A 56,092-nucleotide genomic window follows, 5' to 3' on the forward strand; every position below is an offset into this window, starting at 1 on the left:
CAGCGAATTGCTCAATCGCGTCGAAGCCGGCGAAACCGTGGAGATTTTGCGGCATGGCAAGCCGGTGGCGCAGCTCGTGCCCGTCAAGACGCGCAAAAAACCGATCGACGTCGAGCGGCTGAAGGCATTGACCGCCTCGATGAAGCCGCCGACCAAACCGGTCGATTCCGCGACCTTCATCCGCGACATGCGCGACACTGATCGTTACTGATGCTTTATATCGACACCTCAGTCCTCGTCGCCGCCTGGACGATCGAAACCCGCACGGACGACGTGCAGCAATGGCTAGCGACGCTTGGATCCGAAGAGATCGCGGTCAGCGGCTGGACGATCACCGAATTTTCGAGCGCCGTCGCGCTCAAGACAAGAAGCGGCCAGATCGACTTGGCCGATCGCGGCAAGGCATTGGCGATGTTCAGAGAATTATGTTCGACAACGTTCGAGCTCCTGCCAATATCGCGCGCCCACTTCATCGAAGCGGCACGCATGACCGATCAATTCGACATCGGTCTTCGCGCTGGCGATGCACTCCATCTCGCCGTCGCGCTCGGCAACGACGCCGCGCTCGTCACACTGGATAAGGGGCTGGCGAAGGCTTGCACCATCGTCGGAGCAAAGCACCAACTGTTATGATGCCATCGGCAGATCAAATCCCACAGCAGCCGTCAACAGATACCACAGGGTTGTCTTCTGTTGCGATTTTCCACAGCGACAGCTATGCCATAGTAATGTAACATGATCGCAGTTTTCAATGAGGTGCGTGGAATTGGACGGAAAGACATCATCCGCAGTTTACTCCGAAGATGAGGGCGTTGCCGCCGAGGCCGGTGGCAAAGGCGCGCGCCGCGCGCGTGTCAGCGGCATCGACCGGGCGCTTCAGGTGATCGACCATCTTTACGAGACCGGATCGCCCGCCGGCGTCTATGCGATCGCCAAGGCGGTGAAGGCGCCGCTGTCGACCGTTTACGTCATCGTCGACGATCTCGTCGAGAAGAACATGCTGACGCGCCAGGCGGACGGCTCGATCTGGCTCGGTGCGCGGCTCTACCACTACGGCCTCGCCTATGCACGGTCGCTGGATTTCATGAGCATCGCCACCCACGAAATGCACGATCTCTGCCGCCAGGCCGGCGAAACCGTGCAGGTCTGCGGCCGCGATGGCGACTATATGCTGGTGCTGGCCATGGCCGACGGCCCGAGCCATTTCCAGGTGGCGTCCCGTGTGGGCACCCGGGTACCGCTGAACTGGACGGCCTCCGGTCGCCTGCTCGTCGGCCACCTGGCCGAGCAGGAGCGCATCGAACTGTTCAAACGCTGCGCTCGCTCTTCACCGACCGGCCGCGCCGAGATCGATCCGGGCACGCTGTCGGAAGCCGCCGGCAAGGCCTTCGAGTCGCGCCTGTCGATCCAGGCGGGGGAATCCGATTATGCGGTTGCCTGCATCGCCTCGCCGATCTGCGATCGCGACGGCCAGTGCATCGCCACCATTTCCATCGTGCTGCCGGAACAGAAGGCCTTTTCCGACGAGAACCACTATACGGCCCATGTGCGCAGTTCAGCGGAACGGATCGAAAAGCTGATGGGCTGGCGCAACCGCTGAGCCTTGCCCTCTTCAGCGGATCCTACCTGTAGGAATAGCCGTGGCTGTGGCGCACCAGCTTGCGCGCCCGCGGCACATAGCGGCTGGCGGCAAAGGCATCAGCGCCCATCACTGCATAGCGCGGCTCGAACAGCTTGTTGAGGACCGAGACGTCACCGTTGGAATCCGTCGCCTCGAGATCGGAATCGACCAGGTCGAAAATGGTGAATTCCGCTTGTGAGCCAACCGAAAGCCGGTTCTCCATCGACAGCTTGATGACGGATGCCGGCGCATGGGTGACGGCTTCCACCACCTTGTCGAAAGGCATGCCGACGCCGAGCAGCTTCGACATCGTCGTCGCCAGGTCCCACACCGGGAAGTTCATCGAATGGCCGTGCAGGTCAGTCGAGATCGAGAACGGCAGCAGCCCGCGCGCGATCGCCGCTTCGGCGACCTTGAAGGAGAAGGAGGCGCCGCCATGGCCGATGTCGAGACGGATGCCCTGGGAGGCGCAGCGTTCGGCGAGATTGAAGAGGTCCTCGTCTTCCATGATGCTCGACCCGGCCTTGCCGTTGAAGCAGTGGGTGACGACGTCGCCGGGTCCGAGGATCTCCAGCACTTCGTCATAGAGCGCCGGCGGCTCGCCGACATGCACCATCATCGGCACTTTCAAAATCTTGGCGATCTTCTTGCCGAGCTTAACCGGCGTGACGCCCCAGGACCCGGTGATGACATGGCTGGCGCGCACCTTGATACCGACGATGTGCTCGCTGTTTTCGGCATAGACTTCGAGGATGCGGTCGAGATCGATATCGCGGATATCCCGCAATTCCGCGACACGATTGCAGGCGACGAGGCCGATCGAGCCGAGATTGAGGAAGGCCTTGATGCGTTCGCGCGAGGGCTCGATGATATATTCGCGGAAGCCATGGAAATTCGCCTCACCGGCCGAACCGGCATCGACCAGCGTGGTGACGCCGCGCTCGACGCCGCATTCGGAGGGGCGGATGGAAATATCAGTGCCGCCGTGCCAGATATGCACGTGCAGATCGACCCAACCCGGTGAAATGAAGGCGCCCTTGCCGTAGATGCGCGTCACATCCTGCGAGACTGAAAGGGACGGACCGATCTCGACGATCCTGCCGTCGGCATTGACGAGAATGTCGACTGCCCCCTCGGATGTGCCCGCACCGAAAGCGATCGGTTTGACATTGGTGAGGAGAAGCGGCTTCTTCGCCTGGTCGCCGGACATGACATGCATTCCTTTCGAAGTCTCGGACCGGGATCGCTCCTCGGTCATCCGTCTGCGGGTCGTGACGGAAGGGTGATAGGGAAGCCAGAGATGGCGCCTCAGGGTATCGTACAGAAATTCCATAATTATGATACATAAGGCCTTATAATAGAATAAAGCCGAGAACGACACTGTCAAGGAAAATGACGCGGGCGTCGCCACTGAGAAAACGTAAACCGTGCGCTCCTTCCGAAGCGCGCCTGTTTCGAAGATCCGATAAATTCCTGTTTGTTTTCAATCGCGAAGAATAGAATAGTCAAGCCGTTCCAGGTGATCCGGATCGGCGATGGCGTCGATCGCGGCGATCCTGCCATCGGCGATTGTCAGCGCCACTACGACGCGGAGCTGGCCATGAATTTCCACGACGAATCCGATCTCACCGTCGACAATGGCGATTTCTGCCGCCTGCGCCCGACCCTTGAAGGCTTCAGCCAGGTGAGCTGCGCCGCGCATCTCGCCAATGGTGCCGAAGCGGGCTGCCGTCGCATCCGGCCGGAAGACGACGTCAGGGGCAAGCACCGCGATCAACCCCTCCAGATCGCCGTTGCGCGACGCCGTCAGAAAGGCCTCGGCGATCGTCCGCTTGCGGCCGAGATCGACATCAGGCGCCTCGTCCAAACCCTGCACCCGACGGCGGGCGCGGCTCGCGAGCTGGCGGGCAGCGCTGGACGAGCGGCCGATGATCGGCGCGATCTCGTCGAAGGGCAGATCGAACATGTCGTGCAGCACGAAGGCGACACGTTCGGCGGGCGCCAGCGTCTGCAACACGACGAGCAGCGCCAGACCGACCGAATCGGCAAAGGCGGCTTCGCGCTCCGGATCATTCGCCGGGTCGGCGATCCCGCCATGGACAGGCACCTCCAACGGCTCCTCGCGCCGGGTCTTGCGGGCGCGCAGCATGTCGAGGCAGATGCGGGCCACCACGGTCGTCAGCCAGCCGCCGAGATTGCCAACCCCTGTCGTGTCCGTGCGGCCGAGCCGCAGCCAAGCCTCCTGAACGGCATCCTCCGCCTCGCTGCGCGAGCCGAGCATGCGATAGGCTGCGGCCCTCAGATGCGCTCTGTTCGCCTCGAACTCATCGGCCAGCCATTTTTTCTCGTCCATTTGTCACATTCCTCCACTGCGTTCCGTCAACACCATGACGAATGAAACCCGGCCGATGTGACAGCGCCGGCGGATCGTCAAACAGTAAACGCATCAAGGAGGTGGCATGAAAGAGGCCGCGCCCGTTGAGAGAACGGATCACTGAGATGCAGATGATGATCGAGGGACAGTCACACTTCCAGCCTTTCGGCTTATCCTATTGGGGTTTCGAAGATCTCAATAAGGGAGTTGGAAGCATGACTGCCTCTTATGAATACCATATCGGGGTCGACTACCACAAATCCTACAGCCACCTGGTGGTTCAGGACAGCAGCGGCAAGACGCTGAGATCCGGCCGGGTGAAGAACGACCGACAGTCGCTGGGCGGGTTTCTCGAACGCTATCGGGAGAACTCGCATGCGGTTGTCGAAGCGACGCGCAACTGGATGGTGATGTACGACTGGCTCGACGACATTTGTGATGATGTCGTTCTCGCCCATCCGCTGAAGGTTAAAGCGATCGCCGACGCCAAGATCAAGACCGACAAGATCGACGCGACGGTGCTGGCACATCTGCTCAGAGCCGATCTGGTACCCGAAGCCTGGGCGCCAAGCGAGAGATCGCGGGACCTTCGCGTCGCGCTGCGCGAGCGGATGTTTTACGTGCGCCTGCGCACGATGACGAAGAACCGCATCGTCACGGTGTTCGACCGCTATCCGGAGCAGACGGCGCAATTGAAGAAGCTTGGCGACCTGTTTGGCAAGGCCGGCCGCGTCCAGCTGGCTCAAGTGAACGTGTCTGAGATCGACCGCATCCAGATTGACCGTGGTCTCGCCTTCATCGGCGACATCGACATGCGGATCAAACAGTCGGAAGCAACGATCCGGGCGATGACCAAGGCCAATGCCAACGTCAAGCTGTTGAAAACGATCCCCGGCATCGGCGAGTTCTTCGCCCGGCTGATCGATGCGGAGATCGACGACATATCGCGGTTCCGCCACTCGAAGAAGCTTGCCGCCTATGCCGGGCTTGTGCCGTCGACCTATTCCTCCGGCGGCAAGACCTTCCACGGCAAGATCATCAAGCAGGGCAACAAGTGGCTGCGCTGGGCCTTCGTCGAGGCGGCGCTACCTGCCATCGCCAGCGATCCGCAGCTGCGCGCCCAATACGAGCATCTGAAGATCAAAGGAGTAAACAAGGCGCGGGTTGCCATCGCGCGCAAGCTTTTGACGATCGCCTTCCAGATCCTGCGTGACCAGCGCGCCTACGAGCCGCGCGGCACCGCCACCATGGAAGGCGCGTCGACGATATCCCGGTTGTCCTGATGGCAGTCTAGCGAGCCCGGCAGGACTGGGCTGCGCTTCTCAAGGAGAATGGGAAACCGGGAGCCGAACGCCACTCTGTGACCGAAGCCCCAGGCATCAGGTCACGCATTGGAGACTGGTTCAAGAACCGAAGGACAGCAAAGCGATCTGTCCGGCGGAAAGAGAGACTTTGCCGATCGGTGCGAATGCCGGTCAAAACTTAACCGAACCCAAGGAAAAGCCGCCAAATGGTGGTGTTCTGCCCCTTGCGTTCTTTCATTGGAGACATACCATGCAGGAAAAATTGGTCATGCAGGAGAGAATGGGAAATCCCGCCCTCGTCCTTCCCGCGGCCATGCAGGCGCTCAATGCGCTCAGCAAGGTGCCAGTCGAAACCGGCCTTTCGCCGAAGCTGCTCGAACTCGTCAACCTGCGCGCCAGCCAGATCAACGGCTGCAGCGTCTGTGTCGACGGTCATCCCCGCATTGCAAAGAAACTCGGCGAAACCGACGAAAGGCTCTTCGCCATCGGCGCCTGGCGCGACTCGCCCTATTTCAGCGATGCCGAGCGCGCAGCCCTTGCCCTGACCGAGGCAGTCACCCGTATCAGCGACCGCGCCGACCCGGTGCCGGATGATATCTGGGACGAAGCGACCCGGCATTATGACGGCAGGAGCCTTGCAGCACTCGTCATCGCCATCGCCAACATCAATGTCTGGAACCGGCTGAACATCGCCACCCGCCAGATCGCCGGGGCCTGGAAGCCGTAAACAGCGAGGTTGCCGGCAGCACGTCACCCCTGCGCTGCCGGCAACCATCATCCCTGATCAGCATGGCTTCAGGCCATGCGAAACAATCGGTCGTTCAAATGATGCCGCCGCCACCGGCAGCGGATGCCGGGCGCTCGGCCGCCACCTTCTTGCGATAACCGCTGGCGCGATAGACGGCGATCGGGTCGATCGCGCCGCCGGCCCTGCGGCGGGCTTCGGCCAGAATCGGCTCGACATCGGCGCGATAGGCGCGCTTCAGCGTTTCCGATGCCATCAGCGCGTCGTTGTCGTCCTGATAGCCGGAGAGCGCCTTGCGGTCGACGAGCAGCGCTTGCGCATAGGCGCGGCGGATTTCGTTGGCGCTGTTGATCAGGCTTTCGATCGGGTCGGTGACATTGTGCGACTGGTCGATCATATGGGCCGGGTTGAAGTCGTTGACGCCGCGCTGCTCGGCATCGACCAGCTCGTTGAAGACGAGGAACAGCCGGTAGGGATCGATTGCGCCGGCGTCGAGATCGTCGTCGCCATACTTCGAATCGTTGAAGTGGAAACCGCCGAGCTTGCCGAACTGGATCAGGCGGGCGACGATCATCTCGATATTGGTGTTTGGCGCATGGTGGCCGAGATCGACGAGGCAATAGGCCTTGGGGCCGAGCGTCTGAGCGATCAGGTAGTTGGTGCCCCAATCCTGCACGATTGTGGAATAGAAGGCCGGCTCGTACATCTTGTGCTCGGAGAACAGCTTCCAATCACCAGGCAGCGCTTTGTAGATATCCGCCATCGAGGCGAGGTATCGCTCGAAAGCCTTGGTGAAATGGCTCTGCCCGGGGAAGTTTGAACCGTCGCCGATCCAGACCGTCAACGCCTTGGAGCCGAGCGCCTTGCCGATTTCGATGCATTCGAGATTGTGCTCGACTGCCTGCGCCCGTGTTGCCGCATCGGTGTGGCTGAGCGAGCCGTATTTATAGGAATGGGCCTGGCCGGGCGCATCGGAAAAGGTGTTGGAATTCATCGCATCGAAGCCGAGGCCGAGCGCATCACCCTTGGCCTTCAACTCCCTGGCATCGGCCTTGTCCCAGGGAATATGCAGCGAGACGTTTGGCGTCGCCTGCGTCAGTTGGTTGATGACGGCGCAATCGTCGAGCTTGTCGAAGATGCCGCGCGGCTCGCCGGTGCCGGGGAAACGGGCAAAACGCGTGCCGCCGGTACCGACTCCCCACGACGGAACGGCGACGAAGAATTCCCCAACCTTCCGGGTGACTGCTTCGATATCGACGCCGCGGCGGGCAAGCGTCGCGCCCAGTGCCTCGTAGTCGGCTTTCAGCGCTGTTGCCCGCTTGTCATTATCCGTCGCAACCAGATCCTGCGCGATCCTGAATTCGGCCATTTCTTCCTCCCGATTGTTTCTTTCTCCCCTTCTCCCCAGCGGGGAGAAGGTGGCCCGAAGGGTCGGATGAGGGGGCGGCCGGGTAGGACATTAATAGTCCTTCGCTTCCCGCTCAGAACACGCATCGCTTCGCTCTGCGTCCCCCTCATCTGCCTGCCGGCATCTTCTCCCCGCCGGGGAGAAGAGCGTCCCTCTTACCGCGTAAAGCTCTGCACGTTGCCGGCATCGACGTTGATGATGTTGCCGGTCGATTTTGCCGAAAGGTCCGATGCGAGGAAATAGATCGCTTCGGCGATATCTTCCGGAAACACGTTGAGTTTCAGCATCGACCGCTTGCGGTAATGTTCCTCGAGATCGTCTACCTCGATCTTGGACGAGGCGGCGCGCTGCTCGCGCCATTCGCCGCTCCAGATCTTCGAGCCGCGCAGGACGGCATCCGGGTTGACGGTGTTGACGCGGATGCCGGCATCCGCGCCTTCCAGCGCCAGGCAGCGGGCGAGATGGATTTCGGCAGCCTTTGCCGTGCAATAGGCAGATGCATTCGGCGAGGCGGCAAGACCGTTCTTCGAAGCGACGAAGATGACGTTACCGCCGAGCGCCTGACGGCGGAACAGGCGGAAGGCTTCGCGCGAGACGAGGAAATAGCCGGTCGCCAGAATATCGATATTGCGGTTCCACGTCGACAGCTCGGTGGCTTCGATCGGCGCGGACGAGGCAATGCCGGCATTCGAGACTAGGATATCGATCCCGCCGAATTCAACGCAGGCTTCCGCGAAGGAGGCGATCACCGCATCTTCCTTGGTGACATCAAGCCGGACGCTGCGTACGGCGTCAGCGCCGTATCTCTTGACGAAATCGGCTTCGGTGCCCTCGAGCGCTGCCTGGTCGATATCTGCAAGCACCACGCAGGCACCTTCGCCGACGAGACGCGCTGCCGTCGCCCGGCCGATGCCGCCGGCGCCGCCGGTGACGAAGGCGACGCGGCCGGCAAGGCTCTTCGGCTTCGGCATGCGCTGCAGCTTGGCCTCTTCGAGCAGCCAGTATTCGATATCGAAGGCTTCCTGCTCCGGCAGGCCCTGATATTCCGAGACTGTCGACGCACCGCGCATGACGTTGATGGCATTGACGTAGAATTCGCTGGCAATGCGAGCCGTCGCCTTGTCGCGGGCAAAGGACAGCATGCCGACGCCGGGAACGAGGAAGATAACGGGATTGGCATCGCGGATGGCGGGCGAATTGTCATGCTTGCAGTCGTTGTAATAGCGGGCGTAGTCGGCGCGGTAGTCCTCCAGCGCCTTGTCGAGACCGGCAACGATCGCGTCGACATCCGGCTTGGCCGGGTCGAAATCGACGATTAGCGGGCGGATCTTGGTGCGCAGGAAATGATCCGGGCAGCTGGTGCCGAGCGCGCCGAGCGGACGCAGATCCCGGGAATTGACGAATTCGAGCACGGCGTCCTGATCGTCGAAATGACCGAGCTTGCGCTCCTGCTTGCCGATGCGGCCGCGGATCTCCGGCATCAGTCGGGCGGCGATGGCGCGGCGTTCGGCAACGGCCAGGCTCTCAGTGAGCGCGCCGCCGAAAATCGTCTTGCCCTCGGTCTTTTCGGCAAACCAGACGATCGCCTTGTTGATGATGTCGAGCGTCAGCTCGTAGCAGGCCTTGGCGTCATCAGCCCAGGTAAAGAGGCCGTGGCTTTCGAGGACGACGCCCTTCGCATTCGGATTTGCGGCGACGAAAGCGCCGAGGTCGAGGCCGAGCTGGAAACCAGGACGGCGCCAGGGCAGCCAGCCGATCTCGTCGCCAAAGATCTGCTGCGTCAATTCCTTCGAATTCTTCGACGCGGCGATCGCGATGATCGCGTCAGGATGCATGTGGTCGACATGGGTGAAAGGCACGAAACCATGCAGCGGCGTGTCGATCGAGGCGGCACGGGCGTTCAGGTTGAAGGTGCAGTGCGGCAGGAAGCCGACCATGCGGTCTTCATCCTCAACGCCCTTATAGATGCCTTTCAGCGATTCCAGCTTGTCCTGGTAGAGCGTGGCGAAACCGTCGAGCTTGATCGTGCCGACGTCGCCGCCCGATCCCTTGACCCAGAGTACCTTCACCTTGCCGCCGGTCAGCGGATCGGTTTCCAGCACCTTCGCCGAGGTGTTGCCGCCGCCATAATTGGTGATGCGCTTGTCGGCGCCGAGCAGGTTGGAGCGATAGAGCAGCTTGCCAGGCTCATCGAGGCCTGCCGCGTAAGCATCATCCCACCGGTTTTCCAGAACCCGGACGTTCGCCGCCATGTCATCCTCCCATATGAAATCTTCATCGAGACGCAAAGTCGCGCCGCTTTTCGCTGACGGTATCGCTCATCAAAACGCAGGTTGTCAATCGAAAACGATCAAATTCGATTATTGTGCAGCGCAATATGAAAATTTATGATCGTTTTTGATTGACACATTGTCATATGTGCGAAATAAACGATTAAAGGAGGAGCCCCATGCACGAACGCGAACGCCATCGCATCATTCTGAGCGCCGTTCAGGAAAAGTCCGTCGTGACGGTTCAGGATATCTCCGAACTGACCGAGGCTTCCGAGGCGACGATCCGGCGCGACATCGCGGCTCTTCATGTTCAGGGCAAGATCCGCCGTGTGCGCGGCGGCGCCGAGGCCGTGCATCCGCCGCAGCTCGGCAATCTCGCCGGGCGTCCCTTCCGGGTATCGGAATCGGTCAATATCGACAAGAAACGCGCAATCGCCCGCCAGGCGGTCGAGCTTTGCGATCCTGGCGACGCGATCATCATCAACGGTGGCACGACCACCTTCCAGATGGTGCATTTCATGGCGGCGCACCGCCTGCAGGTGATGACCAATTCCTTCGCCATTGCCGAACATCTGGTCAAGCATTCGAAGAACACGGTGACGGTCCCGGGCGGCGCGATCTATCGCGAGCAGAGCCTGATCCTCTCCCCCTTCGACAATGACGCGATCCGCAATTTCTACGCCCGCCGCTTCTTCATCGGCGCCCAGGGCGTCGGCCCGCTCGGCATCATGGAAGCCGACGCGCTGATCATCCAGAGCGAGCAGAAGCTGATGCATCAGGCTGACGAACTGGTCGTCATGGCCGATTCCAGCAAGTTCCATCGCCGGTCGAGCCTCATTCTGTGCCCGCTCGAGCGTGTGTCTACAATCATCACCGATGACGGCATTCCAGAGGAAGCCGTCAGGATGATCGAGAATGCCGGCATCAGGCTCATTGTCGCGAGCCCGGTCACCCAGGCAATCAAGGAGGATTCCTCGTCGGTCGCATAAGGCGCCGGCCAGGTGTGAAGAGTGTCAATCAAGTGGGAGGATGAAAGCATGAAACTCGCAAAGAAACTTGCAATCGGCGTGGCATTTGCCGTCGCCATGATGGCCGGCACGGCAAGTGCTGCCGACATCAAGATCGGTCTCGTCGTCAAGTCGCTCGGCAACGGCTTCTTCGATGCTGCCAACAAGGGCGCGCAGGAAGCTGCCAAGGAACTCGGCGGCGTCGAGGTCATCTATACCGGTCCGACGACGACGACGGCCGAAGGCCAGATCGAAGTCATCAACTCGCTGATCGCCCAGGGCGTCAGCGCCATCGCGGTTTCGGCCAACGATCCCGACGCGCTCGTTCCGGCGCTGAAGAAGGCTACACAGCGCGGCATCAAGGTCATCTCCTGGGATTCCGGCGTCGCACCTGAAGGCCGTATCCTTCAGCTCAACCCGTCGTCCAACGAGCTGATCGGCAAGATGTGCCTGACGCTCGTCAAGGACCATCTCGACGGCGGCAAGGGTGACTTCGCCATCCTGTCGGCAACGACCACCTCGACCAACCAGAACATCTGGATCGACCAGATGAAGAAACAGCTCAAGGACTTCCCGGGCCTCAACCTCGTCACCACAGTCTATGGCGACGACCTCTCGGACAAGTCCTATCGTGAAGCCGAGGGCCTGCTGAAGGCGAACCCGAACATCAAGGTCATCGTCGCTCCGACGACGGTCGGCGTTCTCGCCGCGTCGAAGGTCGTCGAAGACAAGGGCCTCGTCGGCAAGGTCTACGTCACCGGTCTCGGCCTGCCGTCCGAAATGGCCGGCGCGATCAAGTCGGGCGCCACGAAGGAATTCGCCATCTGGAACCCGATCGATCTCGGCTACTCCGCAACGCAGATCGCCTATCGCCTCGTCAAGGGCGAGACCGACGGCAAGCCGGGCAGCGAGATCGAAGCCGGCCGCATGGGCAAGATCAAGGTCGGCGACAACGGTGAAGCCGCCATGGCCGATCCCTTCGTCTACAATGCTTCGAATATCGACCAGTTCTCCAAGGTCTTCTGATCGGGAGCCGACGCATAAAAGCCCGGCGGCCTGATGGCCGCCGGGATTCTCATTCGACACTGGTAGAAGCTTGATGAACGCTGCCTTTCAACAAACCGCCACGGACAGCAAAACCGGTGATGCGCCCGCCATTCTGGAAATGCGCGGCATCTCCCAGATCTTTCCGGGCGTGAAGGCGCTCGACAATGTCAGCATCGCACTGCATCCCGGCACGGTGACTGCGCTGATCGGCGAAAACGGCGCCGGCAAATCGACGCTCGTCAAGATCCTGACCGGCATCTACAGGCCGAACGAAGGCGAGATCCTGGTCGACGGCCAGCCGGTGACCTTTGCCAGCGCCCAGGCCGCAATCGACGCCGGCGTCACCGCCATCCATCAGGAAACCGTGCTGTTCGACGAACTGACGGTTGCCGAAAACATTTTCCTCGGCCATGCGCCGCGCACACGTTTGCGCACCATCGACTGGCAGGCGATGAACAGCCGCGCCAAGGCGCTGCTGACCGCGCTCGAAAGCAATATCGATCCGACAATCCGGCTGAAGGACCTCTCGATCGCGCAGCGCCATCTGGTGGCGATTGCGCGCGCTCTGTCGATCGAGGCCCGCATCGTCATCATGGACGAACCGACGGCAGCCCTTTCCCGCAAGGAGATCGACGATCTCTTCCGCATCGTCCGGGGCCTGAAGGAAAAAGGCAAGGCGATCCTCTTCATCAGCCACAAGTTCGACGAGGTGTACGAGATCGCCGACGATTTCGTCGTCTTCCGCGACGGCCGCGCCGTCGGCCAGGGCCGGCTCAAGGAAACGCCGCAAGACGAGATCGTCCGCATGATGGTCGGCCGCGACGTCGAGAATGCCTTTCCGAAGGTCGACGTCGCCATCGGCGGCCCGGTGCTCGAGATCCGCAATTACAGTCACCGCACGGAATTCCGCGACATCTCCTTCACCCTGCGCAAGGGCGAGATTCTCGGCATATACGGCCTGATCGGCGCCGGCCGTTCGGAACTGTCCCAATCGCTCTTCGGCATTACCAGACCGCTCTCCGGCACCATGATGCTCGAAGGCAGCGAAATCACCATCCATTCGCCGCAGGATGCGATCCGCGCCGGCATCGTCTATGTGCCGGAGGAACGCGGCCGCCACGGGCTGGCGCTGCCGATGCCGATCTTCCAGAACATGACGCTGCCCTCGCTTGCCCGCACCTCGCGCCGGGGCTTCCTCAGGGCGGCAGAAGAATTCGCGCTCGCCCGCAAATATGCCGAGCGGCTGGACTTACGCGCCGCGGCCCTTTCCGTCCCGGTCGGCACGCTCTCCGGCGGCAACCAGCAGAAGGTCGTCATCGGCAAATGGCTGGCGACGGCGCCGAAGGTCATCATCCTCGATGAACCCACAAAGGGCATCGACATCGGCTCGAAGGCAGCCGTGCACGGCTTCATCAGCGAACTCGCCGCCGAGGGCCTGTCGATCATCATGGTCTCGTCCGAACTGCCCGAGATCATCGGCATGTCGGACCGCGTCCTGGTGATGAAGGAAGGTCTCGCCGCCGGAATTTTCGACCGCGCCGAGCTGTCGCCGGAAGCGCTGGTGCGCGCCGCCACCGGCAATGCATGAGGCCCGCAATGCATAAGGTAAGAGCATGGCAAGACTGATCAGAAAACGCGAAACCCTGCTGTTCCTCATCATCGTCGTGATGATCGCGATCTTTTCGACGCGCGCTGCCGATTTCGCAACGCCGGAGAATCTCGCCGGCATTTTCAACGATACCTCCATCCTGATCATCCTGGCGCTCGCGCAGATGACGGTCATCCTGACGAAATCGATCGACCTTTCGGTTGCCGCTAACCTCGCCTTCACCGGCATGGCGATCGCGATGATGAATGCCGCCTATCCCGACCTGCCGCTCGTCGTGCTCATCCTTGCCGCGATCGTCATCGGCGCCTGCCTCGGCGCCATCAACGGCTTTCTCGTCTGGGCGCTCGAAATCCCGCCGATCGTCGTGACACTCGGCACGCTTACCATCTATCGCGGCATGGCCTTCGTGCTTTCGGGCGGGGCATGGGTCAACGCCCACCAGATGACGCCGATCTTCCTGTCGGTGCCGCGCACGCCGATCCTCGGCCTGCCCGTTCTCGGCTGGGTTGGCATTGTCATCGTGCTTCTGATGTATGTTGTGCTTCGATACACTCAGTTCGGCCGCTCGGCCTATGCGACCGGCGGCAATCCGACTGCGGCGGTCTATGCCGGCATCGATACGGGCTGGACGAAATTCTTGGCCTTCGTTCTGTCGGGCGCCTTGGCCGGCCTTGCGAGCTATCTCTGGGTGTCGCGTTATGCCGTCGCCTATGTCGATATCGCCAACGGCTTCGAGCTCGACAGCGTCGCGGCCTGCGTCATCGGCGGCATCTCGATTGCCGGCGGCGTCGGCTCGGTCGCCGGCACCGTGCTCGGCGCGCTTTTCCTTGGCGTCATCAAGAATGCGCTGCCGGTGATCGGCATTTCACCCTTCACGCAGATGGCGATCTCCGGAACCGTCATCATTCTCGCCGTCGCCTTCAACGCCAGGCGTGAGCGCAACCGCGGCCGCATCATCCTGCGCGACCGCGCCGCAGCCGAGATCAGAACGGAGGCCGCAGCATGAGCACCGTGTCCACACACGAAAAGCGGGTCATCCCCGACCGCCTCGGCACGCCCTTCCGCCGCATCGCCGCGAGCTGGGAAGTGCTGCTCTTCGCCGTCGCCGTGCTGATCTTCATCTTCAATTCGCTCGCCTCGCCCTATTTCCTCGATGCCTGGAACCTTTCGGACGCCACCTTCAATTTCACCGAAAAGGCAATGATTGCCTTCGCCATGGCGCTGCTCGTCATATCAGGTGAGATCGACCTCTCGGTCGCCGCGATCATCGCGCTCGCCTCGACGGCAATGGGCGCGGCAGCCCAGGTCGGCATCGGCACACCGGGCCTGGTCGCGATCGGCATCGGCACCGGCCTTGCCTGCGGCATCTTCAACGGCGTTCTGGTCTCGGTGCTGAAACTGCCGTCGATCGTCGTCACCATCGGCACGATGAGCCTTTTCCGCGGCATTTCCTATATCGTCCTCGGCGACCAGGCCTACGGCAAATACCCGGCTGATTTCGCCTATTTCGGCCAGGGCTATGTCGTCTGGGTATTCTCCTTCGAATTCGTGCTCTTCATCGTGCTGGCGATCCTCTTCGCCGTGCTGCTGCATGCGACGAATTTCGGCCGGCAGGTCTATGCGATCGGCAACAACGACTTCGCCGCCCGCTTCTCCGGCATTCCGGTCGAGCGCGTCAAATTCATCCTCTTCCTGTTGACCGGCGTCATGAGCGGCGTTGCCGCCGTCTGCCTGACTTCACGCCTCGGCTCGACCCGGCCGTCAATCGCCCAGGGCTGGGAACTCGAGGTCGTCACCATGGTCGTGCTCGGCGGCATCTCGATCCTCGGCGGTTCCGGCACCATCGTCGGCGTCGTCATCGCCGCCTTCGTCATGGGCCTCGTCACCTTCGGCCTCGGCCTGCTGAACGTGCCCGGCATCGTCATGTCGATCTTTATCGGCCTACTTCTGATCATCACCATCGCCATCCCGATCATCGCCCGCCGCATCAAGGTCATGAGCTCCCGATGACTTTAGAAAAACACGCCTTCAAAATGCAGCTCAATCCCGGCATGGAAGCCGAATACCGCAAGCGGCATGACGAGATCTGGCCGGAACTGGTCGATCTCCTGCACAAGTCAGGCGCCCGCGACTATTCCATCCATCTCGACCGCGAGACCAACACGCTGTTCGGCGTGTTGACGCGGCCCGCCGACCACACGATGGCAAGCCTGCCGGACCATCCGGTCATGAAGAAATGGTGGGCGCACATGGCCGATATCATGGCGACCAATCCCGATAATTCGCCGATCCAGAGTGACCTGGTCACCCTCTTCCACTTGCCATGAACGCCACCTCCTATCGCCGCATCGCCGTCCTCGATATCGGCAAGACCAATGCCAAGGTCGTCGTGCTCGACAGCGAGACGGGCGCCGAGATCGCCGTCCTGAAGCGGCCGAATATCGCGATCAAATCCGGTCTCTATCCGCATTACGACGTAGAGGCTCTCTGGTCCTTTGCGCTCGATGCATTGAAGAGCCTTGCGCGCGAGCCTGGCTTTGACGCCATTTCGATCACCACCCATGGCGCATCCGCAGCACTCCTTGCCCGAGACGGCGCGCTTGCCATGCCTGTCATCGACTATGAACACGAATATCCGCAGGAAATCCGCGATGCCTATACGCGGCTGCGCCCCTCTTTCGACGAAACCTTCTCGCCGCACCTCGCGATGGGCCTCAACGTCGGCGCGCAGCTGCACTACCAAAAGACCGCCTTTCCCGAGGAATTCGCCAAGGTTGCGACCATCCTCACCTATGCGCAATATTGGACGGCACGGCTGACCGGCGTCACCGCCAATGAGTTGACTTCGCTCGGCTGCCATACCGACCTCTGGAACCCGAGGGCCGGCAGCTATTCCTCACTCGTCGACAGGCTCGCCATTCGCGACCTCATGGCGCCGATCCGCTCCGCCTTCGATGCGCTCGGCCGCGTTCTTCCCGACATTGGCGCAGAGCTCGGCCTTACCGCAGCCGTGCCGGTCTATTGCGGCATTCACGATTCCAATGCCTCGCTGCTGCCGCATCTGGTCCATCGGGAAGCGCCCTTTGCCGTCGTCTCGACAGGCACATGGGTCATCAATTTCGGCGTCGGCGGCGATCTCGATCATCTCGATCCGAGCCGCGATGCGCTCGCCAATGTCGATGCCTATGGCCGGGCCGTCCCCTCCTCGCGTTTCATGGGCGGCCGTGAATTCGAGATCCTTTCGGCCGAGATCGGCCCTGTCGACGAAAATGCCGCCCAGGCAGCAATCGGCCCCGTCATCGGCAAGGGCATGATGCTCCTGCCGAATATCGCGCCCGGTTCCGGGCCGTTTCCGGGAAAAGCAAGCCGCTGGATTGGAGCCGAAGAGGCAAGCCGCGAGGAGCGCTCTGCCGCTGCCTGCCTCTATCTCGCTTTGATGACCGATGCCTGCCTCGGACTAATCGGCGCCAAAGGCCCTGTTATCGTCGAAGGGCCTTTTGCCCTCAATGGGACCTATCTCAAGCTGCTCGCCGCTCTAACCGGCCGCGAGGTTATGGCCCTTCCGGGTTCGACCGGCACCAGCCAGGGGGCGGCCCTTCTCACCGGCATCCGGCCGGTGTCGGGTGCCGAGACGCATATTGCGCCGACCGATATCCCGGGGCTGGCCGCCTATCGCACCCGCTGGTACGCGGCGATGGAATAGGAGTCTTTCCAAAAGCGGCCTTGTTCGTCCCTGCCTTCTCGTTAGTGTGGCACCTCGAAAATCAGGTCGAGGAGATAGCATGACAGAGACATTCGATCCGCGCACGGTCGCAGCCAGGCTTCACAGCCTGCGCGAGGCCGGCAGGCAGGAGGCAACGGACAGTTTCGCGCTGCCAGCCGATCTCCCTCAGGCGATGGAGGTGCAGAATTTGCTCACCGCTGCAGACGGTATTTCCAGCAATGCCTGGAAGGTGACGGTCTCACCGCAGGGCCAGGCGGTCACCGCTCCGCTGCATCCCTATGCCGAAGCCGTCACCGGCGCTGATATTCCCTGGTATCCGGGCCTGAAATTCGAAACCGAGATCGCCGTCCGTCTCGGCAGTGATCTGCCGGTCCGCACAGGCGTTCCCTACAGCCGCGCCGACGTGGTCGAGGCGATCTCCGCGGTCTATCTCGGCGCCGAGCTGCTGGTGAGCGCAGTTAGGGAAAGCGGCAGCGTTTCCTTTCTGCTATTCGTCGCCGACCGCCTCGGCAATAGTGGCTATGTGCTCGGTCCGAAGCTCGAAAAAAGCGTTGTCGACACCGTCGGCGGAACGCCGCTCAAGGTCACCCATGCCGGCCGCACGATCTATGATGGTCCGGCACAGCATCCGAAGGGCGATGTTCTCACCTGGCTCGTCGATTACGCCAATGACGGCTTGCGCCCCGAGACATCGCTGAAGTCAGGTGCGCTCATCACCACAGGCACGTTGAGCGGCGCGATCGAACTGACCGAACCCGGTGCGATCGGCATCGAACTCGGCAACAGCAGGCTCAGCTTCTCGGTATCGAAGGCTTGATTGACTCCGTGCCGCTTACGCCTTCTCGCGAAACATCTCGATGATGGCGGAAAAATCCCTTCCGCCATTGCCCTGCTTCTCGAAGAGCGCGAAAAGCTGTGCTGCTTCCGCGCCGAGCGGCGTGGAGGCGCCGCTGGTCAGCGCCGCCTCCTGCGAAAGCCTGAGATCCTTCAGCATAAGTGCCGCCGCAAAACCCGGTCTGTAGTCATTATTCGCAGGCGAAGTCGGCACCGGCCCGGGCACCGGGCAATAGGTATTGATCGACCAGCACTGGCCCGACGAGGTCGAGGCGACGTCGAACAGCGCCTGATGCGAGAGACCAAGTTTCTCGGCGAGCACGAAGGCCTCGCAGACGCCGATCATCGAAATGCCGAGGATCATATTGTTGCAGATCTTCGCCGCCTGGCCGGCGCCGGCCTCGCCGCAATGGACGATCTTTTTTCCCATCGCCTCCAGGATCGGCTTGGCCTTGGCGAAGGCCTCTTCCGAGCCGCCGGCCATGAAGGTCAGCGTGCCAGCAGTCGCCCCGCCCGTGCCGCCGGAGACGGGAGCGTCGAGCGACAGGCAGCTTGCGGCCTTGGCCATCTCATGCGCCTTGCGGCTGCTGTCGACGTCAATGGTCGAACAATCGATGACCAGCGTGCCTTGCGCCGCCGACTGCAGGATATCGGTCCAGGCGGTCAGCACGTGTCTGCCCTGCGGCAGCATGGTGATGATGATCTCCGCGTCCTTGACCGCCTGGCTGGCATGACTTGCCGGTTTGACGCCGCTCTCCTCGGCCGCCTTCAGCACCGACGCCGCAAGGTCGAAGCCAAAGACTTCATGACCTGATTTGACCAGATTGGCCGCCATCGGCCCGCCCATGTTGCCAAGCCCGATGAATGCGATCCTTGCCATGGTCTTCTCCCTATCGATTGTCTTCGAGGATCATTGCTGCCGCTTTTTCGGCGATCATGATCGTCGGCGAATTGGTATTGCCCGAGGTGATCGACGGCATCACCGAGGCGTCGGCGATCCTCAGCTTGCCGAGCGCGCGGAATCTCAGCCTGGGATCGACGACACTGTCCCTGTCGGCGCCCATGCGGCAGGTGCCGACGGGATGGAAGATCGTCGTGCCGATATCGCCCGCCGCCCGCTCCAGATCGGCCTCCGTCTGATAGGCAGGCCCCGGCTTGAATTCCTCCGGCCTGAAACGGGCAAATGAAGGCTGCGCGACGATCCTGCGCGTCAACCGTATTGAACGGACAGCTATGTCACGATCGCGCTGCGTCGAGAGGTATTTCGGGCTGATCGTCGGCTGGGCGGCAAAATCCGGGCTGGACAGGTGCACCGATCCTCGGCTTTCCGGCCTGAGATTGCAGACGCTCGCGGTGATCGCCGGGAAAGGATGGACGGGGTCGCCGAACTTCTCCAGCGACACCGGCTGCACGTGATATTGCAAGTCCGGCGTCTCCCGGTCCGGACCCGATCGGGTGAAGATACCGAGCTGGCTCGGCGCCATCGCCATCGGCCCGGAGCGGCGGACGAGATATTCGAGCCCGATCGCCGCCTTGCCGATCAGCTTGGTCGCCTTCTCGTTCAGCGTCGGAACGCCCGTGACCTTATAGGCCAGGCGCAGTTGCAGATGGTCCTGCAGGTTCTCGCCGACACCCTTCACCTCGGTGACGACATCGACACCCGCTTGGCTGAGAACATCGCCCCGGCCGATGCCTGACAGTTCCAGTATATGCGGCGAACCGATCGAACCGGCCGAAAGGACGGTTTCTTTCGTGGCATAGGCGCGTTTCGCCACGCCACCATGCTGGAATTCAACTCCGGCAACGGCCCCCTCCTCCACCAGCAGCCGCCGGACCTGTGCCTTGATCAGGACGGTCAGGTTGGAGCGTTTCATCGCCGGGCGCAGGAAGGCCTTCGAGGTGTTCCAGCGGATGCCGGAACGCTGGTTGACGTCGAAATAGCCGGAACCTTCGTTGCTGCCGCGGTTGAAATCCGCAGTCTCAGGGATGCCTGCTTCCCTGGCCGCCTGCTGAAAGGCATCGAGCACGGCCCAGCGCACACGCGCCTTCTCGATGCGCCATTCGCCGCCGGCACCATGCATCTCGTCTTCGCCGCGATAAAAATCCTCGGACTTGCGGAAGAAGGGCAGAACATCGTCCCAGCCCCAGCCGCTGCAGCCCATCTGCCGCCAGAGGTCGTAATCGCGCGCCTGGCCGCGCATGTAGATCATACCGTTGATCGACGAACAGCCGCCGAGAACCTTGCCGCGCGGATAGCTCAGCGCCCGGCCGTTCAACCCCGCCTCCGGCGCCGTGGTGAAGCACCAGTCGGTCCGCGGATTGTTGATGCAATAGAGATAACCGACCGGAATATGGATCCAATGGTAGTTGTCGCTGCCGCCGGCTTCGAGCAGCAGCACCCGGCTCCTGCCATCGGCGGACAGCCGGTTGGCGAGCACGCAGCCGGCGCTGCCTGCCCCGATGATGATGTAGTCGTAGCGATCCATGTGCCCTGCACGAAACTCCAGATGCTTGCCGCTTCCCTCTCCCCGCAGCACGGGGAGAGGAAGAGTCGCAGCGCCGCTGCCCGTCTCTTTCCCCGGGGGAAGAGAGATTCTTTCCCGGAAAAAGAGAGGTCCGCCCGTTCAGCGGCGATAGACGAAGCCCAGTTTCCGCCCCAGCCGCGAGGCGTAGAATTCGCCGATGATGCCGCGGCGGAAGATCAGCACGCAGACCATGAAGACGATGCCGGTGATGATCGTCACCGGGAATTCCGATGTGGCCAGGTAGTTTTCCAGCGCCACCACCAGCCCGGCGCCGAAAAGCGGGCCGATCAGCGTGCCGATGCCGCCAAGCAGCGTCATCAAGATCACCTCGCCCGACATCTGCCAGGCGACGTCGGTCAGCGTGGCAAACTGGAAGACGATCGATTTCACCGCACCCGCGAGCCCCGCAAGCGCTGCCGACATGACGAAAGCGCCGAGCTTGTAGCGCGCTACGGAATAACCGAGCGAGATCGCCCGCTGCTCATTTTCGCGGATCGATTTCAGGATCATGCCGAAGGGTGAATTGATGAAGCGCCAGATGATCAAGACGCCAATGATGAAAACAGCCAGCACGAAATAATACATGTTGGTCGAGCTGTTCAGATCGATAAAGCCGAAGAGATGGCCCCGCGGCACGGACTGGATGCCGTCCTCGCCTTCTGTGAACTCCGCCTGCAGGCAGAAGAAGAAGAACATCTGCGACAGCGCCAGCGTGATCATCGCGAAATAAATGCCCTGACGGCGGATGGCGAAGAAACCCATGACCAGGCCGAGAAACGCCGCACCCACCACCCCGATCAGAATGCCGAGTTCCGGCGGCAGGCCCCATGTCTTCACCGTATAGGCGGTGAAATAGGCCGCTCCCCCGAAGAAGGTGGCGTGGCCGAAGGAAAGCAGGCCGGTATAGCCGAGCAGCAGGTTGAAGGCGCAGGCAAAGAGCGCGAAGCAGAGCAGCTTCATCAGGAAGATCGGATAGAAGAAAAACGGCGCCAACAGCAGAAGCAGCAAGCCCGCCAGCAGAAAACCCGCCTGCACCGAAAGGGCGGTTCGGTTTTTTTCCGTTCGGATGGTTTCGGTGACGTCAGCCATGTCAAGCATCCCGTCCGAAGAGGCCCGCGGGCCTGATGAGAAGCACGATCGCCATGATGACGAAGATCACGATGTTGGAAGCCTCGGGATAGAAGACCTTGGTCAGGCCCTCGGCGATGCCGAGCACATAACCGGTGATGATCGCGCCCATGATCGATCCCATCCCGCCGACGACGACCACGGCGAAGACGACGATGATCATGTTCGATCCCATCAGCGGCGAGACCTGGTAGATCGGCGCCGCCAGCACGCCGGCAAAGGCGGCAAGACCCGCGCCGAGCGCGTAGGTGAGCGTCAAGAGCACCGGCACGTTGACGCCGAACACCTGCACCAGCACGGCGTTTTCCGTAGCGGCGCGGAGATAGGCGCCGAGCTTGGTCTTCTCGATCAGCAGCCAGGTGCCGAGGCAGACGACAAGCGAGACGACCACCACCCAGCCGCGATAGATCGGCAGGAACATGAAGCCGAGGTTGGCGCCGCCGGCAAGCGCTGCCGGCGTCGCATAGGGCTGGCCGGAAGAGCCGTAGAGATAGCGGAAGGTGCCCTCGACCGCGAGCGCCAGCCCGAAGGTGAAGAGCAGGCCGTAGAGCGGATCGAGATCGTAGAGCCGGCGCAGGAAGAGCCGCTCGATAATAGCGCCGGCAAGGCCGACAATAACGGGCGCCAGGATCAGCGACGGCCAGTAGCCGATGCCGGCATAGGTCAGCAGCAGGTAGGCGACGAAGGCGCCGAGCATATATTGCGCGCCATGGGCGAAGTTGATCACCCGCAGCAGGCCGAAGATGATGGCGAGGCCGAGGCTGAGCAGCGCGTAGAACGAGCCGTTGATCAGGCCGATCAGCAGCTGGCCGAACAGCGCCTGCAGGGGAATGCCGAAGATCATCGTCATCTGGTCACACTCCCAGAACTTTGTGCAGCGTATCCATGCGCTGCGGCAGTTCACCGACCGGGAATTCCGACACCATCTGCCCATGATCCATCAGATAGAAGCGATCGGCAATACGGCTGGCGAAACGGAAGTTCTGCTCGACGAGCAGGATCGTCATGCCGCGCTCCTTCAGCGTCTTCAGCACCTCGCCGATGCGCTGGACGATCACGGGGGCAAGCCCCTCCGTCGGTTCGTCGAGAATGAGCAGCCTGACGCCGGTGCGTAGGATTCGGGCGATCGCCAGCATCTGCTGCTCGCCGCCGGAAAGCTTGGTGCCCGGACTGCCGCGGCGCTCATAGAGATTGGGGAAGAGCTCGTAGATTTCGTCGAGCGTCATCCCACCGCTTGCCACGACAGGCGGCAGCAGCAGGTTTTCCGAAACGGTGAGCGTCGAGAAGATGCCGCGCTCCTCCGGCACGAAGCCGATGCCCCGATGCGCCGTCTTGTGCAGCGGCACCTGCATCATATCGCTGCCGGCAAAGCTGATCTTGCCCTTACGGGCACGCACGATGCCGGTGATGGTGCGCAGCGTTGTCGTCTTGCCGACGCCGTTGCGGCCGAGAATGGTGATCGTCTCGCCTTCACCGACGCGCATATCGACGCCGTGCAGGATATGGCTTTCGCCGTACCAGGCATTGAGCCCCTGGACTTCGAGGAGAGCGGCCATCAATGCTCCTCCGTACCCATATAGGCCACGCGTACGCGCTCATCCTGGCTGACGGTCGCATAATCGCCCTCGGCGAGGATTTCGCCGCGCTGCAGCACGGTGACATGCTGGCAGATATTGGCGACGACGGAGAGATTGTGTTCGACCATCAGCACCGCCCGCTCACGGGCGACCTCGCGGATAATCGATGAGACGACGCCGACATCCTCCTGCCCCATGCCGGCCATCGGCTCGTCGAGCAGCAGCACTTTGGGATCGAGCGCCAGCGTGGTGGCGATTTCCAGCACGCGCTTGCGGCCATAGGAAAGATCGGCGGCGATGTGATCGCGCTCCTTGGAAAGCCCGACGCTGGCCAGCAGTTGCTCGGCGCGCTCGTTCAGCCGGTCGAGCGCCGAAATCGGCCGCCAGAACTGCGTGGAAAGATTGTTCGGCCGCTGCAGCGCCACACGGACATTGTCGAGAACGCTCAGGTGCGGGAAGACCGCCGAGATTTGGAAAGAGCGCACCAGTCCCATGCGCGCCACCTTGTCGGGCGGCGTCTTCGTGATGTCGACGCCCATCAGCGTGATGGTGCCCGCCGTCGGCTGCAAGAATTTCGTCAACAGGTTGAAGACTGTGGTCTTGCCGGCGCCGTTCGGGCCGATCAGCGCATGCACGCTTGCGTCATGCACGTCGAGATCGACATTCTTGACGGCGGTGAAGCCGCCGAAATCACGGCGCAGGCCGCGGGCGGACAAGACCACCCGCGGCTTTTCGTGAGTTTCAATTGCGGAAACCGCCATCGTGCTTACTTCACCAGATCGCAGCCGCTCTTGGCGGGATCGATATAGGCTTCCTTGCCGGGAATGGTGGCGAGCACGTTGAAATAATCCCACGGCTCCTTGCTTTCGGAAGGCTTCTTGACCTGCAGCAGGTACATGTCATGGATCATGCGGCCATTGGCGCCGACTGTGCCGCCGCGGCCGAAGACGTCATCGACCGGCATTTCATGCAGCTGCTTGGCGACGGCTTCCGTCTCGTCGGTGCCGGCCTTCTCCACCGCCTTCAGATATTGCGTCACTGCCGAATAGGTGCCGGTGTGGATCATATTCGGCATCTTGCCGGTGCGGGCGAAGAACTTCTTGGCGAAGGCGCGGCTTTCGTCGTCGCGATTCCAGTAAAAACCTTCCGTCAGCGTCAACCCTTGAGCCGCTTCGAGGCCGAGACCATGGACTTCAGCCAGTGTGAAAAGCAGCGCCGCCAGATGCTGGCCGCCCTGGGTGATGCCGAATTCGGCCGCCTGCTTGATGGCGTTCGAGGTGTCGAGGCCGGCATTGGCAAGGCCGATCACCTTGGCGCCGGATGATTGCGCCTGCAACAGGAAGGACGAGAAGTCCTGGGTCGAGAGCGGATGGCGGACGGCGCCGACGACCTTGCCGCCGCTTGCCTTGACGTAATCGCTGGTCTGCTGCTCCAGTGAATAACCAAAGGCATAGTCGGCGGTCAGGAAGAACCAGCTGTCGCCGCCCTGCTTGACGAGTGCGCCGCCGGTGCCGACGGCGAGTGCATGCGTGTCATAGGCCCAATGGAAACCATAAGGCGAGCAGGCCTTGCCGGTGAGATCAGTCGTCGCAGCACCCGTGACGATGTCGATCTTCTTCTTCTCCTTGCCGATCGCCTGCACGGCGAGCGCCACCGACGAGGTCGTCAGTTCCATGATCGCATCCACCTGCTCAGTGTCGTACCACTGGCGGGCGATGTTGGAGGCGATATCAGGCTTGTTCTGGTGGTCGGCATCGACGATCTCGACTGGAACACCCAGGACTTTGCCGCCGAAATCCTCGACCGCCATCTTGGCGGCTTCGACGGAGGACTTGCCGCCGAAATCGGCATAGACACCCGACTGGTCGTTCAGGATGCCGATCTTGACCTTGCCGTCGGTCGCGCTCTGCGCGAGCACCGCTGTGCTGCTTGCAAGCAGAAATGCAACTGATGCAATGAGATTCTTTCGCATATGATCTCCTCCCAGAGATTGGCCAGATTGCGGATCTGTTCAAATTTGGCCAGCCGCACTCCTCAGAACGACGGACCCTCACCTTACGATCACGGAAATTCCGCCCTGAGGCAACGGGTGATTTACAACTAATTCCAAACAGTATCTGTTCGTTTTTGAACAGAGGGGACCGCGATGAACAATCCACCGCAGTTTACTTGGGACGATCTGCAGTTTTTTCTAGCCGTCGCCCGCACTGGACAGCTGTCGACGGCGGCCCGCCAACTGCGCTCCAGCCATGCCACCGTCTCGCGCCGCATCGACCGGCTGGAGTTCACCCTCAAGGTCAAGCTGTTCGAGCGCAATCCGCGCGGCTACGTGCTGACCGCCATGGGCACGCGCTTCGTCGAGACGGCCGAGAAGATGGAGCAGGAGACCGAGCGGCTGCGCGCCGACCTCGCCGCCGGCTCGATGGCGCAGCGCGGCCTGGTGCGACTGAGCGCGCCGGAGGGTTTTGCCAATTTCTTCTTCGCAACCGTGCTGCCGCAGTTTGCCGCCCAGCATCCGCATCTCTCGCTCGAACTGGTGACGATCCAGCAGATCATGTCGCTGTCGCGCAAGGAGGCCGATCTTTCCGTCGTGCTCGATGAGCCGAAGGGCGGGCCGTATTTTGCCGAGAAGCTGACCGATTATCATCTGCAGATCTATGGCTCGCGCGACTATCTGGCGAAGGCCGCGCCGATCACCTGCCGCGAAGACCTGCTTGAGCATCCCTTCGTCAGCTATATCGAGGAGATGATTTTCGCGCCGGGCCTGGATTATCTGGGCGATGTGCACCCGCGCATCAAGCCGCAGTTCCAGAGCTCCAGCATCTTCGCACAGCTCACCGCCACCAGAAACGGCCTCGGCCTCTGCATCCTGCCCTATTTCTTCGCCAGCCGTTATCCCGAACTGGTGCGCGTGCTACCAGACGAGATCGACCTCAAGCGCCATTACTGGATCACCTGCCATCGCGACCTGAAACAGGCGCCACGCGTGCGCGCCGTCATCGATTTCCTGCGCGAGGCGGTGCGCGGCGAAGATGCGCGCTTCGTGCCGCCCTATGTCACGGCTGCCGGTCCGGCGCGCCGGACAAGAGCGGATGTTTAATTAGAGCATGATGCCGTCCGAAACCGATACAGTTTTCGGCATCATGCTCTGGTTACTTCAGGAATTCGGCCCGGTGCGGGGTGAATGCATCGATCAGCCGGCCCTTTTCGAGCGCCTTGACGCCATGGACCAGATTGGGGGGCACGATGAAGCTGCCGCCCTGCTTGAGCACCTCGGTCCGGCCATCGATCGTCACTTCGAAACTGCCTTCGGCGACGTAGCTGGCCTGGATGTGCGGATGCGAATGGGCCGCACCCACGGCGCCGCTTTCGAAAGCCACTTCCACCATCATCATCTCGGGCAGATAGGTCATGATGCGCCTGACGACGCCGGGCTCGGGATTGACCCATTCGGCGCCTTCGGCCGATACGAACAGATCGCTTGACGACATTTCCGCCTCCTCGTTCCAGAATCGATCGCGGGCAAAGTGGATCATGCCGACGCTTTTGAAAAGATGGCGCGGCCGGTCTTTTCGAGACTGCCGCCTTCTGTTGACGCGATGGGCTGGCGGGTCTATGGCCAACTTAAGCGAGGCAAGCCAGAACCGGGATGAGGAGACGCGGCCATGCAGCATACGCGCGAAGTTTTCGACTGGGCCGATCCGTTCCGGCTGGTGGAGCAGCTGACCAGTGAAGAGCGCATGGTGCAGGACACCGCCCACGCCTATGCGCAGGAAAAGCTTGCGCCCCGTGTTCTCGACGCCTTCCGCAATGAAAAGACCGATCCTGAGATCTTCCGCGAAATGGGCGAACTCGGCCTGCTCGGCCCGACGATCTCGCCGGATTATGGCGGCGCCGGCCTCGGTTATGTCGCCTACGGCCTGATCGCCCGCGAAGTCGAACGGGTCGACAGTGGCTATCGTTCGATGATGAGCGTGCAGTCCTCACTCGTGATGGTGCCGATCGAAACCTTCGGCTCCGAGGCGCAGAAGCTGAAATACCTGCCGAAACTCGCCACCGGCGAATGGATCGGCTGCTTCGGCTTGACCGAACCCGATCACGGCTCCGACCCCGGCTCGATGGCGACACGCGCCAAGAAGGTCGACGGCGGCTACAGCCTGACCGGCTCAAAGACCTGGATCTCCAACGCGCCGATCGCCGATGTCTTTGTCGTCTGGGCAAAGACCGAGGATGACCTCATCCGCGGCTTCATCCTCGAAAAGGGCTGGAAAGGGCTTTCGGCTCCCGCCATCCACGGCAAGGTGGGCTTACGTGCCTCGATCACCGGCGAAGTGGTGATGGACGGGGTCTTCGTGCCTGAAGAAAACCTTCTGCCTGATGTGACCGGCCTCAAGGGACCGTTCACCTGCCTTAACTCGGCCCGCTTCGGCATCGCCTGGGGCGCGCTCGGTGCTGCCGAGGATTGTTATGCGAGAGCCCGGCAATATACGCTGGAGCGCAAGCAGTTCGGCCGTCCGCTTGCTGCCAACCAGCTGATCCAGAAGAAGCTCGCCGACATGGTGGCGGAGATCTCGCTCGGCCTTCAGGGCTGCCTGCGGCTTGGCCGCATGAAGGAGGAAGGCCATCCACCGGTGGAGTTGACCTCGATCCTCAAGCGCAACAGTTGCGGCAAGGCACTAGAGATTGCGCGGGCGGCCCGCGACATGCTTGGCGGCAACGGCATCTCCGACGAATTCGGCATCGCCCGTCACCTCGTCAACCTCGAAGTGGTCAACACCTATGAGGGCACCCACGACATCCACGCGCTGATCGTCGGCCGGGCGATCACCGGCATCGCTGCCTTTGCAAACTAGGCCGGCTGCCGGGGAAGGCGAATTGCCACGCGCCTGACAATGTGCAACCTTCCCTGACGACGGCAAGAGCCGGCAAAAAGGGGATCGCCGCATGTTTCTGCTTCTTGCATTGCTGATTGGTGTCATTGCCGGGCTTCGCGCCATGACGGCGCCGGCCGCCGTCGCCTGGGGCGCGGCGCTTGGCTGGTTTGATGTCTCGCAGACGCCGCTGGCCTTCATGGGTTACAAGTGGACGCCCTGGATCTTCACGCTTCTCGCCGTCGTCGAACTAATCACCGACCAGCTACCGTCCACGCCGTCGCGCAAGGTGCCGGTGCAGTTCGGCGCCCGCATTGTCACGGGCGCGCTGGCCGGTGCCACGATCGGTGCCGCCAGCGGCCTGCTGTTCGGCGGGCTGATCGCCGGGGTGATCGGCGCCATCATCGGCACATATGGAGGCGCCGCCGTCCGCGGCAGGCTTGCCGCCTCCTTCGGTAAGGATCTGCCGGCCGCTCTCATCGAAGATGCCGTTGCCGTCATCGGCGCGCTGCTGATCGTGGCTGTGTCATGAAGAGCTTCGACGCCATCGTCATCGGGGGCGGCCAAGCCGGCCCCTTCCTCGCCGCCCGCATGGTCGAAAAGGGCATGAAGGTGGCGCTGATCGAGCGCAAGTTCCTCGGCGGCACCTGCGTCAATGCCGGCTGCATGCCGACGAAGACGCTGGTCGCCAGCGCCCGCGCCGCCTATGTCGCGAGAAACGGCGCCGTTTACGGCGTCAATATTCCGGGTGAGATCGCCATCGACATGAAGGTGGTCAGGGCCCGTGCCGAAACCGTGACCATGAATGCCCGCAACGGCCTGATCGGCTGGTTCGCCGGCATGGACGGCATGACCGTGATCTACGGCCATGCCCGTTTCGAGGACCCGAAGACCGTCAGCGTCAACGGCGAGACGCTGACCGCGCCGCGCATCTTCCTCAATGTCGGCGCGCGGCCGGTCATCCCCGACCTGCCGGGGATCAACGATATCGATTACCTCACCAGCACCTCGATCATCCATCTCGACACGCTGCCCCGGCATCTGGCCGTGATCGGCGGCAGTTATATCGGGCTGGAATTCGCGCAGATGTATCGCCGCTTCGGCGCCGAAGTCAGCGTCATCGAGCATGGCCCGAAGCTCGCATCGCGCGAGGACGAGGATATTTCAGACGCGATCGCCGATGTCCTGCGCTCGGAAGGCATCGACATTCATACCGGCGTCAGCGACATCGCCTTCGCCAGAAGCAGCGACGCAATAACGGTCGCCACCGATTCAGCGAGGATCGATGCGAGCCATGTACTGATCGCCACTGGTCGCAAGCCGAACACCGACGATCTCGGCCTCGATGCCGCCGGCGTCATCACCGACAAGCACGGCTATATCACCGTCGACGACAAGCTCGCCACCAATGTCGAGGGCATCTGGGCGCTCGGCGACTGCAACGGCTACGGCGCCTTCACCCACACCTCCTACAATGATTTCGAGATCGCCGCCGCCAATCTGCTCGACGGCGACGATCGCAAGGTCTCGAGCCGCATCCTGGCCTATGCGCTTTATATCGACCCGCCGCTTGGCCGCGTCGGAATGACGGAGAAGCAGGCGCGTGCCTCCGGACGCAAGATCATGATCTCAACCCGGCCGATGAGCCGCGTCGGCCGCGCCAACGAGCGCGGCGAGACCAAGGGCTTCATGAAGGTGATCGCCGACGCCGAGACTAAGAAAATTCTCGGCGCGGCGATCCTGGGCATTGAAGGCGACGAGGTGATCCACGGCATCATAGACGCGATGAATGCAGGAACAACCTATCCCGCACTGCAATGGTCGGTGCCGATCCATCCGACAGTGTCGGAGCTGATCCCGACGCTGCTTGGGGATTTGAAGCCGGCTTAGCTATGAACTGATGCTCGAAATCGACAGCTGGAGGCGGGCTGAGTGTCTATCGAACTGCTGATCGAGCACTACGGCCTGTTGGCGATATTTCTGGGTGCAGCCTTCGAAGGCGAAACGGCCGCCTTCCTTGGCGGCGTCATTTCCCACCGCGGGCTGCTGACCTATTGGTCGGCGTCGCTTGCTGCAACGGCAGGATCCTTCGCGGGCGATCAGTTCTGGTTCTTCGCCGGCCGTTATGCGGCTCGATGGGGTCTCGTCCGCCGGCTGATGGAAAGACCGGCGCTCGTCCGCGCAACCCGGCTTCTGGAAAGATATCCGACCGGCTTCATCCTTGCGTTTCGTTTTCTTGTAGGGTTGCGGACGATCAGCCCGATCGTCATCGGGACAACACGAATAGCGACCGGTAAATTCATCATCCTGAATGCCGCAGCCGCGCTGGTGTGGGGGCAGCTTTTCACGGCGCTCGGTTACTTGTTCGGGCACGGCATCCAACAGACATTGGGCCACCTTCCGCTTCATCGCCATCTGCTAATCGCAGTCGGAGCCGCGGCTGTCGTTGCAGGCGCGGCTCTTGCCTTTCGCAAGATGAAACTGAGCGCGAGGCACTCATAGAAGCGCTGTGCGCCTCTATTCCATCACGATCTGCAGCTTCACGTCGCTCGGCCGGGCCTCGACGGCGCGATCGAACGCCTTGATCGAATCTTCGAATGTGAAGGTCTCGGAAATCAGTGGCTTCAGATCGACGCGACCCGAGCCGAGCAGCGCGATCGAGCGCTCATACTGGTGCGCGTAGCGGAACACCGTCTCGATGCGGATTTCCTTGGTGGATGCCGTTGAGACGTCGAAGCCGATCGGGTTGACCGGCAGGCCGACGACGACAATAACGCCACCCGGGCGCGGCAGCGCCATGATCGTCTCCCAAGCCTTCGGCGAACCGGAGCATTCGAAGACGACATCGGCGCCCCAGCCGTCGGTCAGTCGGCCGACCTCTTCGACCAGGTTCTTCTCGCGGATATTGACCGGAATGACACCCTGGTACTGCGCGGCGATATCGAGCTTCGGCTGGGCGAGATCGGCAACGATCGCGCGGGCGCAGCCGCCGGCAAGAGCCGCGATCGCCACCATCGTGCCGATCGGCCCGGCGCCGAGGACGACGGCAGTGTCGCCCGGCGTAATCTTCGCCTTGGCGGCCGCCTGCATACCGACGGCGAAGGGCTCGACCATCGCGCCTTCGGCAAAGCTGACATTGTCGGGTAGTTTGAAGGTGTAATTGGCGGGATGCACGACCTCTGGCGTCAGCACGCCGTGGATCGGCGGGGTCGCCCAGAAGGTCACGGCCGGGTCGATATTGTACAGGCCGAGCCGGCTTGCCTTGGAATTCGGATCGGGAATGCCAGGCTCCATGCAGACGCGGTCGCCGACTTTCAGATGCGTGACGCCGGCGCCGACCTCAACCACCGTGCCCGCCGCCTCATGACCGAGCACCATCGGCGCGTTGACGATGAAGGGGCCGATCTTGCCGTGGGTGTAATAATGCACGTCCGAACCGCACACGCCGACGGTGTGGATCCTGATCTTCACCTCGCCGGGGCCGGTTTCGAGCGGCAGATCGATATCACGAAGCGCAAGCTCATGCTGGCGCTCGAGGACAAGCGCACGGACTTTGGTCATCATCGGTTTCCTTCCCTAATGGCTTGCCCATGACTCCATCGGGCAGCGTCGAAGCTGACTATAAGGCCCGAAGCCTTCCCAATTCAACCAGATTGCGAAGGCTTTTGCTCAACAAATGAAAAAATGCTCACTCTGACTTGCCGAGGCTCAGTGCCGGCAACGGCCCGTCGGGAAACAGCGCCAGCCGGGTCCGATGGCGAGCGGCCTCGGAAGGGCATTTATAAGATTTTTATATAGATGGCCTGTCGTCCGTCTCGAACCTTTATGCACTTCGGTTCCATATTGATGTCCGAGAGATCGAAAAGATCATCTCCACGCCAGAAAGCATGAAAGGCGGCCTCCCAGCGCCCTTTGTCTTGTCTGACTCCAAGAAGAACAACAGGAGTCACGATCATGATGGATATCATTCTACTCGGCACCGCGATCATATTCTTCGCGCTGTGCTTTGCCTACACCCGAGCTTGCGACAGGCTTTGACAGGAGAAGCGACGATGACCCTCGATTATGTCTTGAGCGGTGCCGTAACCGTGTTTCTCACGGTTTATCTCACCTACGCTCTCCTTCGCCCAGAACGCTTTTGAAGAGAACTGGCGCTTCTGAGGTCGCGCATGCGCGACCGAGAAGCAGCCGGGTATTGAAAGTTACCCCAAATGACCCTCAACGGATGGCTTCAGATCCTGCTTTACTGCGGGATCGTCCTCGTGCTCGTCAAACCGCTCGGCGGTTACATGACGCGTGTCTACAATGGCGAGCGCACATTCCTTTCCCCGGTCCTCGTTCCGATCGAACGGGGGCTTTACCGTATTGCGGGCACCAGCGAGCGCGAGGAGCAGCATTGGACCTCCTATGCCTTCGCGATGCTGATGTTCAACCTGCTCGGTATCCTCGTGCTTTACGCGCTGCTGCGCCTGCAGGACATCCTGCCCTATAATCCGGCCGGCATGGCCGCCGTCCCGCCGGAGCTTTCGTTCAACACCGCCGTCAGCTTTCCCACAAACACCAACTGGCAGAATTACGGCGGCGAAAGCACGATGTCGTACCTGATCCAGATGGCCGGTTTGACGGTGCAGAACTTCTTGTCGGCCGCGACCGGCATGGCGATCGCTGTCGCCTTCATCCGTGCCTTCTCGCGCGCGTCGGGCAAGGCGATCGGCAACTTCTGGGTCGATATGATCCGCGGCACCTTCTACATCCTGTTGCCGATCTGCATCGTGCTGACACTGGTCTTCGTCTATCTCGGCGTGCCGCAGACGCTCGGGCCCTATGCCAATGCGACCACGCTCGAAGGCGCGCAGCAGACGATTGCCGTCGGCCCCGTCGCCTCGCAGCTTGCGATCAAGATGCTCGGCACCAACGGCGGTGGCTTCTTCAACGCCAATTCGGCCCATCCGTTCGAAAATCCCGACGCGATCTCCAATCTTATCCAGATGGTGTCGATCTTCGCGATTGGTGCGGCTTTGACCAACGTCTTCGGCCGCATGGTCGGCAACCAGCGCCAGGGCTGGGCGATCCTGGCCACGATGGGCGTGCTGTTCCTCGCAGGCGTCATCATCACCTATTGGGCGGAAGCTGCCGGCAATCCGCTGATGCATGCCTTTGGTCTGGGTGGCGGCAATATGGAAGGCAAGGAGGTTCGCTTCGGCGTCGCCCTATCCTCGCTCTTTGCGGTCATCACCACGGCGGCCTCGTGCGGCGCCGTCAATGCGATGCACGGCAGCTTTACCGCGCTCGGCGGCCTCGTCCCGCTGATCAACATGCAGCTCGGCGAAGTCATCGTCGGCGGTGTCGGCGCGGGCTTTTACGGCATCCTGCTGTTCATCATTGTCGCCGTCTTCGTCGCCGGCCTGATGGTCGGCCGAACGCCGGAATATCTTGGCAAGAAGATCGAGGCGAAGGAAATGAAGATGGCCGTTCTCGCCATTCTCTGCCTGCCGCTCGCCATGCTGGTCTTCACCGCGATCGCCACGGTGCTTCCAAGCGCCGTCGCCTCGATCGGCACCGCCGGCCCGCACGGCTTCTCCGAAATCCTCTATGCCTATACCTCGGCTGCGGCCAACAACGGCTCGGCTTTCGGCGGTCTCACGGGCAATACGCCTTGGTACAACGTGACCCTCGGCATCGGCATGCTCGCCGGCCGCTTCCTGGTCATCATCCCCGCACTTGCGATCGCCGGCTCGCTGATCGCCAAGAAGTCGGTTCCGGCCTCGGCAGGCACCTTCCCGACGGATGGTCCGCTCTTCGTCGGCCTGCTCGTCGGCACGATCCTGATCGTCGGCGGCCTGACCTTTTTCCCGGCCTTAGCGCTCGGCCCTGTCGTCGAGCACCTGGTCATGATCGCCGGCCAGACCTTCTGAGGTGATGCCATGATCCTGCGCGACAGGCTTCGCAACGCCTTCCACCCTCGTCCCGGTGCGCTGGGACGAGGGAATGGCCCGACGGCCCGCGCCACCGACATCATCCTGGTGATGATGGCAGGCCTCCTCGTCATCGCCGCCGTCTTCAAAATCCTACAGGGCTGACCGGTTGCCGGTTCGCCATCCTCGTTTCAAAGCTGGAGTCTCTTATGAGCCAGGCAAAATCCGCGAGCATCATGGATTCTCGCATCCTCATTCCGGCCGTGGGCGCCGCTTTCAAGAAGCTCAACCCCCGCGCGCTTGCCAGAAACCCGGTCATGTTCGTCGTGGCCACGGTCTCGGTGCTGACCACCGTCCTCTTCCTGCGCGATCTTGTGGCGGGCAACGGCAATCTCGGCTTCTCGTTCCAGATCAATCTCTGGCTCTGGTTCACCGTGCTGTTTGCCAATTTCGCCGAAGCCGTCGCCGAAGGCCGCGGCAAGGCGCAGGCGGATTCGCTGCGCAAGGCCCGCACCGAGACCCAGGCCAAACTGCTGACCGCCAATAACGGCAGCGGCTACCGCATGGTGCCGGGCACCAGTCTCAAGGTCGGCGACCTCGTGCTCGTCGAGGCAGGCGACATCATCCCGTCGGACGGCGAAGTCGTTGAAGGTGTGGCCTCGGTCAACGAAGCGGCGATAACAGGCGAATCCGCCCCTGTCATCCGCGAATCCGGCGGCGACCGCTCGGCCGTCACCGGCGGCACGCAGGTACTCTCCGACTGGATCCGCGTGCGCATCACCGCGGCTGCCGGCTCGACCTTCATCGACCGGATGATTGCGCTCGTCGAAGGCGCCGAACGCCAGAAGACGCCGAACGAGATCGCGCTCAACATCCTGCTCGCCGGTATGACGCTGATCTTCGTGCTTGCGACGGCGACGATCCCGAGCTTTGCCATTTATGCCGGCGGCTCGATCCCGATCATCGTGCTCGTCGCCCTCTTCGTCACGCTGATCCCGACGACGATCGGTGCGCTGCTGTCTGCGATCGGCATCGCCGGCATGGACCGCCTCGTCCGCTTCAACGTGCTCGCCATGTCCGGCCGCGCGGTCGAAGCCGCCGGCGACGTCGACACGCTGCTGCTCGACAAGACGGGCACGATCACGCTCGGCAATCGTCAGGCGACGACCTTCCGTCCAGTTCGTGGTGTTTCCGAACAGGATCTTGCCGATGCCGCTCAGCTCGCCTCGCTTGCCGACGAAACGCCAGAGGGCCGCTCCATCGTCGTGCTTGCCAAGGAGAAATACGCGATCCGCGGCCGCGACATGGCAAGCCTCAAGGCCACCTTCGTGCCCTTCACCGCCCAGACCCGGATGAGCGGCGTCGATCTCGAAGGCGCTTCGATCCGCAAGGGTGCGGTCGATGCCGTGCTGACCTATGTCAACGGCGATGCCTCCTCGAAAAACGGCAGCGAGGTCGTCCGCGAATTGCAGTCGATCGCCGACGAGGTCGCCAAATCAGGCGGCACGCCGCTCGCCGTTGCCCGCGACGGCAGGCTGCTCGGCGTCATCCAGCTAAAGGACATCGTCAAGGGCGGCATCCGCGAGCGCTTCACCGAACTGCGTCGCATGGGCATCCGCACCGTGATGATCACAGGCGATAACCCGCTGACGGCAGCCGCCATCGCCGCCGAGGCCGGCGTCGACGATTTCCTCGCCCAGGCGACGCCGGAGATGAAGCTGGCGCTGATGCGTGAAGAACAGTCGAAGGGCAAGCTCGTCGCTATGTGCGGCGACGGCACCAACGACGCGCCGGCGCTCGCCCAGGCCGATGTCGGCGTTGCCATGAACACCGGCACGGTCGCCGCCCGCGAGGCCGGCAACATGGTCGATCTCGACTCGGACCCGACGAAGCTCATCGAGATCGTCGAGATCGGCAAACAGCTGTTGATGACGCGCGGCGCGCTGACGACCTTCTCGATCGCCAACGACATCGCCAAGTACTTCGCCATCATCCCGGCGATGTTCCTGACCTTCTACCCGCAGCTCGGCGTCCTGAACATCATGGGGCTTTCGACGCCGCAAAGCGCCATCCTCTCGGCGATCATCTTCAACGCGCTGATCATCATCGCGCTGATCCCACTGTCGCTGAAGGGTGTCCGCTACCGTCCGATCGGCGCCGGCGCGCTGCTGTCGCGCAACCTGCTGATCTACGGTGGCGGCGGCATCATCGTTCCCTTCATCGGCATCAAGGCGATCGACATGGCTGTCGCAGCCCTCGGCCTCGCCTGACGGATCCCGTCTGAACACTCGAAGGAGTAAGACAATGTTGAAAGAACTTCGTCCGGCGGTCGTCATGATCGTTGCCACCACCGCCATCACCGGCCTGCTTTATCCGCTTGCCATGACGGGTGCTGCCCAGGCCCTGTTCCCGGCCCAAGCGAACGGCAGCCTGATCGAGAAGAATGGCCAGGTGATCGGCTCGACGCTGATCGGCCAGGCCTTCACCAGCGACAAGTATTTCCACAGCCGTCCCTCGGCCGCCGGCGACGGCTACAATGCGGCCGCCTCCAGCGGCTCGAACCTCGGCCCGACCAGCCAGAAGCTGATCGACCGCGTCAAGGGCGACTATAACGCCGCGAAAGCGGCGAACCCGACGGCTGAAGTGCCCGCCGACCTTGTGACCGCTTCGGGCAGCGGCCTCGATCCTGATATCTCGCCGGAGGCTGCCTATTTCCAGGTGGCGCGTGTTGCCAAGGCGCGAAGCCTTGATGAGGCCAAGGTCAAGGCGCTGGTCGACGGCGCCGTTCAAGGCCGCGAGCTCGGCATTCTCGGCGAACCCACAGTCAATGTTCTGGCGTTGAACCAGAGCCTTGATGCTTCTATGACTGAGTGACCCTGGCAGGCTGGGCACACCCCTTTCCTTCCCTCATCCCTGCGCTCGTCACAGGGGCGAGGGATAGGGAGATGTAGCCCGTCCTCGGCAGCCATCTGCAGAAAGACCATACGCATGCCAGACGACAATCGCGATCAGGCCGGCAGGCCCTCGCCCGATGCGCTTCTCGAAAAAGCTCGGGCGGAGTCGCGCGGTCGTCTGAAGATCTTTCTGGGTGCCGCCCCTGGCGTCGGCAAGACCTACGAGATGCTCGTCTCCGGCCGTGCCAAGATTGCCGACGGTCTCGATGTCGTCATCGGCGTCGTCGAGACCCATGGCCGCAAGGAGACCGAGGCGCTCGTCGCCGGCTTCGAGATCATCCCCCGCGTCGAAATCAGCTACAAGGGCCGGCCGCTCGAGGAAATGGACCTCGACGGCATCCTCGCCCGCAGGCCGGATCTCGTGCTGGTCGACGAACTCGCCCACACCAATGCAGAGGGCAGCCGCCATCCGAAGCGCTATCTCGACGTCAAGGAATTGCTCGATCGCGGCATCGACGTCTATACGACGCTGAACATCCAGCACGTCGAAAGCCTGAACGACGTCGTTTCACAGATTACCCGCATCCGTGTGCGCGAGACGGTGCCGGACTCAATCATCGACCTTGCCGACGACGTCGAGATCATCGATCTGACGCCGGATGATCTGATCAAGCGGCTGCATGACGGCAAGGTCTATATGGCGCGCACGGCCGAGCGGGCGCTCACCAACTACTTCACCCCTGGCAACCTGACGGCGCTGAGGGAACTCGCACTGCGCAAAACTGCCCAGCGCGTCGACGATCAGTTGCTCACCCACATGCAGGCCCATGCCATATCAGGCCCCTGGGCGGCGAGCGAGCGCGTTCTCGTCTCGGTCGACCACCATCCGCGCTCAGCGTCACTGGTGCGCTACGCCGCCCGCATGGCCTCGCGCCTGCGCGCGCCTTGGGCCGCCGTCTACATCGAGACCAACCGCTCGATCAATCTGAGCGAGGCCGAGCGTGACACGGTCGCATGGACGCTGCGCCTTGCCGAGCAGCTCGGCGGCGAGGCGATCACCCTTCCCGGCCGCGAGGTCGCCGAAGAGCTCGTCGGTCACGCCACCGCCAACAACGTCACCCACATCGTCATCGGCGCCCCGAAGAAGCCGACATGGCGCGACTGGTGGAGCCGCTCGATCACCGACGAACTGATCCGCAGGGCCGGAGAGATCAGCGTCCACGTCATTTCAGGCAGTGAGAAGGACGGCACCACCACGCGGGGCGTCAAGGCCGCCGTCACCGCGCCGCCACTGGATTTCAGGGCCTACCTGCTGGCAACCTTTTATGTCGCCATCGCGCTCGGCGTCAGCGTCGTGCTCGACCAGGTGCTCGACGTGCGCAACCTCGCCCTCGTCTTCCTGATGGCGGTGCTGACCTCCGCCGTCCTCCACGGCCTGCGGCCGGCACTCTACAGCTGCATCCTCAGTGCGCTTTCCTTCAACTTCTTCTTCCTGCCGCCGCGTTACACGCTGACGATCAGCGATCCGGAAAGCGTGCTCGCCCTCTTCTTCTTCCTGGGCGTCGCCATCATCGCCAGCAACCTGACGGCGACTGTGCAGCGGCAGGCCGCCGCCGCCCGCCAGCGGGCGCGCACGACTGAAGACCTTTATCTCTTCTCGAAAAAGCTCGCCGGCACCGGCACGCTCGATGATGTGCTCTGGGCGACCGCCTTCCAGCTCGCCTCGATGCTGAAGGTCCGCGTCGTGCTGTTGCTGCCGGAAGAGGGCAGCATCGCCGTCAAGGCCGGTTATCCGCCTGATGACACGCTCGACGATGCCGATATTGCCGCCGCCCGCTGGGCCTGGGAACACAATCACGCCGCTGGCCGCGGGGCCGATACCTTGCCCGGCGCCAAACGCCTCTACGTGCCGCTCAGAACCGGGCGCACCGCCGTCGGTGTCATCGGCCTCGACAGCGACCGCCGCGACGGACCGCTGCTGACGCCAGAGCAACAGCGGCTGCTCGATGCGCTGGCCGACCAGGCGGCCCTTGCCATCGAACGCGTCCAGCTCGTCGCCGATGTCGACCGGGCAAGACTTGGGGCCGAAGCAGACCGGTTGCGCTCGGCCCTGCTGACTTCGATCTCGCACGACCTGAAGACACCGCTTGCCGCCATCCTCGGCGCCGCCGGCACGCTGCGCGATTATTTCGCCTCGATGCCGGAGGAGGACCGCAGCGACCTGCTGTCGACCGTCGTCGACGAATCCGAACGCCTCAACCGCTTCATCGCCAACCTGCTCGATATGACCAAGATCGAATCCGGCGCGATGGAGCCGAACTATGCGCTGCATTATGCCGGCGATATCGTCGGCAGCGCACTTCGCCGTGCCGCAAAGATCCTCGACGGCCACAAGACCGAGATGAGCATTCCCGCCGACCTGCCGATGGTGCGCGTCGATCCTGTCCTGTTCGAGCAGGTGATCTTCAACTTGCTTGACAATGCCGCGAAATACGCGCCCGAGGGATCGGTGATCCAAATCGAGGGCTGGGCCGATGCCGACAACGTCCTCGTGCAGATTTCGGACGAAGGCCCAGGCATTCCGCCGGCCGATCTTAACCGCGTCTTCGATACCTTCTACCGCGTGCGCAAGGGAGATCAGGTGCGCGCCGGCACCGGCCTTGGCCTTTCCATCTGCCGTGGCTTCATCGAGGCGATGGGCGGTACGATCACCGCCGGCAACCGGATGGGCCGTCCGGGCGCCGTCTTCACCATCCGCCTTCCGAAACCCAACGACATTCCGAAACTGGATGAACTCCGATGACCGGTTCAGCCGTCAAAATCCTCGTCGTCGACGACGAGCCTCCAATCCGCAAGCTGCTTCGCGTCGGCCTGACCGCGCAGGGCTACGAGGTGCGCGAGGCGCCAAACGCCAGCGCAGCCCGGCAGTCGGTCGCCGATGACATGCCCGATCTCATCGTGCTCGACCTCGGCCTGCCCGACACCCCCGGCCACGACCTGCTGCAGGCGTGGCGCGACGAAGGCCTTTCCATGCCGGTCGTCATTCTGTCCAGCCGCACCGACGAGGCCGGCATCGTCAAGGCGCTGGAAAGCGGCGCCGACGATTACGTCACCAAGCCCTTCGGCATCAACGAACTCGGCGCCCGCATCCGCGTGGCGCTGCGCCACCGCCTGCAGCAACAGGGCGAAAAGGCGATCTTCCAGACCGGCGGGCTGTCGATCGATCTCGTCAAGCGCATCGTCAAGGTCGACGGCCAGGAAATAAAGCTGTCGCCGAAGGAATACGACATCCTGCGCGTGCTCGCCCAGCATGCCGGCAAGGTGCTGACACACCAGTTTCTTCTAAAGCAGGTATGGGGGCCGGCGGCGGATGTGCAGTATCTGCGCGTCTACGTCCGGCAACTGCGGCAAAAGGTCGAGCAGATTCCGGACCAGCCGCACTATATCACCACGGAGACCGGCGTCGGCTACCGGCTCAGGGAACCGGATTGACCTCCCTTCCCTCCCGCTGCCCGAATAGTATCGAGCCCGAACAGCATCGAGAATGACATGAACCTTCCCAACATCATCCGGCCGGAACACACCTTCATCGGCGTGTCGGCGCCGACCAAATGGCGCGCGCTGCAGACCGTAGCCGACAAAGCCGCCAAGGCTTTCTCCGTCGATGGCCAGATCATCCTGAAGGCGCTGGAAGCGCGTGAGAAGCTCGGTTCCACCGGCATCGGCAACGGCATTGCCATCCCGCATGCGGCGATCGACGGCATGACCAGTCCGCGCGGCCTTCTCCTCCGCTTCGCCCAACCGTTGGATTTCGAGGCGATCGACGATATCCCGACCGACATCGCCTTCGTGCTGCTCTTCGGAGAAAATAATCGCGGCGAATATCTGAACGTGCTTTCCGCCATCGCCAGGCGGCTGCAATCGGACGGCGCGCTTGCCGCCATGCGCAAGGCAAGAACGGTCGACGAATTCTATTCCGATTTCATCGCCGATTCACGGGTGTGACGGCATTGTTTTAAATAAAAAAGGCGCGGCCCGAAGGTCGCGCCCACTCGTCTGCAATGAGACGATCTTAAAAGTCGCGCTGGAAGCGCAGGAAGCCGAACACTTCGTCGTCGCCTTCGTCCTCATCGTGATATTGCACGCTGAGCTTCGTACGCAGATCGTCGACGATCTGGTAGTCGATGGTGACACCGGTGGTATAGGCACTGCCGCCGGTGAAGCCGTTGCCGTCAGCCTCGAGAGCGATGTTTTCGAAGTACTGGAAGCCGGGAGTGACCTTCCACTTGTCGTTGATCTTCAAGGCATACTCAGCTGCGATCGTCCATTCGGACTCTTCGTAGTAGTAGTTGGCGCCGCTTGCCCATACGCCGGCAATGCCGAGCGTGCCCGGGCCGATGTCAGCATAGACGATACCGCGGACAGCGACTTCGCTGGTGTCGGTGTCATAACCGGCAAGCAGGTAAGCGCTGATGGCGCCGGCCTTGTAGGAGACCTGGCCTGCGACACCGAAGTTGTTCGGGCCGTCGCCCGGCTTGGTGGCGTAGTCTTCTTCCAGTTCGTCGACCGAGATGCCGGCCGCGAAAGCGCCATTCTCGTACTGATAACGGATCGAGTTGTGGGTCGTCTCGTTGCTGGCGAGCGTATCGGTCTCGCCGCTCATGTCGTCATCCCACCAGCTGTACAGCTTACCGACGCGGAAACCGGCAATGTCGATATAGCCTTCATCGAGCAATGCTTCCTGGTCAGTGGCATTGTCGACATTGTAACGCAGCGTGATGACGCCGGTGAGCGTGCCGTACTCGGTGTCGTTCTTGGCCTGGAAGGTGACCTGACCGCGAGTCCAGAAGTCTACGTCGGAGTCGCCGGAAATATGGTCACCGAAGCGCACTTCGGTACGAATGTAACCGCCGATCGAAAGGCATGTTTCCGTCCCCGGAATATAAAAATAGCCGGTACCGTAGGCGTCGCAAACGCGAACATATTCCACGGGCTCGGGTTCCGCCGCCACGATGGCGTCGGCTGCGCGGGCTCCGGAGGCCGCGGCAAGGGCGGCGACGGAGGCAAAAAGGATAGTTCTGATATTCATTTTGAATGGCCCTTAACAGGTTTGGAATGCGAGGCGCACTTCAAGGGTTGCCCCCGCGTAGCGGTCGGCGAATACGACCGCAACGGAGGCCATATAGGAATCCGCAAGTGGCATAGCGGCAAAATCTTGGCAAAAATCTGCATCACCATGTCGTTTTCGTGGAGGAACTGTGGCCAAAAAAACACGGCCCCGCGGGAGGGAGCGCCCGGCGACCAATTGGCCGCGGCCAACTTCGGCACGTCCATTTCCAAATTGTCCCTTAAATGGAATGGCATTCTAACAGCCATGCCGGAACCGGAAGAACCTTTGTTTCATTATACGACCGAGTTGATAGAGTTAAGACAGAAAACAGGAGGGTTCCCCATGCAGACACAACGGCTCACCCGGCTCCTCGCGGCGGCGGTCATGGCAGGCAGCTTCGCGATCGGAAGCATTGCTCCCGCATTCGCAGATCAGACGCTTCTTAACGTTTCCTACGATCCGACCCGCGAATTGTATAAGGATTTCAATGCCGCCTTTGCCGCCAAGTGGCAAAAGGACAGCGGTGAAACCGTGACGATCCAGGCTTCGCATGGCGGTTCCGGCGCCCAGGCCCGCTCCGTCATCGACGGTCTCGACGCCGACGTCGTGACGCTTGCCCTCGAAGGCGATATCGACGCCATCGCCAAGGCGACCGGCAAGATCCCAGCCGACTGGAAGACCAAATTCCCCAACAATTCGACGCCCTATACGTCGACGATCGTCTTCCTCGTCCGCAAGGGCAACCCGAAGGGCATCAAGGATTGGGGCGACCTGGTCAAGGACGACGTGCAGGTCATCACCCCGAACCCGAAGACCTCGGGCGGCGCCCGCTGGAACTTCCTTGCCGCCTGGGCCTGGGCCAAGCAGGCGAATGGCGGCGACGAAGCCAAGGCGCAGGATTACGTTGCGAAACTGCTGCAGCACGTCCCGGTTCTCGACACCGGCGCTCGCGGCGCCACGACCACCTTCGTCCAGCGCGGCCTCGGCGACGTGCTGCTCGCCTGGGAAAACGAAGCCTATCTTTCGCTCGAAGAGCTCGGTCCCGACCAGTTCGAGATCGTGACCCCGGCTTTCTCCATCCGTGCCGACCCGCCAGTCGCCATCGTCGACGGCAATGTCGACAAAAAGGGCACGCGCAAGGTCGCCGAAGCCTATCTCAACTACCTCTATTCGGACGAAGGCCAGAAGATCGCCGCCAAGCACTATTATCGGCCGATCAAGCCGGAAGCTGCCGATCCGGCTGACATCGCCCGCTTCCCGAAGCTGACGCTGGCGACCATCGACGACTTCGGCGGCTGGAAGAGCGCACAGCCTAAATTCTTCGGCGACGGCGGCGTATTTGACCAAATCTACAAGCCGGCCCAATAATAGACTTCATGAAAGCACATAGCCCCACGCGGTGGCGGTTCAAACGGCCGAGCGTCATTCCGGGTTTCGGAATGGCGCTCGGCCTTACCTTGACCTGGCTCACCCTTCTGATCCTCATCCCGCTCTCGGGCCTTGCCGTCCGGTCGAGCGCGCTCGGCTGGGAGAAATTCTGGTCGATCGCGTTCGATCAGCGCACGCTGAACGCACTGCGCATCAGCTTCGGCAGCGCCTTCATCGCCGCAATCGTCAATGCCGTGTTTGGCATCGTCCTCGCCTGGGTACTGGTACGTTACCGTTTCCCCGGCAAGCGCATCATCGATGCCATGGTCGACCTGCCCTTCGCGCTGCCGACGGCCGTTGCCGGCATCGCACTGGCGACGCTTTATGCGCCGAACGGCTGGATCGGCCAGTTCCTGACGCCGCTCGGCATCAAGATCGCCTTCACGCCTGCCGGTATTGTCGTGGCGCTGATCTTCGTTGGTCTGCCCTTCGTGGTGCGCACCGTGCAGCCCGTCATGGAGGAGATCGACAAGGAAGTGGAGGAGGCCGCGGCAACGCTCGGCGCCAACCGTTTCCAGACGATTTTCCGCGTGCTGCTGCCGGGGCTGGCGCCCGCCGTGCTCACCGGCTTCGCGCTCGCCTTTGCCCGCGGCGTCGGCGAATACGGCTCGGTCATCTTCATCGCCGGCAACCTCCCGTTCAAATCGGAGATCGCGCCGCTGCTGATCATCATCAAACTCGAAGAATATAATTACGCGGCAGCGACCGGAATTGCGGCGATCATGCTGGTCCTCTCGTTCGCCCTGCTGCTCGTCATCAATCTCATCCAGAGCTGGAGCAGGCGGAGGTACGGCTATGGCGCTTGATGCGACCGCTCAACCGGCGAAGCTGCGGTCGGTGACCACCGAAAACAGGATCGCGCGCTTCACCCTGATCATCCTCTCGCTCGTCTTCCTGTTGCTGATCCTGCTTTTGCCACTCGCAGCCGTCTTCGTGGAAGCCTTCCGCAAGGGAGCCGGCCCCTTTCTGGAGGCGCTCGCAGACGCCGAGACCTTCTCGGCGATCCGCCTGACGCTGATCGTTGCCGGCGTCAGCGTGCCTCTCAACCTCGTCTTCGGGGTCGCCGCCGCCTGGGCGATCGCCAAGTTCGAGTTCAAGGGCAAGGCCTTCCTGACGACGCTGATCGACCTGCCCTTCTCGGTCTCACCCGTCATATCGGGCCTGGTCTTCGTTCTGCTGTTCGGCGCCAATACCTGGCTCGGCCAATGGTTCAGCGCTCACGACATCAAGATCCTGTTCGCCGTGCCAGGATTGATCCTCGCCACCATGTTCGTCACCTTCCCCTTCGTCGCCCGCGAGCTGATCCCGCTGATGCAGGAACAGGGAACCGCCGACGAGGAGGCAGCCCTTTCGCTCGGCGCCAGCGGCTGGCAGACCTTCTGGCATGTGACGCTGCCGAATATCAAATGGGGCCTGCTCTACGGCGTGTTGCTCTGCAACGCCCGCGCCATGGGCGAATTCGGCGCCGTCTCGGTGGTGTCAGGCCACATCCGCGGCCAGACGAACACCATGCCGCTGCAGGTGGAAATTCTCTATAACGAGTATAATTTCACCGGCGCTTTTGCCGTCGCCACACTTTTGGCCTTGCTCGCGCTCGTGACTCTTGTTTTGAAGACGCTGCTGGAAATGCGCTATAGCGCGGAAATCGCCGCCAGCCGGCGGCACTGAAGGATTTGGAATGGAAGTACGCGTTCAAAACATTCGCAAGGAATTCGATCGTTTTCCGGCGCTGCACGATGTCTCGCTCGACATTCGCTCCGGCGAGCTGATCGCACTGCTGGGCCCCTCGGGCTCCGGCAAGACGACATTGCTGCGCCTGATCGCCGGCCTCGAAAGCCCGACGGAGGGGCTGATCTTCTTCGGCGACGAGGATGCCTCGAAGAAATCAGTGCAGCAACGCAATATCGGCTTCGTCTTCCAGCACTATGCCCTCTTCCGCTATATGACGGTGCTCGAAAACGTCTCCTTCGGCCTCAAGGTCAGAAACAGTGCGCGGCGGCCGCCCAAGGCTGATATCCGCAGGCGGGCGCTCGAACTGCTCGACCTCGTCCAGCTTTCCGGTCTCGAAAAACGCTACCCCGCCCAGCTTTCAGGCGGCCAGCGCCAGCGTGTGGCGCTCGCCCGTGCCATGGCCGTCGAGCCGAACGTGCTGCTGCTCGACGAACCCTTCGGCGCACTCGACGCCCAGGTGCGCAAGGACCTGCGCAAATGGCTGCGCGATATCCACGATCGAACCGGACATACCACCGTCTTCGTCACCCACGACCAGGATGAGGCGCTGGAGCTTGCCGACCGCGTCGTGGTCATGAGCCAGGGCGCGATCGAACAGGTCGGCACGCCGGACCAGGTCTACGACAATCCGAATTCTCCCTTCGTCTTCGGCTTCATCGGCCAGTCGAACTGCCTGCAGGTCGAGGTTGCCGACGGCGACATCCGATTCGAAGGCCGCTCGCTCGGCCTCAATGCCGAAGGCGAGCCGGACGGCACGGCGCAGCTCTATTTCCGCCCGCACGACGTCAGGCTCTGCGAATCAGCTGAAAACTGTATCGCCGGCCAGCCGGTCTCCAGCCGCCGCGTGGCAGGCACCCGCCATATCGAATTGGATATCGGCAATGATCGCCCGCATATAGAGATCGAATTGCCGCCGAGCGAGGCCGACAGGCTTGACCGCAACCGGGTAGCCTTCAAGCCGACCCGCTGGAAACTGTTCCGCAGCTGATGGAGATTGGGGCCCGCCGCCCATGGGGTCGCGCGTCTTTTCAAACGCGCTACTCTGCAACACATTGAATTTCTTCATAATTTTATGCTGGAATCGATTCCGATCTCAGGAATTATGCAATGGCTCATCGCCGGAATCGTATTTGGCGAGAGTCTCTTAAGGTTTTTGTTATCTAAGGTTGTTTGTATTTCAGTCATATGACGAGTAAAACGTTTTCGCTTAATCATTAAGGGCTGGACTAATCCCATAGGAGGCACCTGGCGTTGAGGGCGGAGATTTCCTTTGGAAAATCCCTGATCGGGATTTTGTTCGTAGGACTGGCAGCGGCAAGCTGCACGACGACATCGAAACCGGCGGCAACGGCGGCGAACACCAAGACGAAGCAGGGCCAAGCGGCGAAAGTTACGTTCAATTATACGGCCAAAGACCGCGAGTGCCTGCAGCGCGCGATGTATTTCGAATCGCAGCATTCGGACGAGGATGGCTACATGGCTGTCGGGACCGTCGTCATGAACAGGCTCACCTCCGGCGCCTATCCCCCGTCCATCTGCGGCGTGGTGGCCCAGAAAAGGCAGTTCGCGCCCGGCGTGATGACGCGCGAAGTCAAGCCGCAGGCGGAAACTGAGCTTGCTACCGCGGCCGATGCGATCCTTATTAAGGGCGCACGCCATCCCGCGGTGAAGGACGCGATGTTCTTCCACACCGATGGGCTGAAATTCCCTTACGACAACATGCACTATGTGACGGTCGCCGGCGGCAACGCCTTCTACGAGAAGCGCGACGCCAACGGCACGCTTGAAACGCCGCCGCCGCTGCCCTCTTACGAGGTGGCGATGAACTATGTGCCCGGCGAAAGCATGCTGCCGCCGCAATTCGAGGCATTGATCCCCTCGGCGGTTCCCGTTCCTCTGCCGGCTCCGGACCCCATGGCGACGGCGAGCACCGGGCAGATGCGGATAGTTGCGCCGGTAACCTCGCCGGAAACATCGGTGGAGCCCGAGCCGGGAATGCCCATCGCGATCCCTATTCCCCGCCCCGCCTATGACAGCGTGATGCTGGGTGAAAGCCTTCCGGCGAACGGCGGTTAAACCGCCGTTCGGGTTTATAAGGTGGAGGCGTGTTTTTGTTTCCGCGCAATTTCGGACGCAAAAGTGCGAAGCGGTTTTGCTGGAATTGCTTTAGGCGCGCTCTTCCCAGACCTTCGCAAGCTCCACGATCGTTTTGACCGCCTTTTCCATGTCCTGGCGGCTCACCCATTCGAGCGGCGAGTGGAAGGCATGGCCGCCGGCGAAGATGTTCGGGCACGGCAGTCCCATGAAGGAAAGGCGCGAGCCATCCGTGCCGCCGCGAATGCTGCCGCGCACCGGCGTCACGCCGGCCCGGCGCACTGCCTCGATAGCGTTCTCGACGATCTCCGGGTGACGATCGAGCACCACCTTCATGTTGCGATACTGTTCCTTCACTTGGAAATGATAGGTCGAGCCGGGATAGGCTGATATCACGTCCTTGACGATGGCTTCGAGCAGCGTTTCCTTTTCCTTGAGCCCCTTGTCGGTGAAGTCACGGATGATGAAGCTCAGCGACGCCTTCTCCATCGAGCCGGTCACGCCTGTGGGATGGATGAAACCCTGCCGGCCTTCCGTGGTCTCGGGGGCAATATCCCTCGGCAGCCGGTCGATGATGGCGCCGGCGATCTTGATGGCGTTTTCCATGCGATCCTTGGCAAAGCCGGGATGGATTGCCACGCCTGATATGCTGATCTCGACGCCGTCGGCCGAGAAGGTCTCGTCCTCGATATGGCCTGATGTCTCGCCGTCCATCGTATAGGCGAAGTCGGCACCGAGTTTCTTCAGGTCGACCTTGTTGACGCCGCGCCCGACTTCCTCGTCGGGCGTGAACAGGATCTTGATCGTCCCGTGCCTGATATCGGGATTGTCGACGAGCAGCCGGGCCGCGGTCATGATCTCAGCCAGTCCCGCCTTGTCGTCGGCGCCGAGCAATGTCGTTCCATCGGTCGTGACGATGTCGTTGCCGATCTGGTTCTTCAGCTCGGGATGATCGCTGACGCGGATCACCCGGCCCGCATCGCCGGCAAGCTTGATATCGCCGCCGGCATAATTCCTGACGATCTGCGGCTTGACATTAGTGCCGCTGAAATCGGGCGCCGTATCCATGTGCGAGCAGAAACAGATGACCGGCACCGTCTTGTCACTATTGGCCGGAATGGTCGCGTAGACATAGCCGTGTTCATCGAGATGCGCGTCGGCAAGACCGATCTTCAGCAATTCATCGACCAGAACCCGGCCGAGATCCTTCTGCTTGCCGGTGGTCGGCTGCGTCGACGAGGCAGGGTCGGACTGCGTGTCGATAACGACATAACGGAGAAAGCGGTCGAGAACAGTGTCGGTCATGGCATCCAATCCAGCAAGATTATACGGACGATATAGCCCTCCTGGGTGACGCGGCAAAAGATTTTTCCGCTCGCAGCACGTGAGGAATGACCGTTCAATCCATTTCATGGGCCCCTGTCGGATACCGGAACCGAGACCACATGTGAAACCAGCCTGCCGTCGCTGACCTCATGCATGAGGAAGGAAGGAGCGTCGATCACCGAAAGATCCGCACGGCCTTCCAGCAGAAGCGGATTGGGCGGGCAGAGGGAGCCGCAGGTCTGGACAGGGATCGATCCCAACCGACCGAATGCAGGTCGGTGGACATGGCCGCAGAGAATCGCCAGCGGCAGCCTGTGCATCGTCTCCAGGGTGCTGAGAAGCGCACTGCCGTTCCTGCATCCGACCTGGTCCAGCACCTCGATGCCAATCCCAAATGGCGGCTGATGCATGAAGAGAAGGGAGGGCGTCGTCACATCCGCAAGCACGCTCATCAGCCATAGCAGATGCGGCAGGACGTCGCCGTAGCTCTGACCGGCGACGGTCACATCGACACCGAAGAGGGTCAGATCGTCGACGGCTGTCCGGAAATGCATCGGTCCCGTCGCATTGATCCATGGGCCGACGGCGGCAAGTTCGGAACGCATCAATTGCACATCGTCACCATTGCCCGGCAACAGGTGGACAGGGCAGTCCAGCGACCGCAGGCTTTCGGCGACCAGGCGATAGCCGTGCCGCCATCCGTCGTCCACCAGATCTCCGGTGACAACAAGCACATCCGGGCGGAACGTCTTCAGCCACGCTATCGCCCGCTCCAGCGTCCGCAGCGACGAAAGGTCTGGCCCTGCATGGATATCGGATATCTGCGCAACGAGCATATTCTGCCTCCTCGCCTCTGCTGGAGACAATATGCCGAAACCGATAGCGTCAGGCTACCGGCCTTCGACCATTCAGTCGACGCGTTTTCCGTCGCCGTCGAACACATGCAGATACTGGGCCGGGAAGGCGACATTGACCTTCGGACCTGCCTTCAGCGCGTCGCGATTCAGCGTGAAGATCTTGAATGGCAGCCCGTGCAGGGCAAGGTGCAGGATGATGCCGAAGCCTGTCGGTTCGACGAGTTCCACATCCGCGGCAAGCCCCGCCCCGCCGTCACTCATCAGCACATGCTCCGGACGGATGCCGAGCGTCACCTTTGCGCCGTCGACAAGCGGCAAAGGCTTTGCAAGCGGCACGATCGTGCCGTCCTTCAGCTTCACGCCGCCGGCATCATAGCTGGCCTCGAGGAAATTCATCCCCGGCGAGCCGATGAAGCCGGCGACAAAGAGATTGGCGGGGCGGTCGTAGAGTTCCAGGGGACTGCCGACCTGCTGGACCACCCCGCCATGCATGGCGACAATCCGGTCCGCCAGCGTCATTGCCTCGATCTGGTCGTGGGTCACGTAGATCGAGGTCGCCTTCAGGTCGCCATGCAGTTTCTTGATTTCGGCGCGCATCTGTTCGCGCAGGCGCGCATCGAGGTTGGACAGTGGTTCGTCGAACAGGAAGGCCTTCGGCTGGCGCACGATGGCGCGGCCCATGGCGACGCGCTGGCGCTGGCCTCCGGAAAGCGCCTTCGGCCTGCGTTCGAGCAGCGGATCGAGGCCGAGTTTGGCGGCGGCTGCAGCCACCGCACTGGTGATTTTCTCCTTCGCCACCTTCCGCAGCCTGAGGCTGTAGCTCATATTGCCGGCAACGTTCATATGCGGGTAAAGCGCATAGGACTGGAACACCATGGCGATGTCGCGATCCTTGGGATGCAGCTCGTTGACCCTTACGCCAGCGATGCGGATCTCGCCTGATGTGACTTCCTCCAGGCCGGCGATCATGCGCAGCAGCGTGGACTTGCCGCAGCCGGACGGGCCGACGAGCACGACGAATTCGCCGTCCCGGATTTCGAGGTCGACGCCGTGCAGCACCTGCACATGGCCATAGGCTTTGCGGATATTCTGGATATCGATCGATGCCATTTGTTTAACCCTTGACCGCGCCGGCCGTCAGGCCCTGGACGAGATAGCGCTGGATAAGCAGGAAGAAGAGGCCGGCCGGAATGAGCGCCATGACGCCCGCCGCCATCATCTGTCCGAAATCAACCGAGAATTTCGAAACGAAGGTGAGAAGGCCGACCGGGAAGGTCGCCGCGTCATTGCCGTTGATCAGCATCAGCGCGAAGAGCAGCTCGCTCCAGGCGGCGGTGAAGACGAAGCCGAGTGTGGCGGCGATACCCGGCAGGGTCAGCGGCAGGATGATCTGGCGAAACGCCGTGAACTGCGTCGCCCCGTCGATCTTCGCCGCCTCTTCGAGATCCCTCGGAATGCCGTCGAAGAAGGACTGCATCAGGAAGGTGGCGAAAGGCACGTTGAAGGCGGTGTAGACGATGACGAGCCCGGTCAGGCTGTTGGTCAGATGCAGCGGCGACAAGATCTTGAAGATCGGCGCCACCAGCATGACCAGCGGGAACATCTGGGTCAGCAGCATCAGGGCGACGATCCAGTATTTTGCCCGGAAATTGAAGCGCGACAGTGCGTAGCCAGATAGCGAGGCGCAGATCGTTACCGTCACTGCCGTCGAGGCAGAGACGATCAGGCTGTTCTTGAAAAAGGTCGGAAAGGCGCTGTGCCGCAGCACGAAAGCATAATGATCCCAAGTCGTGCGCGACGGCCACATGCGCACGCCTTCGCTATAGAGCAGGTCGTTCGGCGTCACCGACACCTTGAGCAGCCAGAACAGCGGAAAGAGCGCGAAGGCGATGTAGCAGAGGATCGCCAGGCGGTGTGCTATGGTGGGAATGACGGATCGTCTCATGATCTCAATCCTTGTTCAGCAGCGTCTGCCGGAGCAGGATGATCAGCATCGAATAGGCAAGCAGCAGCACGAGCAGCACCAGCGCGATCGCCGAGGCATAACCGAAATCGAGTCGCCTGAAAGCTGTCGTGAAAATGTAGCTGGCGACGATCTGCGTCCGGTCCGCCGGCCCGCCATTGGTCATGACGACGATGAGATCCGCGAAATTGGAAATCCACACGGTGCGCAGCAGCACGGTGATGGCGATCGTTGGCGCCAGAAACGGCAGGGTGATCGAGCGGAAGCGCTGGAACCAGCCGGCGCCGTCGATCGATGCTGCCTCATAGAGATCGCGCGGGATCGCCTGCAAGGCGGCAAGCAGGGTAATGGCGAAGAACGGAATCCCCCACCAGACATTGGCGACGATCGGTCCCCACATCGCATAATTGGGATCGGAGAGGATATTGCCCGGCTCATGCATCAGCCCGAGGGCGAAGAGCCAGTGCGGGATCGGTCCGATGACGGGATTGAACAGCCAGGCCCAGTTGAGGCCGGCGAGAAAGGACGGCACGGCCCAGGGCAGGAAGACCAGCGCCTGCGCGATTGCCCTGCCCTTGAACGGTTTGTCGAGCAGCAGCGCCAGGATCAGCCCGAAAACGAACTGCAGGACGACGGAAGCGCCCGTCCACCAGAGCGTATTCCGCAGCGCCCCGTAGAAGGCGGCATCGCCGGCAAGCTCGCGGAAGTGATCGAGCCCGATGAAGCCGCCGGAAAACGGATTGAGCAGCTGGATATCGCGGAAGGCGTAGGAAATGCCGACCGTCAGCGGCACCAGCATCACCGCAATGATCAGGATCAGCGACGGTGCGCTGTAGAGATAGGGCTCCGAAGCATCGGCAACGCGACGCAGCCATGGCCTGCGGTCGCGACGCATGTCGAGCGTATCGGCGGAAATGGTCATCAGCCAAAAGGTCCCGTTCGCGGCGTTCATGCGCCGTCTGTGTCATCAAAGTAGCGACGGCGGCCCCGTCGAAAGGCCGCCGCCGTCAGTCCGTTGCTTATTTCTTGGCGAGGAACTTCTGCTGCGCCTTGGTGAGGTATTCCGCCCATTGGTCGGCCAGATCCTTCGCCGAGATATCGCCGAGCAATGCCTGCTGCGAGGTCTTGATCGCCAGCGAATCCTTGAAGAAGGCGAATTCCTCGAGGTAGGTCGGCATGACTGTTGGTACCGTATTCGGGTCCGCCAGTTCCTCGAACCAGCCCTTGAACTGGTCACCGGCGTAGAAGGGATCCTTCTCGGCCGCCGTATAGGCCGGCAGGGCGCCGATGCGCTTGTTCCACTCGATATTGCCTTCCGGCCCTTCGAGGGTGGCGATGAGCTTCCAGGAGAGATCCTTGTTGCCGCTGGTCGTGAACATCGACCAGCCGCCATAGCCGATCGTCGGGAAGGACTTGCCGTCGGGACCCTTCGGCAGCGGCATGACGCCGAAATCCTCCTTCTTCATGCGTTCGGCGATGGCGATCAACGCATCCGGATCCTGGTCGAGGAAAGCGCAGGTGCCGGAATAGAAGCCGGCGACGACTTCGTTGAAGCCCCAGTTGACGCTGTCCTTCGGCGCATAGCCCTTCTTGTAGAGATCGACCATCCATTCGATGCCCTTGGCCCAACCGGGGCTGTTCATCGTCGAGGTGCCGTCGTCGTTGAAGTACTTGTTCGAGCCGGCCATCGAGGCGGCAAAGATCATCCAGCCGTTGAGGCCGCCCGCTCCGCCGCGCATGCAGTAGCCGTATTTGCCGGACAGTTTGGAAACCTTTTCCGAAGCGGCGGTGAATTCTTCCATCGTCTTCGGCGGCGCGGCGACGCCGGCTTCCGACAGCAGTTTCTTGTTGTAGAACATCGCCCTGAGATAGAAGCCGTAGGGCAGCATATAGGCGGTGTTCTTGACGTCGCGGCCGAGTTCGAGCGCGCGCGGCGTCAGCTCCTTGGTGTGCTCCCACTTTTCAAGGTAGGGCTCCAGGCTCTCCAGCATGCCGTTATTGGCATAGAGCGATAGCCAGGTATCGGGCATTTCCATCACATCGGGCACGTCGCCGGCCGATACCATGGTCGCGAACTTCTGGAACGCTTCGTTCCAGGGCAGCGAGATGATGTCGACCTTGGTGCCGGGATTGGCGGCTTCGAATTTGCCGACGATGGATTTCAGCGTTTCGGTGCGCTCCGGGCTGGTGATCACTTCGACAAGCTTGAGCGTGGTATCGGCAAAGGCCGTACCCGCCATCATCGAAGCAAAGAGCGTCGAGATTATTAGTTTTTTCATGGCTCAGTTCCCCCTTATTAGGTCTCTCTCGGGTTTCAGGATTGTGAGGCGGCGGCGAGCGCCTCCTCGATGTCTCTCCACAGAGCCTCGGTTCCTTCGAGGCCGACATGGAGACGTACGGATCGCGCATGGATGCCGAAGGCATGTGCGGAATTCGGCTGTGCCTTCTGCTGGAGCACCACCTCGCCCGGTACGATCAGGCTTTCATGTCCACCCCAGCTTACACCCAGTTTGAAGAGCGTGAGGTGATCGGCGAAGGCGCGGATATCGACGCCGTCGCGGAATATGAAGGAAAACAGGCCCGAGGTGCCGTTGAGCCCGGCGGGCAGACGGTTGGCGAGCCCCGGATGGCAGACCGTCTCCACCACGTCGAGCTTCTGCAGGCGCCTGGCGACTTCAAGCGCCGATGCCTCATGGGCTTTCATACGCAGCGGCAGCGTGCGCAACCCGCGGATCAGCAGCCAGGCGTCGAACGGCGAAAGCTTGCCGCCGAGATAAGGATAGGCTTCGGCCTTGACGCGCGCAATCATCGCCTTCGAGCCGGCTATGACGCCCGCCACCACATCGCTATGGCCACCGAGATATTTCGAGGCCGAATGGATGACGAGGTCGACGCCGAGCGTCAGTGGCCGTTGGAAGAACGGGCTTGCCCAGCTGTTGTCGATCATCGAGACGACGCCGTTTTGTCTGGCGAGTGCTGCGAGCGCGCCGACATCATGCGCTTCCATCACCCAGCTCGTCGGGCTTTCCATGTAGAACAGCTTGGCGCCGGGCAGCGCCCTGGCGACCGCTTCCTCGTCGCGCCCGTCGACATAGGTCACCTCGATCTTCATCCGTTTCAGGATGGTGCCGAACAGGCGGAAGGCATCAGGATAGACATGCTTGACGGCAACGATGCGGTCGCCCGGCTCGACGAAGCTTAAGACCGCCGACGAGATCGCCGCCATGCCGCTGGCAAAACCCAACGCATCCTCGGCACCTTCGAGCTTGGCGAGCATTTCCTCGAAGGCACGCACCGTCGGGTTCAGGCCGCGCGTATAAATCGGCCGCACCTTCTCGCCGCGATAAGAGGCGATCATGTCGTCGTAATCGGAAAAGGTGAAAAGCGAAGTCTGGAAAATCGGCGGCACGACCGCGTCTGCGAAGTTGCCTTCGTCGTGAGCCGTGATGAGGGAAGCAAGATCGAACGGTTCTGCGCCGTTACTCATTTGGACATTTCCTTGATGTCTTCCTCGACGATGTCGAGGATTTTCAATGTTTCGGCACGCGCCGCCTCGGGATCCCCGGCAGCGACTGCGTTGAACAGGGTGCGGTGAAAGGGAAAGGACCGGCGCGCGAAATCCTGCCGGTCGAAGGGATGCTCCCAGAAGCGCTCGAAGGTCTCGCGCATCTGCTCGAGAAGCTGGCGAAACAGCGGATTGTGGGTGGCGTCGTAGACAGCGAGGTGAAAGGCCAGATCCTCCGGCCCGGAGGTGCCTTTCTCGATATGCACCCGCTCCATCTCGTTCAGCTTTTCCTCGATGACGACGAGATCCGTGTTCGTGCGCCGCCGGGCCGCGACCATCCCGGCCTCGCATTCAATGCCGCGGCGAACCTCCAGCGTCTGCAGCAGCACGTCGCGCAGATGAACCGTGTCGAGCGACAGCGGCATGTGGATCGTCGCTCTGGAAACCGGTTTCAGCAGATAGGTGCCGCTGCCCTTGCGGGTTTCGATGACGCCCAGCGCCTGGAAGTGTCGGATCGCCTCGCGGATGGTCGAGCGGCCGACGGCAAGGGCTACCATCAGCTCGCGCTCGGCCGGCAGCCGGTCACCCGCCTTCAACCGTGCTTCCTCAACATAGTCCGCCAGCGCATCGGTCACCTGACGCGCGCGATCCATCACCGGAAGCGGCCGGATCACCGGCCTGTCACTGCTATTTGCCTTCATGGTTCCCCATTTTTCTTCTCAGGCAATCAGGCCCCGAATTGGTCTGACATCTTAGCATTTCTGAAAGAGCGAAAGACGTCAAGTCGCGTACAGCGACCTTCTTCTGAAACTTCCCAGAAGTTCGTTGGTTGAAGCCAATGTCCCGTCTGGTTGGGCCTAACCGCTTCAAAACCCCAAAATCCCGCTTGCAAGACAGTCCGGCGGCAACGCAATACCAACGGCTAAAGCACGGTCTCGGTTTGGAGCCGCAGCGGTCTGCATTCGCTCCAAAGGCACCAAACTGCCGAAGAAGCTAACGACGGCTCAGGCCTTCGAGTTTGGTCATCGACCTGCCCGGCGTCTGGTCACAATCGACGTTCAATTGCCGACAAAGACTTTTCGCGAGCTCAATTGAAGTCCAACAACCAGAGCCATCAGCATGAAGTCAGACGCGCCCCAGATAATCTCACCACCCAATGGTCCAGGCAGCGGCCATGCGTTTGCGTCAGCAGCTCAAACACGCTGGGGGCCGCTTTGCGATG

Annotated in this window: 53 protein-coding genes (1 of these 53 cut by a window edge); 31 read left to right on the forward strand and 22 right to left on the reverse strand. The window is 61.8% G+C overall.

Features of this window, described 5'->3' with window-relative positions; all coding sequences use genetic code 11:
* The 3 genes from ELH03_RS29400 to ELH03_RS29410 form a co-directional block, all read left to right on the forward strand.
* Positions 1-211, forward strand: the 3' portion of a protein-coding gene (locus ELH03_RS29400; protein ID WP_128403938.1) for a type II toxin-antitoxin system Phd/YefM family antitoxin. It extends 38 nt beyond the left edge of the window; the window shows 211 of its 249 coding nt (coding positions 39-249); the start codon falls outside the window, past its left edge; its stop codon occupies positions 209-211.
* Complete coding sequence (locus ELH03_RS29405) at positions 211-633, forward strand: type II toxin-antitoxin system VapC family toxin (protein WP_128403937.1); 423 nt, start codon at positions 211-213, stop codon at positions 631-633. Before ELH03_RS29400 ends, ELH03_RS29405 begins: the two co-directional genes overlap by 1 nt.
* Before the next feature lie 118 nt (positions 634-751).
* Complete coding sequence (locus tag ELH03_RS29410; RefSeq protein ID WP_130767134.1) at positions 752-1,600, forward strand: IclR family transcriptional regulator; 849 nt, start codon at positions 752-754, stop codon at positions 1,598-1,600.
* 22 nt (positions 1,601-1,622) lie between these two features.
* Here ELH03_RS29410 and ELH03_RS29415 read toward each other — a convergent pair whose 3' ends face one another.
* Together ELH03_RS29415 and ELH03_RS29420 are read right to left on the reverse strand one after the other, a co-directional pair.
* Positions 1,623-2,831, reverse strand: a complete 1,209-nt coding sequence (locus ELH03_RS29415; protein ID WP_130767135.1) for an amidohydrolase/deacetylase family metallohydrolase — start codon at positions 2,829-2,831, stop codon at positions 1,623-1,625.
* A gap of 273 nt (positions 2,832-3,104) precedes the next feature.
* Complete coding sequence (locus ELH03_RS29420; protein ID WP_130806840.1) at positions 3,105-3,974, reverse strand: sigma-70 family RNA polymerase sigma factor; 870 nt, start codon at positions 3,972-3,974, stop codon at positions 3,105-3,107.
* A gap of 236 nt (positions 3,975-4,210) precedes the next feature.
* On the opposite strand from ELH03_RS29420, the gene ELH03_RS29425 reads away from it, so the two are divergent.
* Positions 4,211-5,278: an IS110 family RNA-guided transposase gene (locus ELH03_RS29425; protein ID WP_130806842.1), complete on the forward strand. Its 1,068-nt coding sequence runs from the start codon at positions 4,211-4,213 to the stop codon at positions 5,276-5,278.
* Between the two features lie 289 nt (positions 5,279-5,567).
* Entirely contained in the window at positions 5,568-6,026 is a 459-nt protein-coding gene (locus ELH03_RS29430; RefSeq protein ID WP_128405653.1) for a carboxymuconolactone decarboxylase family protein, read from the forward strand.
* Positions 6,027-6,120: 94 nt separating this feature from the next.
* Here the strand turns inward: ELH03_RS29430 and rhaI are convergent, their stop codons facing one another.
* Together rhaI and ELH03_RS29440 are read right to left on the reverse strand one after the other, a co-directional pair.
* A complete protein-coding gene (rhaI, locus tag ELH03_RS29435) occupies positions 6,121-7,413 on the reverse strand; it encodes an L-rhamnose catabolism isomerase (RefSeq protein ID WP_128412855.1) in 1,293 nt (430 codons plus the stop codon).
* Between the two features lie 194 nt (positions 7,414-7,607).
* Positions 7,608-9,704 carry a bifunctional rhamnulose-1-phosphate aldolase/short-chain dehydrogenase gene (locus tag ELH03_RS29440; protein WP_130767137.1) on the reverse strand — a complete coding sequence of 699 codons (2,097 nt, stop codon included), beginning with the start codon at positions 9,702-9,704 and terminating at the stop codon, positions 7,608-7,610.
* A gap of 197 nt (positions 9,705-9,901) precedes the next feature.
* On the opposite strand from ELH03_RS29440, the gene ELH03_RS29445 reads away from it, so the two are divergent.
* From ELH03_RS29445 to ELH03_RS29480, 8 genes are all read left to right on the forward strand, one after another.
* A complete protein-coding gene (locus tag ELH03_RS29445; protein WP_128405599.1) occupies positions 9,902-10,714 on the forward strand; it encodes a DeoR/GlpR family DNA-binding transcription regulator in 813 nt (270 codons plus the stop codon).
* A 48-nt stretch (positions 10,715-10,762) separates the two neighbouring features.
* On the forward strand, positions 10,763-11,758 hold the full coding sequence (gene rhaS, locus ELH03_RS29450; protein WP_018497178.1) for a rhamnose ABC transporter substrate-binding protein: 996 nt from the start codon (positions 10,763-10,765) through the stop codon (positions 11,756-11,758).
* Between the two features lie 73 nt (positions 11,759-11,831).
* Complete coding sequence (locus tag ELH03_RS29455; protein ID WP_105009478.1) at positions 11,832-13,367, forward strand: sugar ABC transporter ATP-binding protein; 1,536 nt, start codon at positions 11,832-11,834, stop codon at positions 13,365-13,367.
* Between the two features lie 25 nt (positions 13,368-13,392).
* Positions 13,393-14,394: an ABC transporter permease gene (locus ELH03_RS29460; RefSeq protein ID WP_018483424.1), complete on the forward strand. Its 1,002-nt coding sequence runs from the start codon at positions 13,393-13,395 to the stop codon at positions 14,392-14,394.
* Complete coding sequence (locus tag ELH03_RS29465) at positions 14,391-15,398, forward strand: ABC transporter permease (RefSeq protein WP_128404828.1); 1,008 nt, start codon at positions 14,391-14,393, stop codon at positions 15,396-15,398. Before ELH03_RS29460 ends, ELH03_RS29465 begins: the two co-directional genes overlap by 4 nt.
* Positions 15,395-15,715 (forward strand): L-rhamnose mutarotase, encoded by a 321-nt coding sequence (gene rhaM / locus ELH03_RS29470; protein ID WP_128409996.1) that lies wholly within the window; start codon positions 15,395-15,397, stop codon positions 15,713-15,715. The genes ELH03_RS29465 and rhaM overlap by 4 nt, the downstream gene beginning before the upstream one ends.
* Positions 15,712-17,091 (forward strand): FGGY-family carbohydrate kinase, encoded by a 1,380-nt coding sequence (locus ELH03_RS29475; RefSeq protein ID WP_128409995.1) that lies wholly within the window; start codon positions 15,712-15,714, stop codon positions 17,089-17,091. Before rhaM ends, ELH03_RS29475 begins: the two co-directional genes overlap by 4 nt.
* A gap of 79 nt (positions 17,092-17,170) precedes the next feature.
* The gene (locus ELH03_RS29480; protein ID WP_130767138.1) at positions 17,171-17,929 is read left to right on the forward strand and encodes a fumarylacetoacetate hydrolase family protein; all 759 of its coding nucleotides are present in this window, start codon (positions 17,171-17,173) and stop codon (positions 17,927-17,929) included.
* 15 nt (positions 17,930-17,944) lie between these two features.
* Here the strand turns inward: ELH03_RS29480 and mmsB are convergent, their stop codons facing one another.
* The 7 genes from mmsB to ELH03_RS29515 all read right to left on the reverse strand — a co-directional run bounded on the left by mmsB (position 17,945) and on the right by ELH03_RS29515 (position 25,148).
* Positions 17,945-18,826: a 3-hydroxyisobutyrate dehydrogenase gene (mmsB, locus tag ELH03_RS29485; RefSeq protein WP_128409993.1), complete on the reverse strand. Its 882-nt coding sequence runs from the start codon at positions 18,824-18,826 to the stop codon at positions 17,945-17,947.
* Between the two features lie 10 nt (positions 18,827-18,836).
* Entirely contained in the window at positions 18,837-20,432 is a 1,596-nt protein-coding gene (locus tag ELH03_RS29490; protein WP_130767139.1) for a GMC family oxidoreductase, read from the reverse strand.
* A 138-nt stretch (positions 20,433-20,570) separates the two neighbouring features.
* Positions 20,571-21,560, reverse strand: coding sequence for a branched-chain amino acid ABC transporter permease (locus ELH03_RS29495; protein ID WP_128409991.1), 990 nt, complete (start codon positions 21,558-21,560; stop codon positions 20,571-20,573).
* A gap of 1 nt (position 21,561) precedes the next feature.
* Positions 21,562-22,449, reverse strand: a complete 888-nt coding sequence (locus tag ELH03_RS29500) for a branched-chain amino acid ABC transporter permease (protein ID WP_003547797.1) — start codon at positions 22,447-22,449, stop codon at positions 21,562-21,564.
* A gap of 4 nt (positions 22,450-22,453) precedes the next feature.
* Entirely contained in the window at positions 22,454-23,155 is a 702-nt protein-coding gene (locus ELH03_RS29505; protein ID WP_128404835.1) for an ABC transporter ATP-binding protein, read from the reverse strand.
* Positions 23,155-23,937, reverse strand: a complete 783-nt coding sequence (locus tag ELH03_RS29510) for an ABC transporter ATP-binding protein (RefSeq protein ID WP_128409990.1) — start codon at positions 23,935-23,937, stop codon at positions 23,155-23,157. Before ELH03_RS29510 ends, ELH03_RS29505 begins: the two co-directional genes overlap by 1 nt.
* Positions 23,938-23,942: 5 nt before the next feature.
* Positions 23,943-25,148: an ABC transporter substrate-binding protein gene (locus tag ELH03_RS29515; protein WP_018246520.1), complete on the reverse strand. Its 1,206-nt coding sequence runs from the start codon at positions 25,146-25,148 to the stop codon at positions 23,943-23,945.
* 174 nt (positions 25,149-25,322) lie between these two features.
* Here ELH03_RS29515 and ELH03_RS29520 point away from each other — a divergent pair, with 174 nt between their 5' ends.
* Positions 25,323-26,276, forward strand: a complete 954-nt coding sequence (locus ELH03_RS29520) for a LysR family transcriptional regulator (RefSeq protein ID WP_128404837.1) — start codon at positions 25,323-25,325, stop codon at positions 26,274-26,276.
* A 52-nt stretch (positions 26,277-26,328) separates the two neighbouring features.
* On the opposite strand, the gene ELH03_RS29525 is transcribed toward ELH03_RS29520, so the two are convergent.
* The gene (locus ELH03_RS29525) at positions 26,329-26,667 is read right to left on the reverse strand and encodes a cupin domain-containing protein (protein WP_011655128.1); all 339 of its coding nucleotides are present in this window, start codon (positions 26,665-26,667) and stop codon (positions 26,329-26,331) included.
* A 174-nt stretch (positions 26,668-26,841) separates the two neighbouring features.
* Here ELH03_RS29525 and ELH03_RS29530 point away from each other — a divergent pair, with 174 nt between their 5' ends.
* The 4 genes from ELH03_RS29530 (at position 26,842) to ELH03_RS29545 (ending at position 30,549) form a co-directional block, all read left to right on the forward strand.
* Positions 26,842-28,029 carry an acyl-CoA dehydrogenase gene (locus tag ELH03_RS29530; protein WP_128409988.1) on the forward strand — a complete coding sequence of 396 codons (1,188 nt, stop codon included), beginning with the start codon at positions 26,842-26,844 and terminating at the stop codon, positions 28,027-28,029.
* 91 nt (positions 28,030-28,120) lie between these two features.
* Positions 28,121-28,579 (forward strand): DUF4126 family protein, encoded by a 459-nt coding sequence (locus tag ELH03_RS29535; RefSeq protein WP_128404839.1) that lies wholly within the window; start codon positions 28,121-28,123, stop codon positions 28,577-28,579.
* Complete coding sequence (locus ELH03_RS29540; RefSeq protein ID WP_130767140.1) at positions 28,576-29,937, forward strand: FAD-containing oxidoreductase; 1,362 nt, start codon at positions 28,576-28,578, stop codon at positions 29,935-29,937. Before ELH03_RS29535 ends, ELH03_RS29540 begins: the two co-directional genes overlap by 4 nt.
* A gap of 42 nt (positions 29,938-29,979) precedes the next feature.
* Complete coding sequence (locus ELH03_RS29545) at positions 29,980-30,549, forward strand: DedA family protein (RefSeq protein WP_128404841.1); 570 nt, start codon at positions 29,980-29,982, stop codon at positions 30,547-30,549.
* 15 nt (positions 30,550-30,564) lie between these two features.
* On the opposite strand, the gene ELH03_RS29550 is transcribed toward ELH03_RS29545, so the two are convergent.
* Positions 30,565-31,608 (reverse strand): NAD(P)-dependent alcohol dehydrogenase, encoded by a 1,044-nt coding sequence (locus ELH03_RS29550; RefSeq protein ID WP_128404842.1) that lies wholly within the window; start codon positions 31,606-31,608, stop codon positions 30,565-30,567.
* Positions 31,609-32,099: 491 nt separating this feature from the next.
* Here ELH03_RS29550 and ELH03_RS29560 point away from each other — a divergent pair, with 491 nt between their 5' ends.
* From ELH03_RS29560 to ELH03_RS29590, 8 genes are all read left to right on the forward strand, one after another.
* On the forward strand, positions 32,100-32,189 hold the full coding sequence (locus ELH03_RS29560; protein ID WP_003547774.1) for a K(+)-transporting ATPase subunit F: 90 nt from the start codon (positions 32,100-32,102) through the stop codon (positions 32,187-32,189).
* A 69-nt stretch (positions 32,190-32,258) separates the two neighbouring features.
* Positions 32,259-33,962, forward strand: coding sequence for a potassium-transporting ATPase subunit KdpA (gene kdpA, locus ELH03_RS29565; RefSeq protein ID WP_128404843.1), 1,704 nt, complete (start codon positions 32,259-32,261; stop codon positions 33,960-33,962).
* A gap of 9 nt (positions 33,963-33,971) precedes the next feature.
* On the forward strand, positions 33,972-34,127 hold the full coding sequence (locus ELH03_RS37605) for a phosphoenolpyruvate carboxylase (RefSeq protein WP_164902556.1): 156 nt from the start codon (positions 33,972-33,974) through the stop codon (positions 34,125-34,127).
* Between the two features lie 44 nt (positions 34,128-34,171).
* Complete coding sequence (gene kdpB / locus ELH03_RS29570) at positions 34,172-36,232, forward strand: potassium-transporting ATPase subunit KdpB (protein ID WP_128404844.1); 2,061 nt, start codon at positions 34,172-34,174, stop codon at positions 36,230-36,232.
* A gap of 34 nt (positions 36,233-36,266) precedes the next feature.
* Positions 36,267-36,836 (forward strand): potassium-transporting ATPase subunit KdpC, encoded by a 570-nt coding sequence (gene kdpC, locus ELH03_RS29575; RefSeq protein ID WP_130767141.1) that lies wholly within the window; start codon positions 36,267-36,269, stop codon positions 36,834-36,836.
* A 114-nt stretch (positions 36,837-36,950) separates the two neighbouring features.
* A complete protein-coding gene (locus tag ELH03_RS29580) occupies positions 36,951-39,659 on the forward strand; it encodes a DUF4118 domain-containing protein (protein WP_130767142.1) in 2,709 nt (902 codons plus the stop codon).
* Entirely contained in the window at positions 39,656-40,348 is a 693-nt protein-coding gene (locus ELH03_RS29585; protein ID WP_018246504.1) for a response regulator transcription factor, read from the forward strand. The genes ELH03_RS29580 and ELH03_RS29585 overlap by 4 nt, the downstream gene beginning before the upstream one ends.
* Before the next feature lie 57 nt (positions 40,349-40,405).
* Entirely contained in the window at positions 40,406-40,861 is a 456-nt protein-coding gene (locus ELH03_RS29590) for a PTS sugar transporter subunit IIA (protein ID WP_128409984.1), read from the forward strand.
* 67 nt (positions 40,862-40,928) lie between these two features.
* Here ELH03_RS29590 and ELH03_RS29595 read toward each other — a convergent pair whose 3' ends face one another.
* The gene (locus ELH03_RS29595) at positions 40,929-41,945 is read right to left on the reverse strand and encodes a porin (RefSeq protein WP_128404848.1); all 1,017 of its coding nucleotides are present in this window, start codon (positions 41,943-41,945) and stop codon (positions 40,929-40,931) included.
* Positions 41,946-42,308: 363 nt separating this feature from the next.
* Here ELH03_RS29595 and ELH03_RS29600 point away from each other — a divergent pair, with 363 nt between their 5' ends.
* The 5 genes from ELH03_RS29600 (at position 42,309) to ELH03_RS29620 (ending at position 47,201) form a co-directional block, all read left to right on the forward strand.
* Positions 42,309-43,334 (forward strand): sulfate ABC transporter substrate-binding protein, encoded by a 1,026-nt coding sequence (locus tag ELH03_RS29600; protein WP_128404849.1) that lies wholly within the window; start codon positions 42,309-42,311, stop codon positions 43,332-43,334.
* Positions 43,335-43,342: 8 nt separating this feature from the next.
* Positions 43,343-44,200: a sulfate ABC transporter permease subunit CysT gene (cysT, locus tag ELH03_RS29605; protein WP_128404850.1), complete on the forward strand. Its 858-nt coding sequence runs from the start codon at positions 43,343-43,345 to the stop codon at positions 44,198-44,200.
* The gene (cysW, locus tag ELH03_RS29610; protein WP_128404851.1) at positions 44,190-45,062 is read left to right on the forward strand and encodes a sulfate ABC transporter permease subunit CysW; all 873 of its coding nucleotides are present in this window, start codon (positions 44,190-44,192) and stop codon (positions 45,060-45,062) included. The genes cysT and cysW overlap by 11 nt, the downstream gene beginning before the upstream one ends.
* A gap of 10 nt (positions 45,063-45,072) precedes the next feature.
* On the forward strand, positions 45,073-46,113 hold the full coding sequence (locus tag ELH03_RS29615; protein ID WP_128404852.1) for a sulfate/molybdate ABC transporter ATP-binding protein: 1,041 nt from the start codon (positions 45,073-45,075) through the stop codon (positions 46,111-46,113).
* Positions 46,114-46,376: 263 nt separating this feature from the next.
* Positions 46,377-47,201: a cell wall hydrolase gene (locus ELH03_RS29620; protein ID WP_128404853.1), complete on the forward strand. Its 825-nt coding sequence runs from the start codon at positions 46,377-46,379 to the stop codon at positions 47,199-47,201.
* A 90-nt stretch (positions 47,202-47,291) separates the two neighbouring features.
* Here ELH03_RS29620 and pepT read toward each other — a convergent pair whose 3' ends face one another.
* From pepT to ELH03_RS29660, 8 genes are all read right to left on the reverse strand, one after another.
* Positions 47,292-48,524, reverse strand: coding sequence for a peptidase T (gene pepT, locus ELH03_RS29625; protein ID WP_128404854.1), 1,233 nt, complete (start codon positions 48,522-48,524; stop codon positions 47,292-47,294).
* A gap of 104 nt (positions 48,525-48,628) precedes the next feature.
* Positions 48,629-49,381, reverse strand: a complete 753-nt coding sequence (locus tag ELH03_RS29630; RefSeq protein WP_128404855.1) for a metallophosphoesterase — start codon at positions 49,379-49,381, stop codon at positions 48,629-48,631.
* Positions 49,382-49,453: 72 nt separating this feature from the next.
* Positions 49,454-50,512: an ABC transporter ATP-binding protein gene (locus ELH03_RS29635; protein WP_128404856.1), complete on the reverse strand. Its 1,059-nt coding sequence runs from the start codon at positions 50,510-50,512 to the stop codon at positions 49,454-49,456.
* A 4-nt stretch (positions 50,513-50,516) separates the two neighbouring features.
* Positions 50,517-51,347: a carbohydrate ABC transporter permease gene (locus ELH03_RS29640; protein WP_027665653.1), complete on the reverse strand. Its 831-nt coding sequence runs from the start codon at positions 51,345-51,347 to the stop codon at positions 50,517-50,519.
* A 4-nt stretch (positions 51,348-51,351) separates the two neighbouring features.
* Entirely contained in the window at positions 51,352-52,287 is a 936-nt protein-coding gene (locus tag ELH03_RS29645) for a carbohydrate ABC transporter permease (protein ID WP_011655107.1), read from the reverse strand.
* Positions 52,288-52,384: 97 nt separating this feature from the next.
* On the reverse strand, positions 52,385-53,644 hold the full coding sequence (locus tag ELH03_RS29650; RefSeq protein WP_128404858.1) for an ABC transporter substrate-binding protein: 1,260 nt from the start codon (positions 53,642-53,644) through the stop codon (positions 52,385-52,387).
* 35 nt (positions 53,645-53,679) lie between these two features.
* Entirely contained in the window at positions 53,680-54,852 is a 1,173-nt protein-coding gene (locus ELH03_RS29655; RefSeq protein WP_128404859.1) for a PLP-dependent transferase, read from the reverse strand.
* A complete protein-coding gene (locus ELH03_RS29660) occupies positions 54,849-55,571 on the reverse strand; it encodes a FadR/GntR family transcriptional regulator (protein ID WP_130767143.1) in 723 nt (240 codons plus the stop codon). Before ELH03_RS29660 ends, ELH03_RS29655 begins: the two co-directional genes overlap by 4 nt.
* Positions 55,572-56,092 lie beyond the last annotated feature (521 nt).

Source organism: Rhizobium beringeri (assembly GCF_004306515.1).
Lineage (GTDB): Bacteria > Pseudomonadota > Alphaproteobacteria > Rhizobiales > Rhizobiaceae > Rhizobium > Rhizobium beringeri.

What these genes read in the sequence shown, in the direction of transcription:
- ELH03_RS29405 (WP_128403937.1), top strand. Translation starts at nt 211, where the DNA reads ATGCTTTATATCGACACCTCAGTCCTCGTCGCCGCCTGGACGATCGAA.
- ELH03_RS29410 (WP_130767134.1), top strand. Translation starts at nt 752, where the DNA reads ATGAGGTGCGTGGAATTGGACGGAAAGACATCATCCGCAGTTTACTCC.
- ELH03_RS29415 (WP_130767135.1), bottom strand. Translation starts at nt 2,831, where the DNA reads ATGTCCGGCGACCAGGCGAAGAAGCCGCTTCTCCTCACCAATGTCAAA.
- ELH03_RS29420 (WP_130806840.1), bottom strand. Translation starts at nt 3,974, where the DNA reads ATGGACGAGAAAAAATGGCTGGCCGATGAGTTCGAGGCGAACAGAGCG.
- ELH03_RS29425 (WP_130806842.1), top strand. Translation starts at nt 4,211, where the DNA reads ATGACTGCCTCTTATGAATACCATATCGGGGTCGACTACCACAAATCC.
- ELH03_RS29430 (WP_128405653.1), top strand. Translation starts at nt 5,568, where the DNA reads ATGCAGGAGAGAATGGGAAATCCCGCCCTCGTCCTTCCCGCGGCCATG.
- rhaI (WP_128412855.1), bottom strand. Translation starts at nt 7,413, where the DNA reads ATGGCCGAATTCAGGATCGCGCAGGATCTGGTTGCGACGGATAATGAC.
- ELH03_RS29440 (WP_130767137.1), bottom strand. Translation starts at nt 9,704, where the DNA reads ATGGCGGCGAACGTCCGGGTTCTGGAAAACCGGTGGGATGATGCTTAC.
- ELH03_RS29445 (WP_128405599.1), top strand. Translation starts at nt 9,902, where the DNA reads ATGCACGAACGCGAACGCCATCGCATCATTCTGAGCGCCGTTCAGGAA.
- rhaS (WP_018497178.1), top strand. Translation starts at nt 10,763, where the DNA reads ATGAAACTCGCAAAGAAACTTGCAATCGGCGTGGCATTTGCCGTCGCC.
- ELH03_RS29455 (WP_105009478.1), top strand. Translation starts at nt 11,832, where the DNA reads ATGAACGCTGCCTTTCAACAAACCGCCACGGACAGCAAAACCGGTGAT.
- ELH03_RS29460 (WP_018483424.1), top strand. Translation starts at nt 13,393, where the DNA reads ATGGCAAGACTGATCAGAAAACGCGAAACCCTGCTGTTCCTCATCATC.
- ELH03_RS29465 (WP_128404828.1), top strand. Translation starts at nt 14,391, where the DNA reads ATGAGCACCGTGTCCACACACGAAAAGCGGGTCATCCCCGACCGCCTC.
- rhaM (WP_128409996.1), top strand. Translation starts at nt 15,395, where the DNA reads ATGACTTTAGAAAAACACGCCTTCAAAATGCAGCTCAATCCCGGCATG.
- ELH03_RS29475 (WP_128409995.1), top strand. Translation starts at nt 15,712, where the DNA reads ATGAACGCCACCTCCTATCGCCGCATCGCCGTCCTCGATATCGGCAAG.
- ELH03_RS29480 (WP_130767138.1), top strand. Translation starts at nt 17,171, where the DNA reads ATGACAGAGACATTCGATCCGCGCACGGTCGCAGCCAGGCTTCACAGC.
- mmsB (WP_128409993.1), bottom strand. Translation starts at nt 18,826, where the DNA reads ATGGCAAGGATCGCATTCATCGGGCTTGGCAACATGGGCGGGCCGATG.
- ELH03_RS29490 (WP_130767139.1), bottom strand. Translation starts at nt 20,432, where the DNA reads ATGGATCGCTACGACTACATCATCATCGGGGCAGGCAGCGCCGGCTGC.
- ELH03_RS29495 (WP_128409991.1), bottom strand. Translation starts at nt 21,560, where the DNA reads ATGGCTGACGTCACCGAAACCATCCGAACGGAAAAAAACCGAACCGCC.
- ELH03_RS29500 (WP_003547797.1), bottom strand. Translation starts at nt 22,449, where the DNA reads ATGACGATGATCTTCGGCATTCCCCTGCAGGCGCTGTTCGGCCAGCTG.
- ELH03_RS29505 (WP_128404835.1), bottom strand. Translation starts at nt 23,155, where the DNA reads ATGGCCGCTCTCCTCGAAGTCCAGGGGCTCAATGCCTGGTACGGCGAA.
- ELH03_RS29510 (WP_128409990.1), bottom strand. Translation starts at nt 23,937, where the DNA reads ATGGCGGTTTCCGCAATTGAAACTCACGAAAAGCCGCGGGTGGTCTTG.
- ELH03_RS29515 (WP_018246520.1), bottom strand. Translation starts at nt 25,148, where the DNA reads ATGCGAAAGAATCTCATTGCATCAGTTGCATTTCTGCTTGCAAGCAGC.
- ELH03_RS29520 (WP_128404837.1), top strand. Translation starts at nt 25,323, where the DNA reads ATGAACAATCCACCGCAGTTTACTTGGGACGATCTGCAGTTTTTTCTA.
- ELH03_RS29525 (WP_011655128.1), bottom strand. Translation starts at nt 26,667, where the DNA reads ATGTCGTCAAGCGATCTGTTCGTATCGGCCGAAGGCGCCGAATGGGTC.
- ELH03_RS29530 (WP_128409988.1), top strand. Translation starts at nt 26,842, where the DNA reads ATGCAGCATACGCGCGAAGTTTTCGACTGGGCCGATCCGTTCCGGCTG.
- ELH03_RS29535 (WP_128404839.1), top strand. Translation starts at nt 28,121, where the DNA reads ATGTTTCTGCTTCTTGCATTGCTGATTGGTGTCATTGCCGGGCTTCGC.
- ELH03_RS29540 (WP_130767140.1), top strand. Translation starts at nt 28,576, where the DNA reads ATGAAGAGCTTCGACGCCATCGTCATCGGGGGCGGCCAAGCCGGCCCC.
- ELH03_RS29550 (WP_128404842.1), bottom strand. Translation starts at nt 31,608, where the DNA reads ATGACCAAAGTCCGTGCGCTTGTCCTCGAGCGCCAGCATGAGCTTGCG.
- ELH03_RS29560 (WP_003547774.1), top strand. Translation starts at nt 32,100, where the DNA reads ATGACCCTCGATTATGTCTTGAGCGGTGCCGTAACCGTGTTTCTCACG.
- kdpA (WP_128404843.1), top strand. Translation starts at nt 32,259, where the DNA reads ATGACCCTCAACGGATGGCTTCAGATCCTGCTTTACTGCGGGATCGTC.
- ELH03_RS37605 (WP_164902556.1), top strand. Translation starts at nt 33,972, where the DNA reads ATGATCCTGCGCGACAGGCTTCGCAACGCCTTCCACCCTCGTCCCGGT.
- kdpB (WP_128404844.1), top strand. Translation starts at nt 34,172, where the DNA reads ATGAGCCAGGCAAAATCCGCGAGCATCATGGATTCTCGCATCCTCATT.
- kdpC (WP_130767141.1), top strand. Translation starts at nt 36,267, where the DNA reads ATGTTGAAAGAACTTCGTCCGGCGGTCGTCATGATCGTTGCCACCACC.
- ELH03_RS29580 (WP_130767142.1), top strand. Translation starts at nt 36,951, where the DNA reads ATGCCAGACGACAATCGCGATCAGGCCGGCAGGCCCTCGCCCGATGCG.
- ELH03_RS29585 (WP_018246504.1), top strand. Translation starts at nt 39,656, where the DNA reads ATGACCGGTTCAGCCGTCAAAATCCTCGTCGTCGACGACGAGCCTCCA.
- ELH03_RS29590 (WP_128409984.1), top strand. Translation starts at nt 40,406, where the DNA reads ATGAACCTTCCCAACATCATCCGGCCGGAACACACCTTCATCGGCGTG.
- ELH03_RS29595 (WP_128404848.1), bottom strand. Translation starts at nt 41,945, where the DNA reads ATGAATATCAGAACTATCCTTTTTGCCTCCGTCGCCGCCCTTGCCGCG.
- ELH03_RS29600 (WP_128404849.1), top strand. Translation starts at nt 42,309, where the DNA reads ATGCAGACACAACGGCTCACCCGGCTCCTCGCGGCGGCGGTCATGGCA.
- cysT (WP_128404850.1), top strand. Translation starts at nt 43,343, where the DNA reads ATGAAAGCACATAGCCCCACGCGGTGGCGGTTCAAACGGCCGAGCGTC.
- cysW (WP_128404851.1), top strand. Translation starts at nt 44,190, where the DNA reads ATGGCGCTTGATGCGACCGCTCAACCGGCGAAGCTGCGGTCGGTGACC.
- ELH03_RS29615 (WP_128404852.1), top strand. Translation starts at nt 45,073, where the DNA reads ATGGAAGTACGCGTTCAAAACATTCGCAAGGAATTCGATCGTTTTCCG.
- pepT (WP_128404854.1), bottom strand. Translation starts at nt 48,524, where the DNA reads ATGACCGACACTGTTCTCGACCGCTTTCTCCGTTATGTCGTTATCGAC.
- ELH03_RS29630 (WP_128404855.1), bottom strand. Translation starts at nt 49,381, where the DNA reads ATGCTCGTTGCGCAGATATCCGATATCCATGCAGGGCCAGACCTTTCG.
- ELH03_RS29635 (WP_128404856.1), bottom strand. Translation starts at nt 50,512, where the DNA reads ATGGCATCGATCGATATCCAGAATATCCGCAAAGCCTATGGCCATGTG.
- ELH03_RS29640 (WP_027665653.1), bottom strand. Translation starts at nt 51,347, where the DNA reads ATGAGACGATCCGTCATTCCCACCATAGCACACCGCCTGGCGATCCTC.
- ELH03_RS29645 (WP_011655107.1), bottom strand. Translation starts at nt 52,287, where the DNA reads ATGACCATTTCCGCCGATACGCTCGACATGCGTCGCGACCGCAGGCCA.
- ELH03_RS29650 (WP_128404858.1), bottom strand. Translation starts at nt 53,644, where the DNA reads ATGAAAAAACTAATAATCTCGACGCTCTTTGCTTCGATGATGGCGGGT.
- ELH03_RS29655 (WP_128404859.1), bottom strand. Translation starts at nt 54,852, where the DNA reads ATGAGTAACGGCGCAGAACCGTTCGATCTTGCTTCCCTCATCACGGCT.
- ELH03_RS29660 (WP_130767143.1), bottom strand. Translation starts at nt 55,571, where the DNA reads ATGAAGGCAAATAGCAGTGACAGGCCGGTGATCCGGCCGCTTCCGGTG.